Origin of the sequence: Microbacterium binotii (assembly GCF_021398715.1) — a bacterium.
GTDB classification, from domain to species: domain Bacteria; phylum Actinomycetota; class Actinomycetes; order Actinomycetales; family Microbacteriaceae; genus Microbacterium; species Microbacterium binotii_A.
Map to the genome: position 1 here is coordinate 953,765 of NZ_CP090347.1, position 54,946 is coordinate 1,008,710.

Consider the following 54,946-nt stretch of genomic DNA (forward strand, 5'->3'; position numbering starts at 1 on the left):
AGGCCGGTCGCGATGAGCACGTTGATGTTCGTGCCGTAGGCCTCGGGGAAGGTCAGTGCGATGTTCGCGGCGATCGTCGAGGGGTTCTGAGAGGTGAACAGCTGCCAGGTGACGGCGCCCGTGGTCGAGAGCACCATGGCGACGGCCATGGTCTCGCCGAGGGCACGCCCGAGGCCGAGCATGGCTCCCGAGACGATCCCGGAGCGACCGAAGGGCAGCACGGCCATCCGGATCATCTCCCAGCGGGTCGCACCGAGGGCGAGCGCTGCTTCTTCGTGCAGCTTCGGCGTCTGCAGGAACACCTCTCGGCAGATCGCCGTGATGATGGGGACCACCATGACGGCGAGCACGATGCCGGCGGTGAAGATCGTGCGCCCCGTGGCCGAGACGTCACCGGAGAAGAGCGGGAACCATCCGGCATTCTGGTTCAGCCACGAGTAGACCGGCTGCACGGCGGGGGCCAGCACGAGGATGCCCCAGAGGCCGAAGACGACGGAAGGCACCGCGGCCAGCAGGTCGACGATGTAGCCGAGACCCTGCGCGAGGCGGCGCGGTGCGTAGTGGGTGATGAAGAGGGCGACGCCCAGCGACAGCGGAACGGCCATCAGCAGCGCGAGGAAGGCGGCCCACACCGTGCCGAACAGCAGCGGTGCGACATACGCCCAGAAGTTGGAGGAGAGCAGGGACGCCTGGGAGGCGTCTGCTCCGAGAGCCGGGATCGACTGGATGATGAGGAAGATCGCCACGGCGGCGAGCGTCACCAGGATCATGCTGCCGGCGGCCAGAGCGGAGCCCGAGAACCAGATGTCTCCGGGGCGCCGTTTGGCAGCGGGGCGGGTGGGTCCCGCGGCGGTGGCTGTCATCTATCGCTTTCTCGTCGTGTTCGGGTCAGGACGGGCCAGAGCGGCCCCGGGGGTGAACCCGGGGCCGCTCTGTGCGTGTCAGGAGATGGCGTCGATGGCCGTCTGAGCGCGCTCGCGCAGCGTGTCGGAGATGGGGGCGCTGCCGGCGTTCTTGGCAGCGGCCTCCTGGCCCTCCTCGCTGATCGCCGTCGTGAAGAAGCCCTGGACGAGCTTCGCCGCAGCGGCGTCGGTGTACTTCTCGCAACCGATCAGGTAGCTGATGAGGACGACGGGGTAGGCGCCGGCCTCGGTCGTGGTGCGGTCGATCGTGATGGCGAGGTCGTTGTCGCCGCGGCCGTCCTCGAACGGCGACGCGTCGACGGCCGTGGCCGCACCCTCGGCGGAGTGCGCGACGAAGTCATCGCCCACCTTGACCGCGACCGACGAGATGCCTGCGGCCTGCGACGAGTCGGCGTAGCCGATCGTGCCGTTGCCGCCCTTGACGGCGTTCACGACGCCCGAGGTGCCCTGAGCGGCCTCGCCGCCCGAGATCGGCCACTCCTCGACGGAGCCATAGGTCCAGCCGGCGGCGTCGGTCTTGGAGAGGTAGTCGGTGAAGTTGCCGGTCGTGCCCGACTTGTCGGAGCGGTGCACGGGCGTGATCGCCAGGTCGGGCAGCTTCGCGTCCTTGTTGGTCGCGGCGATGGCCGGGTCGTTCCAGTTGGTGATCGTGCCGGCGAAGATGCCCGCGATCGTGGCGGGGTCGAGGTTGAGCGCGTCGACTCCCTCGACGTTGAAGATGATCGCAATCGGCGACACGTAGGCCGGGATCTCGACGAGGCCCGAGTCGGGCGCGCAGGCGCTGAACGGGCCCGCGGTGATCTCGTCCTTCTTGAAGGCGCGGTCGGAGCCGGCGAACTGCACGGCGCCCGACTGGAACGACTCGCGGCCGGTGCCCGAGCCCTGCGGGTCGTAGTTGACCGTCAGGTCGGCGTTCGCCGTCTGCAGCAGCTGCGTCCAGGACTGGATGGCGACCTGCTGCGACGTGGCGCCGGAGCCGTTCAGGGTGCCGGAGAGACCGGTGGGCAGCGACGACTCGGAACCGGCGGAGGTCTCGTTGCCTGCGGGCGCCTCGTTCGCGGCGCAGCCGGCGAGCGCGAGTGCCGCGATGGCGGCGATGGCGCCCACCTGGGCGATGCGGGTGATCTTCACTGTGAAATCCTTCACGTGTCAGGGTTACGGGCCCGGTGCAGGGCTCGCCGAAGACGCTAAGCAGGCGCGTTTACCAGCGTCCGCTGTGCGGGTGAACGGAAGGTGAACGAAGCGAGGCGGATGCGGTGGCGCGAGCGCGTGGCGACACCATCCGTTCACCCGCGCTCCCTACTTTCGGCGCATGCTCTCCGATTCGCAGGCCGTTCTGGACCGATCCGCCGAGGCGCCGTCGCCTCGCACCCTGGTGGACATCCTGCGCGAGAGCGCCAGGCGCCATCCCGAGGCGTCGGCGGTCGACGACGGCTCGGGTGCGCTGAGCTACGCAGAGCTGATGGCCCACGTCAGTCGCACCGCTGCACGCCTGATCGCCGCGGGTGTGCGCCGCGGCGACCGTGTCGGGGTGCGTATGCCTTCGGGATCGAAGGATCTGTACGTCGCCATCCTCGGGGTGCTCGTCGCCGGAGCGGCGTATGTTCCCGTGGATGCGGACGACCCCGACGAGCGTGCGCGCCTCGTGTTCGGGGAGGCGCGCGTGGCCGGGGTCATCGGAGCCGGCGGTGTGTACGTCGCGTCGGAGGGGTCGACGACTGCGGTCGAGCTGAATGACGGAGACGCCCCGCATCCGTCGACGCGCGCGTTCGACGCGGTTCCGGTCGTGGCGGAAGAGGACGACGCCTGGATCATCTTCACCTCCGGCTCCACGGGGGTACCGAAGGGGGTGGCGGTGAGTCACCGGTCGGCGGCGGCCTTCGTGGATGCCGAGGCGCGCATGTTCCTCCAGGATGCGCCCCTCGGCCCGGGTGATCGGGTGCTGGCCGGCCTCTCGGTCGCCTTCGACGCCTCCTGCGAGGAGATGTGGTTGGCCTGGCGCCACGGCGCCTGCCTCGTCCCGGCTCCTCGCTCGCTCGTGCGTTCGGGGGAGGATCTCGCACCGTGGCTGATCCGTCAGGGCATCACCGCGGTCTCGACGGTGCCGACGCTGGCGGCGATGTGGCCGGCGGAGGCCATCGAGAATGTGCGGCTGCTCATCTTCGGCGGGGAGGCGTGCCCGCCCGAACTCGCCGCGCGCCTGCAGGCCGAGGGTCGCGAGGTGTGGAACACCTACGGGCCCACGGAGGCGACCGTGGTGGCCTGCGGCTCGCTCATGGACGGCTCGGCCCCGGTGCGGATCGGACTGCCGCTGGACGGCTGGATGCTCGCCGTGGTGGATGCCGACGGTGCTCGTGTGGGCGAGGGTGAGATCGGCGAGCTGATCATCGGCGGCGTCGGCCTGGCGCGCTACCTCGATCCGACGAAGGATGCGGAGAAGTACGCGCCCATGCCCTCCCTGGGGTGGGAGCGCGCCTACCGCTCGGGTGACCTGGTCCGCTTCGAGAGCGCGGGTCTCGTGTTTCAGGGGCGGGCCGACGACCAGGTGAAGGTCGGGGGGCGACGGATCGAACTCGGCGAGGTCGAGTCCGCGCTGCAGGAGCTCCCGGGCGTGCACGCCGCCGCGGCGGCGGTGCGGCACAGCGAGGCGGGAGTGGCCGTCCTGGTGGGTTATCTCGTTCTCGAGCCGGGGGTCGAACTCGACCGTGCCGAGGCGAGGGCCCGCCTGGCCGACAGCCTCCCGGCGGCGATCGTCCCGCTGCTCGCCGTCGTCGACGAGCTACCCGTCCGGACGTCGGGCAAGGTCGACCGGGCCGGGTTGCCGTGGCCGCTGCCGGGCGTGGAGGCGCCGCCGTCGGGACTCGATCCCGCCGAGGCGTGGCTGGCGGAGCAGTGGCAAGCGGTACTGGGTGTTGCCGTGCCCGGGCGGAAGGCGGACTTCTTCGACCTCGGCGGCGGCTCGCTGGCCGCCGCGCAGCTCGTGTCCCGCATCCGTGCGCGCGTCCCGGAGTTCGCCGTCGCCGACATCTACGACATGCCCCGTCTGTCGGCGATGGCCAAGGCGCTCGGACCATTCCTGCCCGACGCGGAGGGCGGTGAGTACCGACGCCCCGAACCGACGCCGCGCGCGACGCAGTGGCTGCAGACGCTGGCGGGTGCCCCGTTGTTCATCCTGTCCGGCGTGCGGTGGCTGCTCTACATCCTCACCGCGGGCACCCTCCTCAACCTCTTCCCCGGCTTCGGTGCCCTTCCGACGGCGCCGGTGTGGCTGCTCGTGGTCGGGTGGCTCCTGTTCGCGACGCCGTTCGGGCGGATGGTGCTCGCCGCCGCATCCGCGCGTGTCCTGCTCGCGGGGCTGCGACCGGGGGACTATCCGCGCGGGGGAGCGGTGCATCTGCGGGTGTGGCTGGCGGAGCAGATCGCGGACCAGGTGGATGCGGTCGGTCTCGCCGGGGCCCCCTGGATCACCTACTACGCCCGGGCGCTGGGGGCCCGGATCGGCCGCGACGTCGATCTGCACACGCTGCCTCCCGTCACCGGGATGCTCGAGGTGGGCGACGGCGCGTCGATCGAGCCCGAGGTGGATCTGCGCGGCTATTGGATCGACGGCGACCTCCTGCGCGTGGGCGCCATCCGCATCGGCGCCGCGGCGACCATCGGCGCGCGCAGCACCCTCGCTCCGGGCACGCGCATCGGGCAGCGCGCGGAGATCGCCCCCGGCTCCGCCGTCTTCGGGCGGGTGCGGGCGGCGCAGACCTGGGCGGGGTCACCTGCGGTCCGCGTGGGCGCGGTCGCGGAGGACTGGCCCGCCGAGCGGCCCCCCACTCCGCATCGCTGGATGTGGGCGTACGGCGCGTCGGCGCTGGCGCTCGCCGTGCTCCCGGTGTTCGCGATCCTCTGCGGCGCGGTCGTGCTGGCCGCCGGTGTGCAGGGTGCCCCGTCGTTGTCCGCCGCATTCGGTGCGGCGGCGTCGTGGCTCGTGCCGGCCGTGCTCGTGTGCGGTCTCGTGCTCGCCGGCGTCGTGGTGGTCGCGGTGCGCCTGCTCTCGATCGGACTCGTGGAGGGCACGTATCCCGTGCGCAGCCGAGTCGCGTGGCAGGCGTGGACGATCGAGCGCCTTCTGGACGCGGCGCGCACCATCCTCTTCCCGCTCTACTCGAGCCTGTTCACTCCCGTCTGGCTCCGGATGCTGGGTGCCCGCGTAGGCCGCGACGTCGAGGCGTCGACGGTGTTGCTGCTGCCATCGCTCGCGCGGATCGAGGACGGCGCCTTTCTCGCCGATGACACGATGGTCGCCTCCTACGAGCTGCACGCCGGGTGGATGCGGCTGGGCGCCGTCCGCATCGGCAAGCGCGCCTTCCTCGGGAACTCCGGCATGGCGGCGCCGGGGCATCGCGTGCCCCGTGACGGGCTGGTGGCGGTGCTGTCGTCGGCGCCGCGCAAGGCGAAGCCGGGATCGTCGTGGCTGGGCTCGCCGGCGGTGCGCCTGCGCCGCGCCGTCACCGAAGCGGATGAGTCGCGCACCTACCGCCCGACGCCCGGTCTGCGTCTCGCGCGGGCGCTCTGGGAGCTGTGCCGCTTCGTCCCCGTCGTCGTGACCTGTGCGATCGGGCTGTCGGTGCTGTTCGCGCTCGCGGGACTCACGGTCTGGCTCGGCTGGGTGGGGGCGCTCCTGCTGTCGGGGATCGTGATGCTGGCGGCGGGGGCTGTCGCGGCCGCGGTCACCGTGGTCGCGAAGTGGGCGATCGTCGGCCCCATCCGTGCCGGCGAGCAGCCCCTCTGGTCCAGCTTCGTCTGGCGGACGGAAGTCGTCGACACGTTCACCGAGATGGTGGCGGCGATGTGGTTCGCACGTGCTGCCGTCGGCACACCGGCCCTGGCAGTGTGGCTGCGGGCGATGGGGGCGCGCATCGGCACCGGTGTCTGGTGCGACTCCTACTGGCTCCCCGAACCGGATCTGGTCACGCTCGGCGACGGAGCGACGGTCAACCGGGGGTGCGTCGTGCAGACCCACCTGTTCCATGATCGAATCATGAGCATGGACACCGTAGAGCTCGAGCCCGGCGCGACGCTGGGTCCGCACAGCGTGATCCTGCCCGCGGCCGTCATCGGTGCCGACGCGACCGTCGGTCCCGCATCCCTCGTGATGCGCGGCGAGGCGGTTCCGGTCGGCACCCGCTGGAGCGGCAATCCCATCGGCCCCTGGCGTGCGGTCAAGGTGCGCGCGTACCAGTCCACCTCGTGACCGGCGACGCCTACGCCCCGCGCAGCGGCGACGTCACCTACGACGTCGTCTCCTACGATCTCGACCTCGACTACCGGGTTCGCACCAACCGCCTGAGTGGAACCGCCACGATCGTGGCGACCGCGTCGACCGGCCTGCGCGGCGTGAGGCTGGATCTCATCGGATTGCGCGTCACCCGGGTTCGTGTCGACGGCGCGAGCCCGGCGGTGCAGCGCCAGAGCGCGCAGCATCTGCAGATCGGATTCGGCCGCGACGTCGCGGCGGGGGAGACGTTCACGATCGAGGTGCGCTACGAAGGCTCGCCCGCGCCGCGGCGTTCGCCGTGGGGCACCATCGGCTGGGAGGAGCTGACCGACGGAGCCCTCGTGGCTAACCAGCCGACGGGCGCATCGACCTGGTTCCCCTGCAACGACCGTCCCGATAACCGCGCCCGGATGCGGATGAGGATCGCCACCGATCGCGAGTACACCGCCGTCGCGGTGGGCGCCCGCATCCTGGATCAGGTGCAGGGACGCCGCAGGATCACAGAGTACGTCTCCGACGTGCCCACCGCGACGTATCTGGCGGCGGTGCAGATCGGCCGCTACGGGCGTACCGAGATCGCCGCCGCCGTGCCGGTCGAGCTCTGGGCGCCGACAGCGCTGCGGGCGCCGGCCGCCGCGGCGTTCGCCGACCTTCCGCTGATGATCGCGGCGTTCGCCGAGCGGTTCGGTCCGTATCCGCAGAGCCAGTACCGCGTCGTCGTGACCGCCGACGATCTCGAGATCCCGCTCGAGTCGCAGGGTATGGCGGTGTTCGGCGCGAATCATCTGGATGCGGCGAGTGAGCGACTCGTGGCGCACGAGCTCGCGCACCAGTGGTTCGGAAACAGCGTCGGAATCGCGCGCTGGCAGGACATCTGGCTCAACGAGGGCTTCGCCTGCTACGCCGAATGGCTGTGGTCGGAGGCATCGGGCGGACCGGATGCCGACGCCTGCGCGCGTACCCACCTGCGCCGGCTCGCGGATGAGCCGCAGGACCTGGTGATCGCCGATCCGGGCGCGGCCCTGCTGTTCGACGACCGGGTCTACAAGCGCGGCGCCCTCGCCCTGCATGCCCTGCGGCTGCACCTGGGTGATGCGGCGTTCTTCGAGCTGCTGCGCTCCTGGACCGCAGCCCACCGGCACGGGCTGGTCGTCACCGACGACTTCCGCGGCCTGCTCGACGGCGCCTCGGCGGACCTGCTCAGCTCGTGGATCGATCGGGCTCCGCTGCCGCGGCTCGCGCGACGCTGATCACGAAGCCGGCGGGGGCGTCGATCTCACGGCCGTGCACTGCGCGGCCGGCGACGGCCGCCTTCCAGATCTCTCCTTCGGTGACGACAAGCAGGTGGGCGCCGTCGCGGAGGTCGCCCCCGATGGCTTTGGTCGCGGCCTCGAACCTCGTCCAGTCCCGCAGGGTTGCGCCGGGAGCGAGCCGATCGAGCCGCGCCGGTGAGGATGCGGCACCTCGCTCGACGTCGACGCCGATGTCGCCGTCCTCTGCCAGCGCCGCGACCACGAGATCGCCCGCGTAGGCGAGGGAGACGGAGCCGCCTCCCTCGAGGCGGGGTCGCCCGTGGTCGCCGCCGCACCGGGCGCACGGTCCGTGCCGGAGTGTGCGCCCCGTGGCGTCGCGGACGAGCCGGGCGGCAGCCGTTCGTCGTTCGGCACCGTCCCGCGTGGTCCAGACCACGCGGATCGCGTGCGGCATGTGTCAGACCTTCGGCAGGTGCGTCTCGATCGCGGCGATGCCGGAACCGGGGTTCGTGCGCGACAGGTGCACCACCGAGAATCCGCCGACCTCCAGCGCGGACGCGCTGCCGAGATACGATCCGCGCAGGGTGCCGGTCGCGAGAGCCAGTTCGTGCAGGATGTCCGGCAGAACCGGCCCGTGGCTGCACACCACGGCAGGTTTGCGCGAGCGCACCCGCTTGCCGACGACCGTGCGGGCGTCGGAGCGCCCCTCCTCCCAGGCGTCCTGGCTGATGAGCTCGCTCGTCTTGACCGACCGCCCGAGGGCGGCGGACAGCGGAGCCACCGTCTCGGTGCATCGCACCGCATCCGACGACACGATCCGACGGACGCCGAACGTGCTCAGCGGTCCGACGATCGCCTCCGCCTGCTTACGCCCGCGCGCGGTAAGGGGACGGGACGCATCGGAGCCCGACCACTCGTCGCGCGGCGTGGCCTTCGCGTGGCGCAGCACGATGATCGGGAAGGTCTCCAGCACACCGTCGTCGACGAACCGCAGGAAGTTCTCGACGATCTCCACGTCGACGGGGTAGCTGAGGTAGGTGAGCGCCTTGCGCGGGCTCACCCATTCGATGGCGGCGATCTCCTTGTTCGGCACGAACGCGGACGCGCGGATGGCGGCATCGGTGGCCTCTGCCGACCAGTAGTGCACGATCTTCTCGCGCCGGCTCGGCAATGTGTAGCGGGAGACGCCGACCGGGAGCCCGAGCGAGACGGCGATCCCGGTCTCCTCGAAGATCTCGCGCACGGCGGTTTCCACCAGCGCCTCGCCCGGGTCGACCTTCCCCTTCGGAAGGGTGACGTCTCGGTACCGGGTGCGGTGGATGAGGAGGATCTTCAGCTTGTCCTCGACCCGGCGCCAGACGATTCCGCCCGCGGCATAGACGGCGGTGTGCGTCATCGCACCGCCCTCGAACGCCGACGACGCTGCACCTGGAACATCGTCTTGTCCTGCAGATCGACGAGGGCCTTGCCGTCGGCGTCGGTCGAATGCCGCGTCCACGTGCCGTCGCCCGAGAGCCACCAGGAGCTCGTGTTGTCGCTCATCGCGAGCGAGAACAGATCGCCCAGCTCGGCGATCTGGGCGGGCGCCGTGATGCGCACGAGCGCCTCGACGCGGCGGTCGAGGTTGCGGTGCATCATGTCGGCCGATCCGATGAACGTCTCGGGGTCGCCGTCGTTGTCGAACGCGAAGATCCGCGAGTGCTCGAGGTAGCGGCCGAGGATCGAGCGCACCGTGATGTTCTCGCTCAGCCCCTCGACGCCGGGTCGGATGCTGCAGATGCCGCGCACCCAGACCTCGACCGGCACTCCGGCGCGGCTCGCCCGGTAGAGCGCGTCGATGATCTGCTCGTCGACCATCGAGTTGACCTTGATGCGGATGCCGGAGCTCTTGCCGTCGAGGGCGTGCTTGCGCTCGCGTTCGATGAGGCGGACGAGACCCTTGCGCAGGTGCAGCGGAGCGACGAGCAGACGCTTGAACTTCTTCTCGATCGCGTACCCGCTCAGCTCGTTGAACAGGCGGGTGAGGTCGCGGCCGACCTCGTCGCTCGCGGTGAACAGGCCGAAGTCCTCGTAGATGCGGCTTGTCTTCGGGTTGTAGTTGCCGGTTCCGACGTGGCAGTAGCTGCGCAGCACGCCGTTCTCCTCGCGGATCACGAGGGCGAGCTTGCAGTGCGTCTTCAGTCCGACGAGGCCGTAGACGACGTGCACACCGGCCTTCTCGAGCTTGCGGGCCCAGACGATGTTGTTCGCCTCGTCGAAGCGCGCCTTGACCTCGACGAGGGCCAGCACCTGCTTGCCCGCCTCGGCGGCGTCGATCAGCGCCTGAACGATGGGGCTGTCGCCCGACGTGCGGTACAGGGTCTGCTTGATGGCGAGCACGTGCGGGTCTTTCGCCGCCTGCTCGAGGAAGGCCTGCACGCTGGTGGCGAAGGACTCATAAGGGTGGTGCACCAGCACGTCGCCCTTGCGGATGGCGGCGAAGATGTCGGCACGCTCGTTGTTGTCGCCCGGCTGGAACGCCAGCGCCGTCGTGGGAACGTGCGGGGGGTAGTGCAGGTCGGGACGGTCGATGCGCGACAGGTCGAAGAGCCCCCGCAGATCCAGCGGGCCGGGGAGACGATAGACCTCCTGCTCGGTGATGTCGAGCTCCTTGATCAGCAGGTCGAGGGTGAGCTCGTCCATGTCGTCGGTGATCTCGAGGCGGATCGGCGGCCCGAAGCGGCGGCGCATCAACTCGGCCTCGAGCGCCTGGATGAGGTTCTCGGTCTCGTCCTCTTCGATCACCATGTCTTCGTTGCGCGTGAGCCGGAACGCGTGGTGGTCGAGGATCTCCATGCCCGGGAACAGGTCGGACAGGTGGTTGGCGATCAGGTCTTCGAGAGCGAGGTAGCGCACCCGCTCGCCGTCACGCGAGACCTCGACGAAACGCGGGAGCATGGGCGGCACCTTCAGGCGCGCGAACTCCTGTCGGCCGGTCTTCGCGTTGCGGATGCGGATGGCCAGGTTCAGCGACAGGCCGGAGATGTAGGGGAAGGGGTGGGCGGGATCGACCGCGAGCGGCATGAGCACCGGGAACACCTGAGACTGGAAGTAGTCCGACAGGCGCGCGCGGTCGTCTTCGTCGAGGTCGCCCCAGCCGATCACCTCGATGCCGGAGCTTGCCAGTGCGGGGCGCACGAGCTGCTGCCATGCCTCGGCGTGACGCAGCTGGAGGGCATGGGCTTCGCCGGAGATGTCGGCGAGGACGTCTTGCGCCGCACGGCCGACGTTCGTCGGCACCGCGAGGCCCGTGATGATGCGGCGCTTGAGTCCCGCGACGCGGACCATGAAGAACTCGTCGAGGTTGCTGCCGAAGATGGCGAGGAAGTTCGCGCGCTCGAGCGTCGGCACGGTCGGGTCCTCCGCGAGCTCCAGCACGCGCTGGTTGAACGCCAGCCAGCTCAGCTCGCGATCGAGATACCGCGCCTCGGGCAGCTCCGTGTCACCGCCGTCGGTGACGTCGAAGTCGTCGTCGTCGGCATCGCCCAGGCCCGCATCGAGCATCACGTCGGAGATCATTCCCACATCCTTGCAGCCAGAGGTGACACGAGTGTGAACTCCGCGAGGGTCAGGATCCGGCGCGCTCCCCGGCAGCCGGGATCTGGTCCTCTTCGTACACGTTGAAGCGGTAGCCGACGTTGCGCACGGTGCCGATCAGCTGCTCGAGGTCGCCGAGCTTGGCGCGCAGGCGCCGCACGTGCACGTCGACCGTGCGCGTGCCGCCGAAGTAGTCGTAGCCCCAGACTTCGCTGAGCAGCTGCTCCCGCGTGAACACCCGCGACGGATGCGTCGCGAAGAAGTGCAGCAGCTGGAACTCCTTGTAGGTCAGATCCAGCGGCTTGCCGTGCACCTTGGCGGAGTACGAGGATTCGTCGATCGTGATGCCGGAGGTCTGGATGCGGGTCGACACCTGCTCCTTCGACATGCGCCCGACGGCGAGTCGGATGCGGGCGTCGACCTCGGCAGGGCCCGCCCCGACGAGGATCACGTCGTCGACGCCCCAGTCGGTGGACACCGCGGTCAGTCCGCCCTCGGTGACAATGAGCACGAGCGGCGCATCGAGCCCCGTGGTCGTCAGGATCTTGCACAGCGACTTGGCGCCCACCAGATCGTGACGCGCATCGACGAAGACGACGTCGGCGTTCGGCGCGTTCACCAGCTGCGCGGGCTCGGCGGGGATCTGGCGGACACGATGGCTCAACAGTTCCAGCGCCGGGAGCGCAGGCGCGCTACCGGCGGAACTCAGAACGAGAAGCTGTGCCAAAGTCACCCTCCGGGCGGGGTCCGCGTCGTGCTCATCTTATGCGCAGCCGCGAGGCACGCAGATCTCACCGGTGACGCATGACGTGCAGCGCGCGCTCCCATGCGTGAGAATGATCGTATGACGACACCGGAACTGGCGCCACGTCGGCCCTTCGGCGGCATCGTCGCGGTCTGGGTGTTCGCGGCCGTCGCGGGTATCGCGGTCGCGCTGTTCGTCCCGTCGCCGTGGCACGCGACGTGGATGACGTTGGCGCTCGCCGCATCCGTCATCCTCGCCTTCGTCATCCAGCTGGCGTACGGGCGCGTGCAGCGCTTCATCCAACGCGTTGCGCTGAGCAGTCTCGGGGCCCTGCTCGTGCTCGGAGTGATCAGCGTGGCCGTCGCGCTCTCCGCGCTCATCGCCAGTTCGCGCTGAGCCCATCGCCCTCGCGGACGGGCTACCATGGGGCGCATGGACCTGGTCGCGCTCGAAATGTTCTTCGTGGGCCTGCTCGTGCTCGCCTCCCTCGCCATCGCCTTCGTCTCGGGCGCCGTGGTCTGGAACCTCTACCGCGGCCAGCGCTGACGGAGCGGGCGATGATCGAGCTCCCCACCGATCTGCCCGCCGACCTCGCACCCCTCTCGTGGCTCCTCGGAGTCTGGGAGGGGACAGGCGTGATCGATTACGAGGCAGGCGATCACCACTTCTCGGGTGAGTTCACGCACCGCGTGAGCTTCAGCCACGACGGCGGGGACGCCGTCAACTACTCCGCCACCGCCTGGGCCGGAGAGGGCGAATCACGGCGTCTGCTCGTGTCCGAGGTCGGTTTCTGGCGCATCGTGCGACCGCAGGGGCCCGGCGACCCCGGACCGGGCCTGCTTCCGGCCGTCTCCGACGAGCCGGCGCGCACGGCCGACGACGTCGAGGCGCTGCGCACACCCGAGGGCGGCTTCGAGATCGCCGCGAACATCGTGCACGCCGACGGCGTCAGCGAGCTCTACCTCGGACAGATCCGCGGTCCGCGCATCGACATCGCGACCGACGCGGTCATCGTCGCGCCCGGAACCAAGGCCTACACGGCCGCGACCCGGCTGTACGGCCTGGTCGACGGACATCTGCTCTGGGCGTGGGACATCGCCGCCCTCGGATCCGAGCTCGGCTCCCACGCATCCGCCCGCCTGGCGAAGGTGGACTGATGATCGCTTCGCCCGCCGGCGCGATCACCGACGGTGATGTGCTGCTGCACGTCGGAGACCCCATGCGCGAACAGCGTGCGCTGGTGCGCGGCACGGCCGTCGCTCCGCGCGCGGGTCGCGGCGTCATCGCCGTCACGGGTGTCGACCGGTTGAGCTGGCTCGATTCGATCACGACCCAGGCGCTCGCGCGGCTGGAGCCCGGGGTGTCGACCGAGCTCCTGGTGCTCGATCCGCAGGGACGCGTCGAGCACGCCGCGGCCGTACTGGACGACGGCGAGACGACCTGGCTCATCGCGGACGCGGGTGACGCGCCCGCCCTCGCGACGTGGCTGGGCCGCATGCGCTTCCGACTGCGGGTCGAGGTCCGCGATGCTTCGACCGAGGTCGCGGTCGTGGGTGCGACGGATGCGGGGCTCGCCCTCATCCGCCCCCTCACCGTCGGCGAGACGCCGCTCGTCTGGCGGGACCCGTGGCCGGCGGTCACCGTCGGCGGCGCCGCGTACGGTCCCATCGAGGAGCACCCCGGAGCGCAGCGCAGCTGGAACGAGGCACTCGTGGATGCCGTCGAGGCCTCGCGGCTGGCGGAGCTGGCCGCATCCGGCGAGATCGGCTTCGCCGGCGAGCTCGCGGTCGAGGCGCTGCGCGTCGCCGCCTGGCGCCCCCGCTTCGCCGACGAGGTCGACGAGCGGACCATCCCGCACGAGCTCGACTGGCTGCGCACCGCCGTGCATCTCGACAAGGGCTGCTACCGCGGGCAGGAGACGGTGGCGAAGGTGCACAACCTCGGTCATCCGCCGCGCCGTCTGGTCAGCCTGCACCTCGACGGCAGCGCCGAATCCCTGCCCGCGCGCGGCGATGTGGTCGCCGTCGGCGACGTCGAGATCGGCCGCATCACCTCGGCCGGCCGTCACTACGAGGACGGGCCGATCGCTCTCGCCGTGATCAAGCGCACGGCCGACACCGACACCGACGTCGTGGTGCGCACCGCGGACGGCGACGTCGCCGCATCCGTCACCATCGTCGTGCCGCCGGATGCGGGCGCCAGCGCCGGCGTGCCGCGCTTGCCCCGACTCTCACGCCGGCGGTGACCGTGCCCCCGGGCGGCGCCGACACCACGAGCGTGTCGACGCGGCTGCGAGAGCGCTTCGATCCGAGACCCGCTCTGTCCCGAGCCGTCACGGATCTGCCCGCGATCGCCCAGCTGACGGTGGCGGCGATGGCTGCCTACGTCTTCTCGCTCTTCGTGCTCGCTCACTCGGCCCCCGTGCTCGCCGGCACGGTGGCGGTGTCGAGCCTCGGCCTGGTGCGCGACGCGCGGCCGCGGCGCGTGGCCGAGACGGTGGGCGGGATGCTCTTGGGCATCGTCATCTCCGAGATCCTCTTGCGCCTGGTGGGCCCCGGCTGGTGGCAGCTGGGCATCACCCTCGCCGTCGTCGTGTTCGTCGCCAGGGCCCTGTCGCCGCAGCCCGGCTTCGCCATCGCCGCGGCGATCCAGGGGCTCATCGTCCTGCTGTTCCCGATGGCGCCGACGGAGGCGTCGTGGAGCCGGCTGGCGGACGGCGCGGTCGGCGGCGTCGCGGCACTTCTGGTGACTGCGCTTGTGCCCCGGAATCCCCGCGCGGAGGTGCTGCGCGACGCGAGGACCCTCTTCGCCGCGATCGATGACGCGACCGCGACCCTCATCCGTGCGCTCGAGGACGGGGACCGCTCGCGTGCGGAGCGTGCACTGGAGAAGGCGCGAGCGCTCGATCCGCTCGTGCGGGCCTGGCAGGAGTCGCTCGACTCGGCGGTCGCGGTCGCGCGCATCTCCCCGTTCCTGCGGCGGCGTCGCGCGGAGCTCGACCGATACCGCCGTGTCATGACGGCGACGGATCTCGCAGTGCGAAACCTCCGCGTCGTGGCGCGCCGATCCGGTTACCTCATCGACGACGGCGTCCCCCGCCCCATCCCCGCCGACCTGCTGAGATCGCTGGCGCGGGCCCTCGCCCTCGTGGGGGAGTCGCTCGACGACATCGCACAGCAGATCCCTGCGCGCGAGGCCGCGCGTGCCGTCGCGCGCCACCTGGATCCGGCACAGCTCGCACCGGGCGCCTCGGCGGGCGAGCACAGCGTCATCTCCGCCTTGCGGCCGTTCGCGGTCGATCTGCTCGTGGCGACCGGCCTCGGCGAAGACGAGGCGCGAGCCGCCATGCCCCGCATCTGAGACGCCGTCTCTCAGCGGGGCGCCACCCGCTCCCACGGCACCGTCAGCTCGCCCAGGCGCCACCGCGCACGCTGCCGCAGCGGCCAGCCGCCCGCCGCGAGTGCGGCGAGCGCCGCCTGCCATCGCTGCGCGGGGGAGAACGTCGCCAGAGGCGCCGCGCGTGTCCACTCCGCATCCAGCGCGCGCAGCAGCTCGTGCACGCCCTCACCGGGCACATTGCGGTGGATCAGCGCCTTCGGCAGACGCTCCGCCGCGATCGAGGGAAGCTCCAGACCGGTCAGCCGCAGCGAGATCGTCAGCGTGCGCGGGAGGGCGTCGGGCCCGATCTCGACCCACGTGCTGATGCGCCCCAGCTCATCGCAGGTGCCCTCGACGAGGATCCCGCCCGCATCCAAGCGCGACGTCATGCGCTCCCACGCCGCCGGAACCTCGTCCTCGTCGTACTGACGGAGCACGTTGAACGCGCGGATGATGCGCGGCCGGTCCGGAAGCGGGATCTCGAAGCCGCCGCGGGCGAACGAGACTCGCGCGTCGGGACGGAAGATCGTCGCCCCCTCGCGCACGGCCTCGAGCTGCGCGCGAGCGCGTGCCACGCGTGCGGGATCGATCTCGAGCCCGTACACGCGGACATCCGGACGGATGCGGTGCAGCCGAGCCTCGAGCTCCAGCGCGGTGACGCCGCTCGCGCCGAAGCCGAGATCCACCACGAGCGGCTCCGGCTCCGCGGTCCGGAGCGAGCGGTGGCGGGCGATCCACCTGTCCACGCGGCGGAGACGGTTCGTGCCGGTCGTGCCCCGGGTGATGCGACCCGAAGGCGTAGGACTCATGGCCCCATGATGCCAGCGTCGCGGTCGATATCATGGGCTCATGACCACCCCTCACACCCTGATCCTGCTGCGCCACGGCCAAAGCCAGTGGAACGAGCTCAACCTCTTCACCGGATGGGTCGACGTGCGCCTGACCGACCAGGGCAAGGCCGAGGCCGCCCGCGGTGGCGAGCTGCTCGCCGAGGCGGGGCTGCTGCCCGACGTCGTCCACACGTCGCTGCTGAGCCGCGCGATCCAGACCGCCAACCTCGCGCTCGACGCCGCCGACCGCCTGTGGATCCCCGTCAAGCGCACCTGGCGCCTCAACGAGCGCCACTACGGCGCCCTGCAGGGCAAGGACAAGGCCGAGACCCTCGCCGAGTTCGGCCAGGAGCAGTTCATGCTGTGGCGTCGTTCGTTCGACGTTCCGCCGCCGCCGCTCGATGACGCATCCGAGTTCAGCCAGGTGAACGACCCGCGCTACGTCGGGATCGACGGCGAGGTGCCGCGTACCGAGTCGCTCAAGCTCGTGATCGACCGACTCCTGCCGTACTGGAGCGAGTCCATCGTCCCCGACCTCACCGCCGGCAAGACGGTGCTCGTCGCCGCCCACGGCAACTCGCTCCGCGGCCTCGTGAAGCACCTCGAGGGCATCAGCGACGACGACATCGCCGAGCTCAACATCCCCACCGGAATCCCGCTGGTGTACCGCCTCGACGAGAACCTGCAGGCGCTCGGCAAGGGCGAGTACCTCGACCCCGAAGCAGCCGCGGCGGGCGCTGCCGCCGTCGCCAACCAGGGCAAGTAAGCCGATGCGGGAGGGCCCGGATGCATGATGCATCCGGGCCCTTCCCGTCTGTGAGACGTGTCAGATCTGCGGTTCGGCCTCGGGCTGGGGGGCCCAGTCGCCCGTCGCCAGGTAGACGATCTTCTTGGCGACCGAGACCGCGTGGTCGCCGAAACGCTCGTGGTAGCGGCTCGCCAGCGTCGCGTCGACCGTCGCGGCCGCCTCGCCCTGCCAGGACTCGCTGAGCACCTTCTCGAACACGCTGACGTGCAGCTCGTCCAGCTTGTCGTCCTCGTTGCGCAGCTGCTCGGCCAGATCCAGGTCGCGGGTTCGCAGCAGCTCGGTGAGCTTGCGCGCGACGTCGACGTCGATCTCGCCCATCTTGGTGAAGGTCCCCTTCAGGCCCTTCGGGATGGCGCGGTCCGGGAAACGCATACGGGTCAGCTGCGCGATGTGCTCGGCGATGTCGCCCATGCGCTCGAGTGACGCACTGATGCGCAGTGCCGAGACGACCGTGCGCAGGTCGCTCGCGACGGGCTGCTGACGCGCCAGGATGTCGATGGCCAGCTCGTCGAGCTCGATCGCCTTGTCGTCGATCACCGAGTCGTTGTCGATGACCTCTTCGGCGAGCGCGACGTCGCTCGTTCCGAACGCCCTCGTCGCCTTCTCGATGGCCTCGGTGACGAGCTCGGAGATCTCGACGAGCCGGACACGGACCTCATCGAGGGACTGCTGGAAAACCTCGCGCATGAAACAGGCACCTTCCTGGGGTGGTCGTGGGCGGCACGGGACGGGCCCGGGCGATTCTCGCCGTCGAAGGTTAACGAACGGTGCCGCGGGAGTGAATGTTACCTGCGGCAGGGCCCCGGAAGGCGCCTGAGACCGGGTGCGGGTTCAGCGTCCATTTACGCTGGAGCCATGAACTCGTCGCAGCTCGCGCTGCTGGCCCTGGTCATGGGCGTCGTCCTCGGGGCGTCGATCACCCTCTTGATCATCGGCGCGATGCGCGCGCGGGCCCGCGTTGAGGCGCGCAACTCGACGGCCGTTCCGGAGGGCGTTCCGGACGTTCTGTCCGCGATGGATGACAGCGCGCTGGTGGTGGACGGTTCGGGAACGGTGCGTGCCGCATCCGCATCCGCAGAGGCCTTCGGGATCCACGTCGACGAGGTCGTGCCCGACGAACGCATCCGTGAACTCGCTCGCGCGGTGCGCGCGGGAGGGATCAGCACGGCGAGCCTGACGCTGCGCCGCTCCTCCTCTCCCGCGGAGCCCCGCCTCGTCTCGGCCCGCGCGACGACCATCTCGCCGAAGCTCGTTCTCATCGTCATCCGCGACATCACCGAGCGCGAGCGGGTCGAACAGATGCGCCGTGACTTCGTTGCGAACACCTCCCACGAGCTGAAGACGCCGGTGGGAGCGGTGAGTCTGCTCGCGGAGGCGATCGAGTCCGCGGCGGACGATCCCGCGCAGGTGCGCATCTTCGCCGGCCGGCTGAGCGCCGAGGCGCAGCGGCTGGCCTCGTTGACCTCTCGTGTCATGAACCTCTCCCGGCTGCAGTCCGCGGACGAACTCGCCGAGGTCGGCGACGTGTCGGTGGATTCCGTCGTCACGGCCGCCTGCGAGGCGCACGCGCTCGCCGCGGGCTCCGCCGGGGTGACGGTCGTGCGCGGCGGCACGCGAGGCCTGTACGTGCGCGGCGACACGCAGATCCTCACCGAGGCGCTCGGCAACCTGGTGGCCAACGCGATCGCGTATTCGCCCAGCGGTTCGAGCGTGGGCATCGGTGTGAAGCAGGTGCACAACGCCGTGGAGATCGCGGTCACCGATCGGGGCATCGGCATCTCCGAGGCCGATCAGCAACGCGTGTTCGAGCGCTTCTTCCGCTCGGACCAGGCGCGCTCCCGCCGCACCGGCGGCACGGGGTTGGGGCTGTCGATCGTGAAGCACGCGGTTCAGCGGCACGGCGGCGAGGTGCGCGTGTGGTCGCGCGTCGGACGCGGCTCGACGTTCACCATCCAGCTTCCGATCGCGATGCCGCCCGACGACCTCGAGGCCGTGACGCCCCGCGGCCGGCGCCGCCCCAAGAAGACCAAGAAGACCCCCGCCGCGTCCACAGCCGCGGCACCGAACCCGAACGGAGTCACCGAATGACCCGCGTCCTGATCGTCGAGGACGAGCCCGACCTCGCCGACCCGCTCGCCTACCTGCTTCGCAGGGAGGGGTTCGAGGTCGAGATCGCCGAAGACGGCGCCGTCGCGCTCTCCGCGTTCCGCGAACGCGGTGCCGATATCGTGCTGCTCGATCTCATGCTGCCCGGTATGCCCGGCACCGAGGTGTGCCGTCAGATCCGCACCGTCTCGTCCGTGCCGATCATCATGCTGACCGCCAAGGACAGCGAGGTAGACATCGTCGTGGGACTGGAGCTCGGCGCCGACGACTACGTCACCAAGCCGTACTCGGCCCGCGAACTCCTGGCGCGGATGCGGGCGGTGCTGCGCCGCTTCGCCCAGGTGGAGGCCGACCTCGACGAGCGCGTCCTTCAAGGCGGACGGGTGACGCTGGACATCGACCGCCACACCGTGACCGTGGGCGGCGAGGAGATCAACATGCCGCTCAAGGAGTTCGAGCTCCTCGAGGTGCTGATGCGCAACGCCGGTCGCGTGCTGACCCGGGGGCAGCTCATCGACCGTGTCTGGGGCACCGACTACTTCGGTGACACGAAGACCCTCGACGTGCACATCAAGCGCATCCGCTCGCGCATCGAGCAGAACCCGAGCGATCCGGTCATGCTGGTGACCGTCCGCGGACTGGGCTACCGGTTCGAGGCCTGAGGCGACGACGAAGGGCGGGGCACCCGGAGGTGTCCCGCCCTTTCGTGTGCGCTGCGCTCAGGGAGCGAGCGGCGTCAGGTAGTCGAGGTCGCCGTTGAGGACGGGGATCTCCACGCGGGCCCCTTCGCCGTCGCCGGACTGGAAGAAGATCGGCACGGTCGAGCCGGGGCGGGCGTCGAGGTCCTCGATGAGCAGCGGCTCGGTGTCCTCGGTGCCGAGGCTCACCGTGTCGCCGGCGGGGACGCGCACGGTCAGCTTGACGGCGTTCTCGCCGACCTCGAGGTTCAGCACCTGCGAGGAGTCGCTCTCGTTGACGATCGCGGCGACGAAGTTACCCTCGGTGCCCTCGTCGTTGGCGACGATGAGCGCGTTGCGCACGGCGAGCGGTCCGCTCGAAGCCGGCACGTTGAGTCCGTCGGCGGGGGAGTACTGGATCGTCGTGCTCTGCGGCGAGAGCATGGCGCAGCCGCTCGTTCCCAGTGCGACAGCAGCCGCCACGACGACGGACGCGATCAGGCGCGTTTTCACGGTTCCTCCCGGTTGCAGACGGCTTCCCCAGCATTCTACGGGGTCCGGCCCGCCCATCCCGTTCCGCGCCCCTCGCGGGCCGCGCGCGTTCGCGCGTGCGCGGGGATCAGAGGTGGGGTGTGAGGGCGCGAACCCTAGCGCATTCGGCCCTGTGGTATCCTGGTCGTTGCCGAAAGGACATAACTCCATGCTTTTTGAGGTTGGCGAAACGGTCGTCTATCCGCACCACGGTGCCGCGACCATCATCGAGGTCAAGGAACGCGTCATCAAGGGCGAGACCAAGAAGTACTTGAAGCTCAACGTCACCCAAGGCGATCTGGTCATCGAGGTTCCGGCTGACAACGTCGACCTCGTGGGTGTGCGCGACGTGATCGGCAAGGACGGCCTCGAGCGCGTCTTCGAGGTCCTGCGTGCTCCCTTCACCGAGGAGCCGACCAACTGGTCGCGCCGCTACAAGGCGAACCTCGAGAAGCTCGCTTCGGGCGATGTGATCAAGGTCAGCGAGGTCGTTCGCGACCTGTGGCGCCGCGATCAGGACCGTGGTCTGTCCGCGGGGGAGAAGCGCATGCTCGCCAAGGCCAAGCAGATCCTCGTCTCCGAGCTCGCCCTCGCCGAGAAGACGGACGAGGAGAAGGCCAGCGTCCTGCTCGAAGAGGTTCTCGCCAGCTGACGAAAGGCGCCTTCGTGCCTCAGCCCGTGCCGCGCATCGCGGTCGTGGTCGTCGCCGGCGGGTCGGGTACCCGTCTCGGTGAAGAAGTTCCCAAGGCATTCGTCGGGATCGACGCGCACACGATGCTGCGGCACGCCCTCGACGGCGTCTTCCGCAGCGGAATCGACGCTCAGGTAGTCGTCGTCGCTCCCGCGGAGCGCACGGGGGAGGCCCTGACGGAAGCGCTCGCCGCCGCGGGGGATGCCCGTGAACGGGTGAGCGTCGTCGCCGGCGGCAGCACCCGTCAGAAGTCGGTCGCCGCGGGCCTGGCAGCGCTCTGGGGCGACATCGAGATCGTGCTCGTGCACGATGCGGCCCGCGCGCTGACACCCCCCGAGGTCTTCATCCGCATCGTGGAGGCCGTCGAACGGACCGGGTGGGGTGCTGTTCCCGTTCTCCCCGTGGTCGACACGATCAAGCGTGTCGACGGCGACGAGATCATCGGCGTGGTCGATCGCTCCGAGTTGGGGGCGGCGCAGACCCCGCAGGGGTTCCGACGCGACGTCCTGAGTGCGGCCTACGCCGTGGCCGACTCCGAGTTCACGGATGATGCCGCGCTCGTCGCCGCAGCGGGTCACCGTATCGCGGCCGTCGCGGGCGATGCGCTCGGCTTCAAGATCACGCATCCCGCCGACCTCGAGCGCGCACGCGCACTTCTGACGCCGGCCATCGAGCACCCGGTTCATCTGCAGCAGCCGGCACCGGCGCCGCGCGTGGGCGTCGGCACCGATGTCCACGCGTTCGCCGGAGACGGGGAGCTGTGGCTCGCGGGACTGCACTGGCCGGGCGAGCCGGCCCTGTCCGGGCATTCGGACGGGGATGCGGTCGCTCACGCCGTCGTCGACGCCGTGCTGGCGGCGGCGGGTCTCGGCGACATCGGCACGCACTTCGGCGTCGACCGCCCCGAGTACGCGGACGCGCACGCCGACGCGTTCCTTGCTCGCACCCGCGCCCTGGTCGGCGAGGCGGGGTGGGTGATCGGCAACGTGTCGGTGCAGGTGCAGACCACGCGTCCGCGGTTCGCCCCTCGGCGTCGCGAAGCGGAGGCTGCATTGAGCGAAGCGCTGGGCGCTCCCGTATCCGTGTCGGCCACGACGACCGACGGCCTCGGTTTCGAGGGGCGTGGCGAGGGCGTCTTCGCGGTCGCCGTCGCGATGCTGCTGCCCGCGCAGTGACCGATCAGATCGCGCGCGTGAAGTAGAGCGACAGCGGATCGTCGCGGTAGTTCGCGAACGGCTCGCAGGGGACGAAGCCCTCGCTCTCGTAGAGGCGCACCGCGGCCACGAACTCCGGTGTGCTGCCGGTCTCGAGCCACACGCTCGTCAGTCCCATCGCTGCCGCTTCGCCGAGGATGTGGCGAAGGATGCCGCGCCCGACACCCGTTCCGCGGAAGGCGTCGGCGACCCGCATCGACTTCAGCTCGCCGCGGTCGCCACCCCACCGCTTGAGAGCGCCGATGCCTGCAAGCTCACCGTCGGACCACGCAGACCAGAAGGTGACGTCGGGCCCGCTCAGCCCGGTGGCGTCCAGCGCGTGCACGCTCTCGGCGGGCGTGCCGGCGTGCATGGCGGCGAGGTGCGAGGTCACGAGATCGTGCGCTGCGCCGCGGGTCGGATCGTCGATGCGGTAGTCGAGCATGGTCATCCTTCGAGGGGGAAAGGTTCGGGATCTCGCCGGCGCGAGCCCCAGGCCAGCACCACGAGACCGACGGTGAGCACCGCGATGCCGATGACGGATGCGGTGCCGAGATGCTCTCCGAGCACGACGAGCCCGAGCAGGGTGGCGGTGATGGGTTCGGCGAGCGTCAGCGTCGCGGCGGTCGCCGCGGTGAGGCGCTGCAGGCCCCAGGTGAACAGCGTGTACGCGACCGCGATCGTCGCGAGCCCCAGCCAGAGCGCGACGGCGACGCCGCTGGGCTCGGCGAGCCAGCCGAACGAGGCGAACGGGAGCATGAACAGGGAGCTGATCGCGGAACCGGCGCCCATCGCGCCGGCGACGGTGAACGGATCCCACCCGGTCGACATCAGCCGGCGCTGCGCGTTCGCGAAGACGGCGAATGCCGCACCCGCACCCAGCGACCCGAGCACGCCGAGGGGGTCCGCAGAACCGGAGCCGCCGCCGGCGAACGCCAGCAGTGCGACCCCGGTCGTGGCGAGCGCCGTCGCCACGAGCCACGTCGGTCGGGGGAGGCGTCGGGTGATCGCCCATTCGATGAGCCCCGCCATCACCGGCGCGGATCCGAGCGCGATGACGGTGCCCACGGCGACGCCGCCGCGCGCCGTGCCCAGGAAGAACAGCGGCTGATACGCCGCGAGGCAGACGCCAGTCAGCGCCATGAGGACGAGAGCGCGCGCGGTCAGCGGGGGAGACGTGACGGCTGTCGCGCGTCGGTGCCGGCGGGCGAGGGCGAAGCCGATCACCGCCAGCGCGGTGCCGCCGATCAGCAGACGCACCGCGCCGACGCTCAGGGGCGTCGTTCCGTCGGGACCCAGCGCCTGCGAGGTGCCCGTGGTGCCGAACAGCACAGCCGCAGCGAGGACGGCGAACACGGGCAGCATCCTCCCTTTCTACCGCCGTCATGTGTCGGGGTGGTGACACGGCCCCGCCGGTAGGCTGGTGGAGTGACGGTCCGGCTCTACGACACCCAGGCGCAGGCGCTGCGCGATTTCGCGCCCCTGGAGGACGGCAACGTCACGATGTACGTCTGCGGCCCCACGGTGCAGTCCGGCCCGCACATCGGTCACGTGCGAGCTGCGCTGAGCTTCGATCTGCTGCGCCGCTGGCTCGCGCATCGGTTCGGCCGCGTGACGTTCGTGCGCAACGTCACCGACATCGACGACAAGGTGCTCGCGAACGCGACGCCCGAGGAGCCGTGGTGGGCGCTCGCCTACCGTATGGAGCTCGCCTTCAGCCAGGCCTATGCCGCGGTCGGTATCCTCGCGCCGACGTACGAACCGCGAGCCACCGCATCCATCCCGCAGATGATCGAGCTGATCGCGCTGCTCATCGAGCGCGGCCACGCGTATCCGGCGCCCGACGGATCCGGCGACGTGTACTTCGACGTGCGGTCATGGCCTGCGTACGGCGCGCTCACGCACCAGGACGTCGACGCCATGGAAGCGGCGGCGGATGCGGACCCTCGCGGCAAGCGCGACCCGCACGACTTCGCGCTGTGGAAGGGCGCCAAGGACGGCGAGCCGGCGGATGCGCGGTGGGCGTCGCCGTGGGGCGAGGGGCGCCCGGGCTGGCACATCGAATGCTCGGCGATGTCGCGCCGGTACCTCGGTCCCCGTTTCGACATCCACGGCGGCGGTCTCGACCTGCGCTTCCCGCATCACGAGAACGAGCTCGCGCAGTCCACGGCAGCGGGCGACGCGTTCGCCCAGTACTGGGTGCACAACGGTCTCGTCACCGTCGACGGCCAGAAGATGTCGAAGTCGCTCGGCAACTTCACCCTCGCCGCTGACGTGCTCACCGAGCGCGACCCGCTCGTCGTCCGCTACGCGCTCGCCGCCGCGCACTACCGCTCGAGCCTCGATGTCTCCGACAAGGCCTTCGACGAGGCGGAGGCGGCGCTCGATCGCGTCCGAACCTTCCTCGAACGCGCCGAACGCGCCGAGCGCGTGGGTGCGGGGCCGGAGACGGCGGTGGTTCCCGAAGCGTTCGCCGCGGCGCTGGACGACGACCTCGGCGTCCCGCAGGCTCTCGGCGTCCTTCATGAGACGGTGCGTGCAGGAAACGCGGCACTGGATGAGGGAGACTCGGAGAACGCGCGTCGCCGCGCGGCCGAGGTCATCGCCATGACCGACATCCTCGGCATCAACCCGCTCGACGAGCGGTGGCGCAAGAGCGCGGCGGGTCCTGAAGCGGGAGCCCTCGACGCGCTCGTGCGCGTCATGATCGACCAACGCGCCCAGGCGCGAGCAGACAAGGACTGGGCGAGCGCCGACCGGGTGCGCGATGCGATCGCGGCCGCCGGCATCGTCCTCGAAGACGGTCCCGAGGGGACCCATTGGAGTGTGAAACGTGGCTAAGCCGGGAAACCCGTCAGCCGGACGCGGCAAGAAGAAGGGCCCCACCAAGGGCACCGGCGGCAAGAACCGCCGTTCGCTCGAGGGCCGCGGCCCGACACCGAAGGCGGAGGACCGCGCCTGGCACCCCGCGGGCAAGCGCAAGGCCGCGCAGGAGCGCTTCGTCGCGGCCGGGGGCAAGGCCGCCCCGCGCATCGCGGGTCAGAACCGCACGCCGCGCTCGAAGCAGAACGACGACACGGAGACGGTCACCGGCCGCAACTCGGTGCTGGAAGCGCTGCGCGCCCGCATCCCCGCGACCGCGTTCTACATCGCGCAGCGCGTCGAGATGGACGACCGCGTCAAGGAGATGCTCTCGATCGCGACGCATCGTGAGATCCCCGTGCTGGAGGTCACGCGCCAGGAGCTGGACCGCATGGCCGGCTTCGACGGCGTGCACCAGGGTGTCGCGCTGAAGGTGCCTCCGTATGAGTACGCGCACCCTCAGGACCTGCTCGAGCAGATCATCGACCGCGACGAGCTGCCGTTGATCGTGGCGCTCGACGGTGTGACGGACCCCCGCAACCTGGGGGCCATCATCCGCTCCACGGCCGCGTTCGGCGGTCAGGGTCTGATCATTCCGCAGCGTCGCAGCGCGGGTGTCAACTCCGCCGCGTGGAAGACGAGCGCGGGAGCGGCAGCGCGCCTCCCCGTCGCCATGGCGGCGAACCTCACGACGACGCTCAAGGAGTTCAAGAAGCAGGGCGTGTTCGTGCTCGGCCTCGACGGCGGCGGTGACGTGGCGCTTCCGGCCCTGCAGCTGGCAGACCGTCCCGTCGTGATCGTCGTCGGCTCCGAAGGCAAGGGGCTCTCGCGCCTGGTGACCGAGACGTGCGACCAGATCGTGTCGATCCCGATCTCCGCCGCGACCGAGTCCCTGAACGCGGGGATCGCCGCATCCGTCGCGCTCTACCAGGTCGCCACGCTACGGTCGGCCTGACAGCCACCCCCGACCGAAGGAGCATCCGTGTCTCGCATCGCCGTTCTCGGAGGAACCGGCTACGCCGGTAGCCACATCGTCGCAGAGGCGGTCCGGCGTGGGCATACGGTGCTCTCGGTCGCGCGCACCGTCCCCGCCGAACGCGTCGAGGGCGCGGTCTACGTCGAGGCCACGCTGCTGGATGTCCCCACCCTCGTGAACGAGCTGCTCGGTGTGGACGTCGTCGTCTCGGCCGTGGCCGCGCGCGGCGACATGCTCGGCGCACTCCGCCCGGCGATCGAGCAGCTGCTCTCCGTGCTGCCCGAGGACGTGCGCATCGGCGTCATCGGCGGCGCGGGCGGCAGTCTCGTCGCCGAGGGCGGTCCGCGTCTCGTCGACACCGAGGGCTTCGCGGACGAGTACAAGCCCGAAGCGCTCGAGGCGATCGGCATCCTCGAAGACCTCCAGACGCGCGCGGGCGACCGCGACTGGTTCTACATCCACCCCGCGGGCGGTTTCGGCGCGTGGGCGCCGGGGGAGCGCACGGGCTCGTACCGTGACGGCGGCGATGTGCTCGTCGTCGACGACAACGGCGACTCGTTCATCTCGGGCGCCGACCTCGCCGTGGCCGTGCTCGACGAGATCGAGACGCCGCGTCACTCGCGGGAGCGTTTCACCGTCGGCTACTGAACCGACGCGATCGGATGCGGCGAGCCGCCGTCCGTGATCAGACCAGGTCTCGCCAGTCGATCGCCTCATCCTCATCGTCGTCCGCATCGCGAGGCACGTAGTCGTCGCGCAGCACGGGAATGATCGACGTCGCCTCGGTGGGCGGACCCACCACGGTGGCCTCGTCGCGGCGGTGGCGCAGGACGTCGTCGATGTAGCTCGTGAGCACCTCCGCGAGCGGCACGGAGCGGCCCCGCGCCTGCGACATGTACCAGCTGTGCTCGAGCACCTGGTGGTAGACCTCCGCGGGCTCCAGCTTGGAGCGCAGATCGAAGGGGATGGCTTTGACGACGGGCTCGAACTTCCGGGTGAGCCATTCGTGGGCGACCATCTCCTCGTCGGAGCCCACGCGGGAGATGCGTGCACGGAACTCGTCGAGGTCGTTGAGGAGTCGCCGCGCCTGGTTCTCCTCGACGTCGAGACCGGTGAGGCGCAGCAGACGGCGCTGGTGGTGGCCGGCGTCGACGACCTTGGGCTGGATGGAGACGAGGGCGCCGTCTGTCGCGGTGTCGATCGACATCTCGCCGATGTCGAAGCCGAGCGCATTCAGCCGCTGAACCCGCTCGGTGATCCGCCACGACTCCGCCGCGGAGAAGCTCTCCTTGTCGGTCAGTGCCGCCCAGAGCGAGCGGTACGAGGAGACGATGCCGTCGGCGATGTCGAGCGCATCGACGTCGCCGGCCAGACGGCCGCCGGCGGCGAGATCCATGATCTCGCCGGCGATGTTCGTGCGCGCCACATCCAGGTCGTGCTCGCGCTGACCGGGTGTCAGGCCGCTCTCGTGCAGCTCGCCCGTCTCGGCATCCACGAGATACGCGGCGAAGGCGCCCGCATCCCGTCGGAAGAGGGTGTTGGAGAGCGAGACGTCGCCCCAGAAGAACCCCACGTTGTGCAGACGCACGAGGAGGACGGCGAGAGCGTCGACGAGGCGCGAGGCGGTGTTCGGGCGCAGCACCTGGGTGAACAGGGCACGGTACGGCAATGAGAACTTGAGGTGGGCGGTCACCAGGGCCGCCGGCAGCGGGTGACCGGCCGCATCCGTCCGCCCGTCGATCACGGCGAAACGGTCGACGCACGGGACATCGAGGCGGGCGAGGTTGCCGAGCATGTCGTACTCGCGCCGCGCCATCTCACCGGTGGTCTCCTTGACGGCGATGACCTTGCCGCTGAGGGTCGAGAAGCGCACCAGGTGGCGTGAGAGGCCCTTGGGGAGCTGCACGATGTCGTTGCTGGACCAGTCCGCGAGCGGCGTGCTCCATGGCAGCGTCAGCAGCGCGGGATCGATCGCACTGGCCATGATGGTCAGCGAATCCGCCATGGTGTCCCTCCACATATGTCGCGGCGCGGCGGATCCGGGTGGATCCGCCGCGCCGCGGGGGTCGTTCCGATCAGACCGAAGCGATCGCCTTGTCGTTCAGGCGCTCGCCGCTCTCGAGGTCGAACACGTGCACGTGGCCGGGGACGGGAGCGAGGACGACCGTCTCACCGGCGCTCGGGTGACGACGTCCGTCGACGCGCGCCACGATGTCGGTGCGCTTGCCATTGATCTCGGAGTGGCCGTACAGGTAGCCGTCGGCGCCGAGCTCCTCGATCAGGTCGACGACGACCGAGAGGCCCTTGCCGTCGGCCGGAGCCACCTGGATGTCCTCGGGACGCACACCGATCGTGACCTCGGTGCCGTGCGCCTTGCCGATGGTGTCGGCCTCGACGGGGACCACGAGGTCACCGAAGCGGACGCCGCCCTCGGCCAGGTCGGCCGGGAAGAGGTTCATGGCGGGGGAGCCGATGAAGCCGGCGACGAAGACGTTCTTCGGCTTCTCGTACAGGTCGCGCGGGGTGCCGACCTGCTGCAGCAGGCCGTCCTTCAGCACGGCGATGCGGTCACCCATGGTGAGCGCCTCGGTCTGGTCGTGCGTGACGTAGACCGTGGTGACGCCGAGGCGGCGAACCAGCGACGCGATCTGCGTACGCGTCTGCACGCGGAGCTTGGCGTCGAGGTTCGACAGCGGCTCGTCCATGAGGAAGACCTGGGGCTGACGCACGATGGCGCGACCCATGGCGACACGCTGACGCTGACCACCCGAGAGGGCCTTCGGCTTGCGGGTCAGGTACTCCTCGAGGTCGAGGAGCTTGGCTGCCTCGAGCACACGCTGGGCGCGCTCCTCCTTGCCGACACCGGCGATCTTGAGCGCGAAGCCCATGTTCTCGGCGACCGTCATGTGAGGGTAGAGGGCGTAGTTCTGGAACACCATCGCGATGTCGCGGTCCTTCGGCGGGACGTCGGTGACGTCGCGGTCGCCGATGCGGATGCTGCCCGAGTTGACCTCTTCGAGGCCGGCGAGCATGCGCAGCGAGGTGGACTTACCGCAACCGGAGGGGCCGACCAGGACGAGGAACTCGCCGTCTCCGACCTCGAGGTTGAGCTTGTCGACGGCCGGGCGGGTTCCCCCCGGGTACAGACGCGTTGCGTTGTCGAACGTGACAGTTGCCACTGTTTCTTCTCCTTCACCGGCAGGTACGTGCCGGACGATCCGTAGTGATGGATGCGCGGGGGTGACCCGCAACGCCCGCCATCGGGCGCACCTCTCAGTATGGCACGAGCGTCTGGGCATTTCTCAGGCTGTCTGGCTAGCATCGGATCGGCTGTTTCCCGTGCGGCCCGACCGGACTCCGCCGGTCCCTACGTTTTCTTCAGAGGTCCTATGTCGAGCGACGACTCATCGAACGTCCCGGCGCCGAGCGATCGCCGCGAGGCGGTGCGCGAGAAGGCGCAGCGAGTGCGGCAGCGCCACGCGCGAGTCGGTCGACTTCGCCTGGCCGCGCTCTCGATCAGCGGCGTGGCGGTCGTCGGTGCCGTGGTCGCGGCGGTGGTGTTCGCGGTGAGCTCGTCAACCTCCTCCCCGCAGCTGCAGCCGAGCGGCGCGGTCGACGGCGGCTTCGCTGTCGCATCCGTCGCGGGCGTGTCGGTGCTCGGCGGTTCGGTGGACGCGTCCGCACCGACAGAGTCTGCGGCGCCGCAGGGTGACACGACCCCCACGCCGGCACCCACGAACCGGTCCTCCGTCGACATCCGCGTCTACGTGGATTACCTCGCGCCCGGCGCGAAGCAGTTCGAGACGGCGAACGCCCCCCAGCTCTCCTCGTGGGTGACGGAGGGGGCTGCGACGCTCTCGTACCACCCCGTCGCCATGCTCACGGCCAAGTCGAACGGCACGAAGTACTCGCTGCGCGCGGCGGGTGCAGCGGCCTGTGTCGCGACCTACTCGCCCGACACGGTGTTCGCGTTCAACCACCAACTGCTGTTGCAGCAGCCCGAGGCCACATCCGACGGACTGAGCGACGAGACGCTCGCCGACATGGCCCAGGCAGCGGGGGCGGCCGAACCCCGTCAGGTGCGTTCCTGCATCGAGAACGGCGAGTTCATGGCATGGGCCAAGAGCGCGACCGACGCGGCCGTCGCGGGCATCCCCGGCACGGACGGGCTGACACTCACCAGCACGCCGATGATCTTCGTCAACGGCGAGCTGTACCAGGGCGCACTCGACGACCCGAAGGAGTTCGCGCAGTTCGTGCTCACCACGGCGAGCGACGCGTACTACCGCACGGCCAGCCCCACGCCCACGCCGACCCCGTCGTCGTAATCCGCCCGCGCTGAGCGCATAGACTCGTCCCTGCGCTCGCGAGGGCGTGAGACCGCCAGGCGGTCACGCCGGCTTGGCGCAATTGGTAGCGCACCGTACTTGTAATACGGGGGTTGCAGGTTCAAGTCCTGTAGCCGGCACTTCAGATGTTGCGGGCGTCGACGCGCACGCTCGATGTAATCCGTGAGCGAACTCGCTTGGGCGACGACAATCGTCTCGTCTCAGCCGCGGCCAGGGGGACGGCGCTTCGTCACCGCGCCGCCGCACAGATACCCCACGGCGCCGGGTCGCTGATACCCTGCGCGCATCTGGCGCGATGGTCGCGTCGAGAACCGGGGGGATTTCATGGGGAACAGGAAGAAGATCGGCGCCGTGCTGACCGCTCTTGCGCTTGCCGGGGGGATGCTGCTCGCCGGCGCGGCACCGGCGAATGCGCTGAGTTCGTGCGCAGGTAACATCGCGTCGGACGGCAAGTACCGCGTGCAGTGCAACAGCGGGACCGGCGAAGTCCGAGCATGGGTGGCCTGCAAGGCGCCATGGACATTCGGCTACACGTACTCGCGGATGGGCGAGTGGGTCGGCCGGGGGCAGGTTTCAGTCGCGTCGTGCGAGTTCGGCGCCACGTCCCAGGGGTATGGCGGCTGGGAGAACCGAAGCTGACCGTTGTCGCACCCAGCAGCGACGAGACAACGTCCCTCCCGGTCGCAGCCAGGAGGGACGTTGTCCGCGTCCCAGTCGGACGTGGGTTCGTGAGCGTCAACGCCGCCCTACTGTGCTCGCGACGCGCTGTCCCCCAAATGGTCTACATACGTGGCTCACAGCATGAACATAGGTTGGTCGCGTGACCAACTCTGATGCCGCTGAGATGCAGCCGACGCGACCGGGGCCGTCCTTCACCAGGCGTGATGCACTGATCATGCTCGGAACGGTCGCGGCGGCCGCCACCACGCTGGGCGGCCTTCTCGACGCCACGCCCGCGGCAGCGGCGAATGGGTCCTGGGGCGGTTACAGCAACGGCAACATTCCCCTGTCGGCCCTCAAGGAGGTTGTCAACGGGCGATATCTCCGCCCGGACGCGGCTGATGCGATGATCGCGCTGCGCGCCGCATTTCAGTCAGCCAGGGGGCATGCGCTGATCGTCAACGACGGGTACAGATCTCTCGCGAACCAGTGGGACGCATGGAACGCATACCAGGCGGGCGGGAATCTCGCTGCCTACCCGGGTACTTCGAACCACGGATGGGGACTCGCTGTGGACCTGGGCGGCCAGGTGTACTCCGGCCCCAACACAGGCGACCATGCGTGGCTGCGCTCGAACGCCGGGCAGTACGGCTGGTGGTGGGCCGGCGCGCACTTCTCCCAAATAGAGCCTTGGCACTGGGAATACAACGGATCAACTGACCCAACACTGGAGGATGACTTGACACCCGAACAGGACAACCGTCTGAAGAACATCGAGAATCTGCTGGCCGTTCCCGGTCAGGGATACGGCTGGCCGCAGGTTGGCGCCAACCGGATCGCCGATGTTCAGAGCCGCATGCAGGTTCCGAACCAGGGCTATGACTTCCTGCCTGCGATCATCAATCAACTGCAGGCGATGACCGACCAGATCGCTGCCATCCAAGCCAAGGTGAACAGCCTCTAGGCGTCGTCGACCAACGTCCTCTCACAGCCGAAGCGGGAGGGGACGTTGTCGTTCGCTCGTGAAGGGGTTGCAGCTTCACGTCGTGTAGCCGGGACCAGCCAGCATCTCGAGGGTGTGCCCGTCGAGTCCGTGACGCGCGGACGTCGCCGCAGCGGAGACGCCGGCTCACCCGGCGAAGCCGTACGTCGCGGCGAGCGAACGCAGTTCTTCCACGGATGAGATACCGAGTTTGCGATATGCACTCCGGATCTGTGACTTGACGGTGTTGATCGAGAGGTAGTGCTCCGTCGCGATCTCCTCGAGCGTCGCGTCATTGAGGCGAACGCCCAGTACCGCCCGCTCGCGTGGTGTCAGTTTCTGGAACGGGTCGCCCGCATCGACTCTGGCGGCGCGGATGATCGCGTCGGCGACATCCGGTGAAAGCGTGTTGCTGTCAGCGGTGAGTTCGCGCACGTCGGCACGGGGGAGCAGCGCGAACGGCGAGTACAACTCCTGCTCCGACGCGATGGATGCGGCCAGACGGAACTCGTCCGCGCCCGTGCCCATCGCAAGATGGCGAGAGGCAGCCGCACGCAGCGCGAGCGCTGCGACCAGCGCGCGCGGCGCGTGCGAGGTGCTCGCGCTCATGAGCGAAGCCGCATGCATCACTCTCTCGTCGAACCCCGCGTGCGCGTCTGCTGCGATGCGTTGAACGCGCACGAGCGCGGAGGTGACCTCGCCGCCGAGATCGTCATCGACTCCCAGCGCCTCGCGGGCGGCGGTGTGCATTCCCAGCTTCGTGAGAAGAGCATGCTTCGAGAGAGCCACGAATGCGGCGCTCTGTCCCCGCGAGGCGGAGTCCGCGATGGCCATCGCGGGCGCGTCCACGCCCACCAGCAGGCGCATGGCTTCGCCGGGTGACTCCGCAAGGAGCGCGCTGACGTACATATGCGCATGAGTGCGTTCGCTCGCCGCCTGGAGATCGACGAGCGCGAGGCGCGCTCTTGCCTCATCGAAGGAGAGCCGGTCAGACAGAAGCAGCGCCTCCGCGAGGAGGACCACCGCGCGGCTGCGAGGTGCCCACCAGGCGTCCCCCATTTCGGGTACGCGCTCGAGCCACCGTCGCGCCTCCGAGTTCCGCCCGGCCAGTGCGTGGCACCATGCGATGGCGGCGGCGCTTCTGGCCTGGCCCATGAGGTCTCCCAGGAGAAGCGCCAAGTCGTAGCTGTAGGAGTACTCGCGGAACGCAGGCCGGAGATCGCCGGCGTGCTCCCACACGTAGCCCCATGCATACGTCATCTCCGGGAGAGCGGGCCGCATGTTCTCGCGTTCATCCGCTGCGCTCTCATCCACCACCCGGCGCGCGAGCAGGGCATGCTGCGTAGCTTCGTTCAGGTCGCCGCCGGCGCGCGCTGCCGCTGCCCGGATGGTCAGTTGGGTGACGCGGTCGAAGGCCGACTGCGCTTCGCTGGCGGACGTGCCGCCCCGGAACTTGGTCGTATGAGAGGCCGGATCGTCGATGATCCTGTCCAAGTACACCTTGCCCTGGATGATGCGTGAGTTGCGTCGGGCGAAATCCTCCGGGAATCGGAACAGCCATGTCCGCAGTCGACGGGGCTCCGTCAGGAGGATTTCACCCCAGTGGACCTCGATGAGACCGGCTGCGCGCTCCCAGTCGCGCGCCTCCAACAGCTGCTCGATCTGTCGGCCGATGGCATGCGTCAAAGTCGTCACCCCCGACACGGCATCGACGCCGTTTCGGGTAGGCGCCCTCTCCGTGCTCCGACACCCCTATGTCGGTCTGTTCGACCATATCAGCGGCGCCGTCCGGGCCGCCGGTGGACGGTCAGAACCCGGGGGCCAGAACTCCTGCGGTGACGGCCACAGCGATGGCAGCCAGCCCCGCCCAGGTCGCAGCCACGAAGGGCAGGCGTTCGCGAGTGCGCAACCGCTGCCGGTTTATCGGATCGGAGACGACCGTCGTCAGCGACGCCTTCGCGGCGGCGAGGGTCGCATAACGCCCCACGGGCGAGGAGAAGCGGTCGAAGGCGACGAAGCTGCCGTCGTCGTTGCGGTCGATGTAGCCGAAGAAGTCTCCGTCGCGCTGAGCGACGTACAGCCCGTCATCGGCCTGATTCCAGGTGGTCCGGGATGTGGCCGCGATGAACGGCGCGAGCGTCGTCGTCATGCCGCCCGCCGACGCGGCTGCTGCTGGGCAGCGGGAACCTCGTCGTCCATGTCGACCGTGAGCCCCGCCGTCGAACTGGCGGACTCGGCGAGCGACTGAAGGAAGACGGGGTTCAGCGATTCGGGCTCGGCGGAGGAGAAGACGAAGCGGAGCGGGATGGATGAGTGGATCCACAGTGTCTCGCGCCCGTCTGCACCGCGGAGATTGAGCGTGAAGGACTCCTGGCGACGCAGCTTCGTGGTGGCGACCACCTTGACGTGCGCCAGCAGGCGATCGCTCATCTCGACCGGGTCAGTGGCGTTTGCGTAGTAGAGCTGTCCCATGAGGATGCCTTTCGATCGAGAGGAAGCTTGTTCGATGTGGACATTACTAGGTAGACTAGCGATATGGCAAACAAACATTTCGCGAATCGTGAGTTTCGATGAGCGACCGCGCGATGTACTGGTATGACGCGAACGACGTGCGCCAGCAAGCGGGAAGGCGAGTGCTCGACGCGCTGCGGACCTATCGCGCCTCCGAGATGGCGATGCGCCGCCGTACCCAGGACTCCATGGGCATGGGCGAGAACGACCTTCTCGTGCTTCAGTACCTGATGCGTGCAGCCGGGCAGGGCGGGGAAGTCTCGCCCGTCGACATCGGCCGCTACCTCGGCGTCTCCACACCCTCGGTCACCGGCATCCTGGATCGGCTCGAGCGCAGCGGACACCTCAAGCGCAAGCCGCACCCGCAGGACCGACGGCGATTGCTCGTCGAGACGACCGATCTCGCTCACCTCGAGGTGCGCCGCACGCTCGATGGTATGCACACGCGGATGATGGCAGCCGTCCGTTCCCTCGATCCGAGGGAGGCTGATGCCATCGTCGGCTTCCTCCACGCGATGACGGAGGCTGTGGATGCGGTGGATCCCCCCGTCAGCGCTCAGGTCTCCACCGCCTGAATCCGTCTGATCACCCATATCGGGCAGGGCATGCTCGGGCGTACACTCGCCCGCACGAGGGGGTGGGGATGCGCGACGTCAAGATCACCGGCAGCGTCTTCATGATCGGGCTGGCGCTCGTGCTCACCGGGTGCGGCGGTACGCCGGACTCGCCCCCTCCCACCCGTGCGGCGGCTGTCTCGACAGGCACGCCTACGCCGACGCCGAGCGTCACCCTCACGCCGAGCCCTCAGGCGGAGTCGGTGCAGATCCCCGGTGATTGCGGCGCGGTCGGCTCCGCCGCGACCCGAGCCGCGACGGTAGACCAGATGACGGAGTACGGCGACGCGGCCCAGTTCACGCGCCCGGCGCCGCCGGGTGCGAACCTCGCCCTCGGCTGCAACTGGATCGTCGGCGACGCCACGGGCTACCTCCTCTTGATCAGTCGAGCGGATGCGGACGCGGCGCAGTCCTATGCGGAGTCGACGCTGCCGGCAGAGGGATATTCCTGCCAGGTCGGGGACGCGCCCGCCTTCATCTGCACGCAGACGCTCGCGGGGACCACCTACCCCGTCGACACCGTCGAGACGATCTACGTGCGCGACGGCGTGTGGATCTATCAGTCGGCGACGAACACCGATGGGGATGCGTTGCTGACGGACCTGGTCGCTGCTGTCTGGGGATCGTGAACCGCGCCGCCGCGTAGTCTCGATCGGTGACCTCGTCCCACCCGCGTCGCCTGCCCCGACCGATCGCCGTTGCCGGCGCTGTCCTCGTGGGCGTTCTCACCGCGACTCAGGCGCAGATCAACGGCGCGCTGGGTGCAGCGATCGGTGATGCGCTGACGGCCGCCGCCATCTCGTTCGGATCGGGTTTCGTCATCCTGCTCGCCCTCAGCGCGCTGCTGGCGGGCGGTCGTGCGGGAATCGCCCGCCTGGTCGCGGGCGTTCGCGAGCGCCGCATCCCGGTGTGGATGATCCTCGGCGGCGCCGCGGGCGCGTTCACCGTCTTCACACAGGGACTCGCGGTCGCGGCGATCGGCGTCGCGGCCTTCACCGTCGGCGTGGTCGCGGGCCAGACCGTCAACGGCGTCGTCCTCGATCGGGTCGGCTACGGCCCCGCCGGCGTCGTCGGCGTCACGATAGGACGCCTTGCCGGGGCTCTGCTCGTCGTTGCGGCGGTCGTCGTCTCACTGGTGGGCGAGGGAGCGGCATCCGTTCCTGTCTGGCTGCTCGTGCTTCCCCTGCTCGCGGGAGCGGGAATCGCCTGGCAGCAGGCCACGAACGGGCGGCTGCGCAACGAGGTGGGCAGTCCGCTGACGGCCACACTCGTGAACTTCGCCGGTGGCACCGTGCTCCTGACGGCTGCGGCCGCCGTGCAGCTCGTGCTTGCAGGACCGCGTCGATTGCCGACCGAGCCCTGGCTCTACGTGGGCGGCGCCATCGGCGTCGTCTACATCTTCCTGTCGGCAGCGCTCGTGCGGCACACCGGTGTGCTGCAGCTGGGGCTCGGCTCGGTGGTCGGCTTGCTCGGTGCGTCGGTCGCCATCGACGCGCTCTTTCCCGGACATGCCGGACCGCCCATCGGGGTGGCGTTGATCGCCGTGGTCGTGGCTGTCATGGGTGTCGTCGTGGCGACCGTTCCCCGATGGCGGCGTCGATGATCAGCGCGGGAGCCTGCTGAGGAACGCGGCACCGTCGATCTGCTTGATCCGCGTATCGCGGGACGGCTCCGGCTTTCGCCCGACGTAGAGCCACCCCAGCAGCCGTTCGTTCTTGCGCAGCCCGTGCACCTTGGCGACCGCTTTGCTCCGGGTGTAGTGGCCCGTGCGCCAGATGACGCCCCATCCGGCCTCGTCGAGAGCCAGGCTCAGCATGTGGGCGACGCCGGACGCGACCGCCTCCTGCTCCCAATCCGGGACCTTGTCCTTCTGGATGCGGGCGACGACCGCGATCAGCAGGGGAGCGCGCAGCGGCTTGGTCGATGCGCCGTCCTTCTTCTCTGCTTTGTGGATCGCACGCCCGAGACGCTCGCGGTCCTCGCCGCGCAGCTCGATCAGCCGCCAGGGCCGCAGCGACGAGTGGTCGGCCACCCGTCCCGCGGCCGCGACCATGTCGACGAGCTCGTCATGCGTCGGCGCCTCGTCGGTCACTTTGGACCACGATCGGCGCACGCGCATCGCGTCGCGTGCGCCGGTGGTCATGCGTCCGCCTCCGGAGTGAACTCGAGAGCAATCGAGTTCATGCAGTACCGGTCGCCGGTGGGCGTGCCGAAACCGTCGGGGAACACGTGACCCAGGTGGGAGCCGCAGGAGGCGCAGCGCACCTCGGTGCGCACCATCCCGTGGCTGTTGTCCTCGATCAGCTCCACGGCGTCGGGCCGGACCGACTCGTAGAAGCTCGGCCAGCCGCAATGCGAGTCGAACTTCGTTCCGCTCTTGAACAGCTCGGCACCGCACGCGGCACAGGCATACAGTCCCGCCCGCGACTCGTCGAGCAACTCGCCCGTCCAGGCGCGCTCGGTGGCCGCCTCACGCAAGACCGCGTACTTGTCTGCTCCGAGCTCCTCGCGCCACTGCTCCTCGGACTTGTTCACTGCGTAGCTCATTGGTCCTCCTTCTGCTCCATTCAACCCGACCTGCGAGGGCACTGTTCCCGTGTGACCGAGAATGAGCGGGTGAGCGAACTCGAGGCCGTCATCGCGCGTTACCGGCGCTTCGCCGAGGAAGAGGCGCCGGGTCGCAGCCGCCTCTATGAGCAGTGGGCGCTCGCGGTGCAGGCGACTCCGGAGCTCGCCGCCGTTCTGGCACGGATCCCCGCGACCCATAGGCAGCCGCCCCTCGTGTTCGCCGTCAGTCGGCTCCTCGGCGCACCGGAGGCGGAGGATGCGGATTGGGGAGCATGGGTGCTCGCGCACGCCGACATCCTCGTGGCGGAGTCCACGGCGCGCTCTGTGCAGACGAACGAGCCCGGGCGCTGCGCCGCGCTGCTTCCCGCGCTCTCACAGATCGAGGGCCCCTTCGCACTTCTGGAGATCGGGGCCAGTGCGGGCCTGTGCCTGTATCCGGACCGCTACTCCTATCGCTACGACGCGGATGCGGGACGAACGCGAAGGCTCGATCCGACCGCCGGCGCCGCTGCGGTCGTCCTCACATCCACGTGGAGTGGTCCGGAGACGGAGCTGCGCATGCCGACGGTCGTGTGGCGAGCGGGCATCGACCTGCATCCGCTCGACGCCCGCTCGACCGACCACCGTCGCTGGCTCACGGGGCTCGTCTGGCCGGGGGAGAGCGGACGTCGTGAGCGCATCGAAGCGGCGCTCGACGTGGCGGCCGAAGAACCGCCGATCCTGCGAGCGGCGGATGCGGCGGCACCGGGCGTCATCGCGGAGCTTGCGATGACCGCCCCGCCCGACGCGACCCTCGTGGTCACGACGCCGGGCGTGCTCGCCCACGTTCCGAGGGACGGGCGGCGACGCATCATCGAGGCGGCTCGGGCATCAGGACGCTGGATCACGATCGACGCACCGGGATTGCACGACGGCTGGAGCGCGCCGATCGAAGCGGCCGCCTGGCCGAAGGATCGCTTCGCGCTGGCGCTGGATGGCGAGGTGCTCGCCGCGGTCGACCCGTTGGGCGCGGCTGTGGAGTGGCGTCCGGATGCGGCGGGCATGCTCGGTTAGCGTGGCCCTGTGCCCGTGCGCGACCCCGCATCCGACGCTCTGAGCGAGCGCGACTCCCAGCTGCTCGCCTTTGAGGCGCGCTGGCTCGGACACACCGGCGCCAAGGAGGAGGCGATCCGCGTCGAACTGCAGCTCACCCCGGCGCGGTACTACCAACTGCTGGGACGGCTGATCGACTCGCAGGCCGCCCTGGCACAGGATCCGCTCCTCGTCGGTCGCCTGCGCCGCATCCGCGACGAGCGTCGGCGTGAGCGCTCGACGGCTCGCCGCGGCGCCTGAGACCTCGCTCCGCGGGCGGCACGACGCGCTCCGGTAGCATCGTGGGGTGTCCCGAACCCCGCATCCCCGCGACCGCTTCGACGACCTGCCGAACGCCTCGGGGCGTGTCGGAGCCCACCGCGCCGAGAACCCGCGCATGCGGGCGGGCGTGGTCACCCTCTGGGCGATCGTCGTCACGATCGTGCTCATCGCCGCGGGGATCTTCGGGAGCCTGGTGCTCTCCGGGCGGATCGTGCTGGTGCCCTCGCCGACTCCGACGCCGACTCCGACGCCCGAAGTGACGCCCGTCGTCGACATGTCCTTCTCCGTGCTGGTGCTCAACGCGACGCCGGAGACGGGACTCGCAACCACCCTGAAGGACGAGCTCATCGCGAAGGGCTGGGGCGCCGACCTCGTCAACGCGAGCAGCGCCAGCGCCACCGACTTCCCGCAGACGACGGTCTACTACGCCTTCCCGGGGGACGAGGCGGCGGCCAAGGGTCTCGCCGAGCTCATCGGCGGGGCGGATGTCGCCGAGAGCACTCAGTACCAGCCGACCGACGACGCCGGCACGGCCGATGTGGACGAGTCGCAGGCGAAACAGCTCACGATCGTGATCGGACTGGACCGCACCGCTGCGGGGGCGCCGAGCCCCACTCCGACCCCCTGAGGCTCCTCCTCGACGGCCGCGTGTTTCCGCGGCGTAAACAGTTTGCTGCTGCTGTGTCAACTGTGCCGGATCCGTCGCTTCGACGGTGTTTCGGCTGCATACGATGACTGCGTTCTACAGCATCAGGAGACTCGTATGGCCCAGGGCACCGTCAAATGGTTCAACGCCGAGAAGGGGTATGGATTCATCACCTCCGGCGACGGTGAGGACGTCTTCGTCCACTACTCAAACATCGACATGACCGGATTCCGCGTCCTCGAAGAAGGGCAGGCCGTGGAGTTCACGGTCGGCAGCGGACAGAAGGGTCCGCAGGCCGAGTCGGTTCGCATCGTCGCCTGAGACCCCTACTCGCGAGACCCCCGAGCGCCCGCCGGTGCTCGGGGGTCTCCTCGTGTGCGCCGCGCTCTCTCGCGGCACTCGCGGCGGCTTGCACTCCCCGGGGGCGAGTGCCAGAATGGATTAGCACTCGATATCACTGAGTGCTAAAGACACAAGCCAACGTCCGGGAGGGACGAGACACACATGGCAAAGATCATCGCTTTCGATGAGGAGGCCCGTCGTGGCCTCGAGCGCGGCCTGAACACCCTGGCCGACGCCGTCAAGGTCACCCTGGGTCCCCGTGGCCGCAACGTCGTCCTCGAGAAGAAGTGGGGCGCACCCACGATCACGAACGACGGTGTCTCCATCGCCAAGGAGATCGAGCTCGACGACCCGTACGAGAAGATCGGTGCGGAGCTCGTCAAGGAGGTCGCGAAGAAGACCGATGACGTCGCCGGTGACGGAACCACGACGGCCACGGTCCTCGCTCAGGCGCTCGTGCGCGAAGGTCTGCGCAACGTCGCAGCCGGCGCCGACCCGATCTCGCTCAAGAAGGGCATCGAGAAGGCCGTCGCCGCGGTGACCGAGGCGCTGCTGGCTGACGCCAAGGAGATCGAGTCCAAGGAGCAGATCGCCGCCACCGCGTCGATCTCCGCCGCCGACCCCGCGATCGGCGAGCTCATCGCCGAGGCGATCGACAAGGTCGGCAAGGAGGGCGTGGTCACCGTCGAGGAGTCCAACACCTTCGGCACCGAGCTCGAGCTCACCGAGGGTATGCGCTTCGACAAGGGCTACCTGAACCCCTACTTCGTGACCGACCCGGAGCGCCAGGAGGCGGTCTTCGAAGACCCCTACATCCTGATCGCCAACCAGAAGATCTCGAACATCAAGGACCTCCTGCCGATCGTGGACAAGGTGATCCAGGATGGCAAGGAGCTCCTCATCATCGCCGAGGACGTCGAGGGCGAAGCTCTCGCGACCCTGGTGCTGAACAAGATCCGCGGCATCTTCAAGTCGGCCGCCGTCAAGGCTCCCGGCTTCGGCGACCGCCGCAAGGCCCAGCTGCAGGACATCGCGATCCTCACGGGCGGCCAGGTCATCACGGAGGAGGTCGGTCTCAAGCTCGAGAACGCCACCCTCGACCTGCTCGGTCGTGCCCGCAAGGTCATCATCACCAAGGACGAGACCACGATCGTCGAGGGTGCCGGTGACTCCGCTCAGATCGAGGGTCGCGTGACCCAGATCCGTCGCGAGATCGACAACACGGACAGCGACTACGATCGCGAGAAGCTCCAGGAGCGCCTCGCCAAGCTCGCGGGTGGCGTCGCCGTCATCAAGGCGGGCGCGGCCACCGAGGTCGAGCTCAAGGAGCGCAAGCACCGCATCGAGGACGCCGTCCGCAACGCGAAGGCTGCCGTCGAGGAGGGCGTTGTCGCCGGTGGTGGCGTCGCGCTCATCCAGGCCGGTAAGACCGCGTTCCAGGGTCTGACGCTGACGGGCGACGAGGCGACCGGCGCGAACATCGTTCGTGTCGCGATCGAGGCTCCGCTCAAGCAGATCGCCCTCAACGCTGGCCTCGAGCCCGGTGTCGTCGCCAACAAGGTGGCTGACCTGCCCGTCGGTCACGGCCTGAACGCCGCGACCGGTGAGTACGGCGACCTCTTCGCGCAGGGCATCATCGACCCCGCCAAGGTCACCCGTTCGGCGCTGCAGAACGCCGCGTCGATCGCCGGTCTGTTCCTGACCACCGAGGTCGTCGTCGCCGACAAGCCGGAGAAGGCTGCCGCCGCTCCCGCTGACCCGTCGGGCGGCATGGACTTCTGAGTCCAGACCTCACGAACGGATGCCCCGGCCCCGCAAGGGACCGGGGCATCCGCCGTTTCCGGTGGGGGGACCGGAGATCTCAGCGGAACAGCGTCATGTTCGCCTGCTCCGCCTCGGTGTAGTGCTGCGCGGCCACGCCGAGCGCCACATGGATGCTCGCGAGGGCGTCCTCCACGGTGCGCTGGGCGGCCCGCCACTGTTCGATCGTGCCCTGGAACATGCCGGATGCGGCTCCGGTCCACGAGCTCTGGAGCGCGCCCAGCTGCGCGAGCAGCGCGGTGGACTCTCCCTGCAGTCGGTCGATGGTTCCACGGATCGCGATGGTCGCTGACGCCACTTGGTCGCTGTCTACGGCGAAGGTCGCCATGGGGAGCCCCTCTCTGTCGGAGACTCCGACGCTAGAGGCCGCGCGCTCGGCGTCGCCGTGGCTCTCGCAGCGGATGGGGACCACATGCCGACTCTCATCGGGTGGGGAGATCAGGAGCGCGGGAGATCCGGCAGACGCTCCAACGGCTGGGTGTCGATGAGGAGGTGTGCCGAAGCATCCTGGTCGACGGCGAGGGGGAGTGAGACCCGGAAGGTCGCTCCGCCGCCCTCGGAGTCGCGCACTTCGACGGTGCCTTGCAGCGACTCCACGATGGAGGCGACGATCGACAGACCGAGCCCCGATCCGCCCGTCTCCCGGGCGCGGGAGGTGTCGGCGCGCCAGAACCGCTGGAAGATCTGCGTGCGGATCTGCTCCGGAATACCTTCGCCGTGATCGATCACATCGATCCAACCCATGCGGTTCTCGAGGTCCGTGCCCACGCGCAGCTCGATGGGGGAGTCCGGCGCGGAGAAGCGCTGCGCGTTGCCCAGCAGGTTCGCGACGACCTGACGGATGCGGTTCTCCTCGCCCATGACGACCGGCGGCATCATCGGGGTGCGCGGATGGAAGGCCACGGGCAGCGGATGCACCTCTCCGGTGTCGCCGCCGTCGCGCGAGCGTCGTCGCAGGCGCGCAGCCAGGGTGATCGCGGCCGTGGGAACGGCGCCGCGCCGCCGCGGCGGCACATCTGCGGGTGCCTGCGGTGAGGCCGAGACCGGGGGCGTCCGCAGCGGCTCGGGGGCGGCCGCGGTCGTATCGATCACGCTCACGCTGCGCTGCGGGGCCGAGGCGCCGACATCCAGTGCCGCATCGCGGGCGATCGGACGGAGGTCCACGGGTGCGAGCACGAGATCGCGCTTCTCATCGAGGCGCGCGAGGGCCAGAAGATCCTCGACCATGGAGGTCATGCGCATGGCCTCCTTCTCGATGCGCTCCATCGCCTGCGCGGTCGCTTCCGCATCCGGGATCGCGCCCATCCGGTAGAGCTCCGCGTAGCCGCGCACGGTCACGAGGGGCGTGCGCAACTCGTGGCTCGCGTCTCCGATGAACCGGCGCATCTGGCGCACGGTGGCGTCGCGCTGCGAGATCGCCGCATCGACGCGCCCGAGCATCGTGTTGATGGCGCGCTTGAGTCGGCCGACCTCGGTGGTGTCCGGCTCGATGTCGGTCATGCGCTGACTGAAGTCGCCGCCGGCGATCGCATCGGCCGTGCGCTCCACCTGCCCGAGGCTGCGGAAGGTGAGGGTCACGACCCAGCGGATGAGGAAGGCGCTCGCGATCACGATGACCAGCGCCAGGATCGCGTAGATGCCGAGATAGGTGGCGACGATCCGCTCCGTCGGCCCGGTGGGCACAGCTACCAGTTGCACGACGGTCGCATTGGTCCCCTCCACCGGCGTCACGATGACCGTCGCGCGGAAGTGGGAGTTGTTGCTGCCGTCGAGCGTCGTGACGGTGTCCTGGTCGATGTAGGCGCGATCGCAGGGATAGGTGTCGGGAAGCACCGGCGCCGTGGACGCGTCCTGGCCTCCTGCGACCGCGAGCCGAGCACCCTCCGCCGTGCAGGCGTACAGGGCCACCGTGTACGCGGTGCCGCCGGCTTCCTCCCTCGGCGCGAACTCGAGCGTGCCGTCGGCGTCGATCGTGGCCTCCACCAGCGCGCTCGCGATCGCCGACTGAGCCACCTGTTTGAGGTTCTGGTCGAGGTTCGTCAGCAGTGTCGTGCGCAGGAACACCATGGTTCCCAGACCGGCCGCCAGAAGGCCGATGACGAGGACCGCCACCGTCACTCCGGTCACCTTGGCGCGCAGGCTGATCCCGCGCCACCAGCGCGTGACGCTGTCGCTCTCGGTGCCCAGGTCGCGCTCCGGTGTCAGGACTTGGTCTTCAGCATGTAGCCGAAGCCGCGCTTGGTCTGGATGAGGGGCTCGGAGGAGTGCGGGTCGATCTTGCGACGCAGGTACGAGATGTAGCTCTCGACGATGCCCGCGTCGCCGTTGAAGTCGTACTCCCAGACGTGATCGAGGATCTGCGCCTTGGACAGCACCCGGTTCGGGTTGAGCATGAGGTAGCGCAGCAGCTTGAACTCGGTCGGGCTCAGCTCGATCTGCGCGTCACCCACGTAGACGTCGTGGGTGTCCTGGTCCATGGTGATCTCGCCGGCACGGATCACGGACTCCTCGTCCGCCTGCATCGTGCGGCGCAGGATCGCCTGGATACGGGCGACGATCTCATCGAGCGAGAACGGCTTGGTGACGTAGTCGTCGCCACCGGCGTTCAGTCCGGTGATCTTGTCCTCCGTGTCGTCCTTCGCGGTGAGGAACAGGATCGGAGCGGTGTATCCGGCCTCGCGGAGGCGCTTGGTCACGCTGAAGCCGTTCATGTCGGGCAGCATGACATCGAGCACGATGAGATCCGGCTCCTCCTCGAGGACGGCCGAGATCGTCTGTGCCCCGTTGGAGACGGCGCGAACCTGGAAACCGGCGAACTTGAGACTCGTGATGAGCAGGTCGCGGATGTTCGGTTCGTCGTCGACGACGAGGATGCGCGGTGCGGTCATAGGCCCATTATGGTGACCGATTCGGTGGGATGGCTGGATGCGGGCATTCCGGCGGGTCAGCGCGTTGCGGCCAGCAGGTCGTCCGCATCCAGAATCGTGTAGCTGTAGCCCTGTTCGGCGAGGAAGCGCTGACGGTTCTGCGCGAAGTCCTGATCGACGGTGTCGCGGGCGATGAGCGTGTAGAAGCTGGCCGTGTGGCCGTTGCTCTTCGGACGCAGCAGGCGCCCGAGGCGCTGCGCCTCCTCCTGGCGCGACCCGAACGACCCGGAGACCTGGATCGCCACCGAGGCATCCGGCAGGTCGACCGAGAAGTTGGCGACCTTCGAGACCACGAGCAACGGCACCGTGCCCTCGCGGAAGGCCTGATAGAGCTGTTCGCGCTCGTCGACCGGCGTCGCGCCGGTGATTTTCGGGGCGCCGAGCGCATCGGCGATGATGTCGATCTGGTCGAGGTACTGACCGATCACGAGGATCTGCTCGTCGCTGTGCCGCGCGGCGAGCGCACGGACGACATCGATCTTCGCCGGGGCCGTGGCGGCCAGACGGTAACGGTCCTCGTCGACGGCTGCGGCGTATTCGAGTCGTTCGTCGGCGGGCAGGTCGACGCGCACCTCGAAGCAGGCGGCGGGGGAGATGAAGCCCTGGGCCTCGATCTCCTTCCAGGGCGCGTCGAAGCGCTTGGGGCCGATGAGGCTGAAGACGTCACCCTCGCGGCCGTCTTCGCGCACGAGTGTCGCGGTGAGGCCGAGCCGCCGGCGAGCCTGTAGATCGGCGGTCAGCTTGAACACGGGCGCCGGCAGCAGGTGCACCTCGTCGTAGACCACCAGGCCCCAGTCCAGCGCGTCGAGCAGTGCGAGGTGGGCGTACTCGCCCTTCCGCTTCGCCGTGAGGATCTGATAGGTCGCGATCGTGACGGGCTTGACCTCTTTGACCTGGCCCGAGTACTCGCCGATCTCCTCCGGGGTGAGCGTCGTGCGCTTGAGCAGTTCGTCGCGCCACTGCCGCGCGCTGACCGCGTTGGTCACGAGGATGAGCGTCGTGGTCTTGGTGTCGGCCATCGCGGCCGCCCCGACGAGAGTCTTGCCCGCGCCGCAGGGGAGCACGACGACGCCGGAGCCGCCCTCCGTGAAGATGTCCACGGCCTGGCGCTGGTACGGACGCAGCGACCAGTCCGTCTCTTCGAGGTCGATCGGATGCGGGGTGCCGGGGGTGTACCCAGCAAGGTCCTCTGCGGGCCAGCCGATCTTCAACAGTTCCTGCTTGATCTGGCCCCGTGCCCAGGCGTCGATCACGTGGACACCGGGGGAGGGATGCGCGATGAGGAGGGGCTGGATGCGCTTGTTGCGGGAGACCTCGGCGAGCACGGCCGCATCCGTCGAGCGCAGCAGAAGCGCGTCGTCGTCGTCGCCGTACGGCCCGCGCTCGATCACGAGGCGCCCGTAGCGGCCCACGGTCTCTCGGATGTCGGTGGCGACCGACGGCGGTACGGGGAAGCGCGACCAGCGGTCGAGGGTGTCGAGCATGTCCTGCGCGTCGTGGCCGGCGGCGCGGGCGTTCCACAGCCCGAGACGCGTGATGCGGTAGGTGTGGATGTGCTCCGGAGCGCGCTCGAGTTCGGCGAAGACGGCGAGCTCGTGCCGTGCGTTCTCGGACTCGGGGTGGGCGACTTCGAGCAGAACCGTGCGATCGCTCTGGACGATCAGGGGGCCGTCGGACATAACCGTCGAGTTTACCGGCGTGGCGGCGGATGCGGGTCGGCTCGCCGTCAGCGCGGACTCACCGAGACGATGCTCGTCATCGGCAGGGTGCGTTCGACGTCGGCGGCGCGGTCGAGCCCGCGAAGACGCCCGCCGCCGAGGCCTGTCGCCTCGAGCGCGAAGACTTTCGTCGAACCGTCGGGCAGCCTCACGGTGACGTCGATCGCCGCGCGGGCACGCACGGCCTGTTCGAGCTCGCGTTCGAGCCAGGCGGCGTCCGCGTCTCCGGATTGCGCACCGCGCAGCGCCGCGATGAGTGCCCCGTACTGTTCGCTTGGGGGCGGCTCGGTCACGGCCTGCCGCGTCGCTCGTCGCACCACCCGCTCGAGCTGATCGTTCTCGTCGACGGCGACCACGGGGTAGCGCGCATCGACCAGGGACCAGTAGACGGCATCCCGCCCGGCGCGTGAGACGAGGGCGCCCTCGTGCTCGACCAGACCGACGGGGCGCAGCGACTGGTCGACGGCGATGGTGGCGAGCAGCTGCGGGGACGCGCTGCGCACCACTGTGCGGCCTGTGGCCGTATCCGTGCCCACGCGGATCGCGCCATGGCGTGCGGCGGTCGTATCGATGAGATACGCCAGCGGCTGAGGGATGCCGGTGAGCGAGATTCCGCTCAGGAAGGCGTGCACGGACTCAGCGCTCTCGCCGCCGCTCATCGCGGCCGTCAACGACTCGGCTGTGAAGCGATAGGTCGAGGCCTGCGCCCTGGTCTCGCGTGCCGCCATCCGCCGCAGCCGCTGCTCGAGCCGCGGCGCGAGCGGACCGGGCGAGATCGCGGAGAGGTCGGCCTGCAGGTAGATCTTGTCAACTTCCGGAGGCAGCGCCTCCGCCAGCGAGCGGGTGTCGACGGTGCCGGTGCTCGACAGCTGCGCCGTCCAGGGCAGCAGACCGTCCTCGGCGAGGACGCCCCACAGCACCCCCCTGCGCACCAGTGCCGCAGCCTGTTCCGGCCACTCGGGATCGAGGCGGTAGACGCCCTGCCACGCCGGGGGTGGGAGGAAGCCGCCCTCTGGCGTGCGAAGAGCCTCCGGAAGAGCGCGTACGTACGCCGTCGCGACCTGTCCCCACCGTTCGCTCGTGCCCGCGTCGAGCCACTCGGGTGCCGCATCCGTCACCTGCCAGCTGCGATCCTCGTCGCTGAGCAACCCCGCGTCGGCCCCGAGGAGGATCAGATCCTCGAGCTGCTCCGCCGAGGCGACTGCGCCGTCGTCGACGAGCCGGCGGCGTTCGGTCGCGCTGACCGCGCCGGCGCCCGTGCGCGACAGGGGAGCGGACGCGGCCGCGAGCAGGATGTCGGCGAGCGAGGCGACCTGCTCGAAAGCGCGCTCCGCCGCCGCCGCGACGCTCTGCGGATCTGCGGGGGCGAGCGGGCTCACCTCCGGCGACGCGAACGCCTCGGACCCGGCGCGTTCGGCCAGTCGTGACCGCACCGCCTGGAACGGCATGCCGTCGGCATCGAGCAGGGCGCGGGATGCGAGCGCCGCCCGCAGGGGCGGGGTGACAGGCTCCGACTTCGCCGAGGCGAGGGCGGCGAGTTCCGGTGCGGCCAGTCGTATCAGGGCGCGATCGACGCTGGCGTCGCTGAGAAGAGTCGCCGCGACGTCGAAGAAGTCCTGCGCGGGAGTCGATGGCGCGAGTCTGCGGGCGGCGAAGAGCTGGGCCAACTCCTCATCGCCGGACGCGGCAAGCAGCGACGCCAGCGCGCGTTCGTCCGAGGGGCCCGCCACCGTCACCCGGCTCGGTTCGCCCGAGCCCTTCTGATGAAGGCGCGGATGATGACGGTGAGCATGAGCACGAACGCCAGCGGGGGAGCGATGTAGACGACGGCGCTCACGGCCGGCCAGATGCCCGTGCCGTAGTCCTCGTGGGTGAGGCCCATCGCCGTGCTGATCATGATCGACAGGAACGACAGCACCGACAGCGCGAGCAGCCCCAGCGCCATGAACGCGAGGATGCGGTCGAGGCGGCTGACCGGGAGGTCGCTGTCGGGCGTGGGCTTGCTCATCCGCATCAGCCTATCGCCTCGGCGGGGGTGTCGTAGGCTGGAACCAGGGGATCTTCCGATCCGCGTTCCGTCGCGCCCGCGAACGATTTCCGGGTGCAGAGCAGCAGCGAGGTGTCCATGCCCACCGGCAAGGTCAGGTTCTACGACGAGGAGAAGGGGTTCGGCTTCATCTCCTCGGATGACGGTCAGGACGTCTTTCTTCACGCCACGGCTCTCCCGCAGGGCACGACCTCGGTCAAGCCCGGCACGCGGCTGGAGTTCGGTGTGGCCGACGGAAAGCGCGGACTGCAGGCGCTGTCGGTGAGGGTGCTCGACGCCCCCGTCAGTCTCGCGAAGCGCGCGCGCAAGCCCGCCGACGACATGGCGATCATCCTCGAAGACCTCGTGAAGCTGCTCGACGGGATCGGCGGCGACCTGCGCCGCGGGCGGTACCCCTCGTCGTCGCACTCGAAGAAGATCGCCGCCGTGCTGCGCAAGGTAGCCGATGACCTCGACGCCTGAGTCCGGCGCGGAGTCGGTCTCCGATGAGGCCGTCGATGCGGAGCTCGTCGCGCAGTCCGATGAGACCGTGGTGACGGAGGTGGCGGCGGAGGAAGCCGCCATCCTCGACGCCAACGCTGTCGAGGTCGAACCTCGAGAGCCCGATGCCGAGCTTCTGGCCGCTCACGAGCTGGCGCTGTCCGCGCTTCACGAGATCACCAAGCCGCAGACCGTGGGGCCGGCGGCCGGATACACACTCGAGCCCGACGGTGTCGTCTCGCTCCGCTTCGAGAATCGCCTGGCGGGATACCCGGGCTGGTACTGGACGGTCTCGGTGGCCCGTGTCCAGGGCGCCGAGCCCACGGTCCTCGAGGTCGAGCTGCTTCCCGGCGACGGTGCCCTCCTCGCGCCGGAGTGGGTGCCGTGGGCCACACGGCTCGCGGAATACCACGCCCAGCAGGCCGCGGCGGCGGAGGCTGCCGCGGAGGCCGAGAGCGATGAGGACGCCGCCGAGGACGACGACTCCGATGAGGATGCGGACGACCTCGACGATGCCGACGACGATGAGGACGACGAGTCGGAGGACGGCGAGTCGATCCTCCACGCGGGCGACGTCGACGGCGTCGACATCGACGAGCTCGACGACGACTACGACGAGTCGGAGGATGACGAGTCCGATGAAGACGAGTCCGACGAAGACGAGTCCGACGCCGAGTCCGACGACGCCGAGTCCGACGATGAGGACGACCCCGACGAGGACTGAGTCCGCCACGGACTACGCCCACTGAGCATCCGTTCGCCGGGTGAGCATCACATCGAATGCTCACCCGGCGAACGTGTACTCACCCGGTGGGGGCGCGAAGCCCCGTCCGGATCAGAGGTGCTCGAGCGTGTAGTCGATGCTGCGCGTCAGCTGGCGCACGTCGTCGGGATCGATCGAGGTGAACGTCGCCACCCGCAGCTGGTTGCGGCCGAGCTTGCGGTACGGCTCCGTGTCGACGATGCCGTTCGCGCGGAGGCTCGCGGCGACGGCCGCCGCATCCACGCTCTCGTCGAAGTCGATCGTGACGACCACGGGGGAGCGGTCTGCGACGTCGGTGACGAAGGGCGTCGCGACGCTCGACGCCTCGGCCCAGTCGTAGAGGACCTGGGAGGACTCGGCGGTGCGCGCCGCCGCCCAGCTCAGGCCGCCGCTGGCGTTGATCCAGCGCACCTGCTCGTCGAGGAGCACCAGCGTCGAGAGTGCCGGGGTGTTGAGAGTCTGCTGCAGGCGGGAGTTGTCGAGCGCATTCTTCAGGCTCAGGAACTCCGGGATGTAGCGACCGGATGCGGCGATGCGCTCGATGCGCTCGATCGCCGCGGGCGAGACGGCCGCGAAGAACAGGCCGCCGTCGGAGCCGAGATTCTTCTGCGGGGCGAAGTAATAGACATCGGTCTCGGCGACGTCGAAGTCGATGCCGCCCGCCGCGCTCGTCGCGTCGATCACCGTCAGCGCACCGGCATCCCCGGCGACGCGGGCGATCCGGGTGGCGACACCCGTCGAGGTCTCGTTGTGCGGCCACGCATACACGTCGACGCCCTCCACGGCCTCGGGGGAGGTGCTCGTGCCGGGCTCGGCCTTGCGGACGTCGGGTGCCTGCAGCCACGGCGCGGCCGCAGCAGCGGCGAACTTGCCGCCGAACTCGCCGAACACCAGGTTCTGCGCGCGGTTCTCGATGAGCCCGAAGGCAGCCGCATCCCAGAAGGCGGTCGATCCGCCGTTGCCGACGACGATCTCGTATCCCACGGGCAGGCGCAGCAGCGCCGCGAGGCCCTCCCGCACACTCGCGACGAGGTTCTTCACCGGAGCCTGGCGGTGCGAGGTGCCCAGCAGCGACGAACCGCGCTCGGCCAGAGCAGCGACCTGCTCCGGGCGGATCTTGGAGGGGCCGCATCCGAAGCGGCCGTCGGCGGGCAGGATCTCGCGAGGGAGCACGACGTGGGACATGGCTCGATTCTAGGGGCGTGCTCGCCGTCGACCGCCGTGACCATCGTCACGTTGGATAGGCTCTCCTCGGGCCCCTATGACTTCGAGGACACGTTCATGACCGACCTGATCGACACGACAGAGATGTACCTGCGCACCATCCTCGAGCTCGAGGAGGAGAACATCGTTCCGCTGCGTGCACGCATCAGCGAACGACTCGGTCACTCCGGCCCGACCGTCTCGCAGACCGTCGGCCGGATGGAGCGCGACGGCCTCGTCATCGTCTCCGACGACCGCTCGCTGGAGCTGACGGGCGCCGGTCGGCAGAAGGCCGTCGACGTCATGCGCAAGCACCGCCTCGCGGAGCGTCTGCTCAGCGACGTGATCGGACTCGATTGGGCCTACGTCCACGAAGAGGCCTGCCGCTGGGAGCACGTCATGAGCGAGCAGGTCGAGCGTCGGCTCGTCGAGCTGCTCGGACACCCCACCGAGTCGCCCTACGGCAACCCCATCCCGGGTCTGGACCAGCTGGGCGATCTGCCCAGCTCCACGTTCGAGGAGGGCGTCGTCGGCCTCGTCCGCAAGCTCGACGCCGAGGGCGGTCCGATCACCGGCACCGTGCGTCGCCTCGCCGAGCCCGCCCAGGTCGACCCCGAACTCCTGCAGCAGCTGCGGGCCGCCGGTGTCGTCCCCGGCGCCGCCGGATCGTTCCAATACAACGAGGGCTACGTCCTCGTGCAGATGGACGGTTCGGAGGAGGGGCTGGAGCTTCCTGTCGAGGTCGCAGGCCACATCTTCCTCGTCGCCGACGCTCGCTGAGAGCTGTACTCCACAGCCCGTCGGGGTATTGATCCGGCCCACGCCGGCGTGACTTATTCGTTACCTTCGGGTAGCCTCGGACAGTCCGCAGGTGAGAAGCCCACCGATGGATCCCGCACGGATTGCCTCTCCGGCTCGTCGTCCGTGTGGTGCAACCCGCATATCGTGCCCCGACATCGAGTGCCGACGAGCCAGCGCCATGAGCGCGGAGGCGCCGGAGGATGATTTGGCTGAACAGAACGACGATTCGTCGGCAGGCGCGCCCGAGGCCGCCGCGAATCCCGTGACCAGTCGCCGCAGCATGCGCGAACTGGCTCGCACCGCCCAGGGTCAGGTGACCCGCACCAAGACCGCTGTCGTACGCGCCGCACGTCCGGCCCGCACCGGCCGCAGCTTCCGCAAGCCCCTGCGCAGCGTCGTGATCCTCAGCATGGTCGGCGGTCTCGTCGCGACCGTCGCCCTTCCCGCCTACGCAGCCTTCAACGGCGGTACGGATGCGGCCACCATCGAGCAGGTCGCGGCAGAGAACCCGCAGTCGCTCGTCGTCGCCTCCACGGTCACCTCGGCAGGCCTCGACCGCGGCAGCTACGCGGCGACCACGCCCGAAGAGGTCGAGAAGAAGAAGGCCGCCGAAGCCGCCGCTGCGCGCATCGCCGCCGCCGGTTCCGCCGCCTCGTTCTCCGCCGCCAACATCGACCTGAACATGGTCGCCCCCGGCAGTGGTGCCGTGCGCTGGCCGCTCGACATGTCGCAGATCCGCGTCGGTCGCGGATTCGGTGCCGACGGCTACCACCAGGGCGTCGACCTGCTCGGCGCGGCCGGTACCCCCGAGTTCGCCGCCGCGGCGGGAACCGTCCGCGTCGCCGGCTGGTACTACGGCTACGGCTACGCGGTCGTGCTCGACAGCGTGATCAACGGCCAGAGCGTCACCACTCTGTACGGCCACATGACCCAGACCCTGGTGAACCCGGGCGACTACGTCGAGGCCGGCCAGATCATCGGCCTGATGGGAAGCACCGGCTCCTCCACCGCCAACCACCTCCACTTCGAGGTACGCATCGGCGGCGGCCTGGTCGACCCCTACGCCTGGCTGCAGGCCAACGCGGGCTGACCCCGACACGATTCCGAGAGTTCATCAAGCACGCGTCCCGGGCGCGTCGCGGTGGGCTACCCTGAGGGCACGACGCTGAGAGAAGCGGAGGGCGCCGATGGGCAGTTCACCACGCATCCGAACCATGGATGCGCTCGGTCTGCTCGTCCTTCGGCATCACGTGACCGACACTCACGGGTTTCCCGTGTGTCCAAGGCGCTGTCCATGAGGCAGCGCCTTTTTTCATGCCTCCGCACCCCCGATGCGTCCATCGAATCGAATATCCGCGAAGCCGTCCGGGCCATTCGAGAGGACTGGGAATGCGCACACTGGTGCTGAACGCCGGCTACGAGCCACTGGCGGTCGTCTCCTTCAAGCGAGCGCTCGTGCTCGTCATGAACGAGAAGGCGACCATCGTCGAACGCGTCGAGGACGTGCCCATCTGGGGCACGACGCAGATCTATGACCGGCCCGCGGTCATCATCCTCACCCGCTACGTGCGCATACCGAATGTGCGCAACGTGCCGGTCACCCGCCGGGGCGTGCTGCGCCGCGACGGGCACCGTTGCGCATACTGCGGGAAGGCCGCATCCACCATCGACCACGTGCTGCCGCGTTCGCGCGGCGGGCGCGACACCTGGCAGAACCTGGTGGCGTGCTGCCTGCGCTGCAACAACGTCAAGGGGGACCGCACGCCGCAGGAGATGTCGTGGACGCTGCGCCTCGTGCCGGACGTGCCGCACGGTTCGGGCTGGAGTGTGCGCGGAACGGAGCGGGCCGATCCGCGGTGGGAGCCGTACCTGGCGCTCGCCGCCTGAGCCCCCTACCGCTCGAGCCGCTCGCTCCAGTGCTGCAGGATGCGGGCGAGCTGCTCCGCATCCGGCGCATCCAGCATCGCGACCAGGCGATGCTCGTTGGCGATGTGGGCGGTGAAGGCGTCGTCGATCAGCTCGCGTCCGGCCTCGGTCAGCGCGACCAGGCGGCGCCTGCCGTCGGCGTCGGATCCGGAGCGTGTGACGAGGCCGCGTTCGACGAGGCGGTCGACGCGCTTGGTGAGCCCGCCCGAGGTGACCATCGTGTGTTCTGCCAGTTCGCCGGCCGGTCTGCTGTAGGGCGCGCCCGCCCGCCGGAGTGAGGCGAGCAGGTCGAACTCCGCCTCGGTGAGCCCGAAGCGGGCGTACACCGCGGTGAGCTCGCGGGTGAGAGCCATGCCCACGCGGTGGATGCGGCCGATGACGCCCTGGGGGGAGGGGTCGAGATCGGGACGCTCTCGACGCCAGTCGTCCTGGATGCGGCTGACGCGATCCTCGGTTCCGCTCATGCGACCACGATATCTTCCACGGAAGGTAGTATTTCCTTCCATGGAAGATAAATGGCGGCGATGGATCCTCATCACCGCGATCGCGCCGGTCGCGTGGGGCAGCACCTATGTCGTGACGCGGCACCTGCTGCCGCCCGATGTGCCGCTGTGGGGTGCTGTCATCCGATGCCTGCCCGCCGGGCTGCTCGTGCTGCTGTTCGCCCGCCGCCTTCCGCGCGGCTCGTGGTGGTGGCGGTCGCTGCTGCTGGGAGTGCTGAACGTCGGCGGCTTCAGCGTGCTGATCTACATCGTCGGCCAGCGGCTTCCCTCGAGCCTGGCGGCGACCCTCATGTCCACCTCGGCGGCGTGCATCATGCTCTTCGCCTGGGCATTGCTGGGGCAGCGGCCGCGCGTCGCCGCCGCGCTGGGGGCGGCTGTCGGGATCGCTGGTGTCGTGCTCATGCTCGGCGTCGGCGCGGGGTCGGTCGACCCGTGGGGCATCGCCGCCTCGCTGGGCGCCATGGTCGCCTCCTCCTTCGGGTTCGTCCTCACCTCGCGCTGGGGGCAGGAGGTGCCGGCGCTCGCCATGACGTCATGGCAGCTCTTGGCGGGCTCCGTCGTTCTCGTGCCCGTCGCGCTGGTCGTGGAGGGCCCGCCCCCGCAGCTGAGCCCCGAGGGGGTCATCGGATTCGCCTACGTCATGCTCATCGGTACGGCGGTGGCCTACGCGGCCTGGTTCGCCGGTCTGCAGCGGCTGCCCGCCGCCGCGGTCGGTCTCGTCGGGCTGCTGAACCCGGTCACGGGCGTCGTGCTGGGGGTCGTGCTGGCGGGGGAGCCGTTCGGTCCCGCGCAGGTGGTCGGGCTCGCTCTCGTGCTCGGCGGGGTTGTGTGGGGCGTGCTGCCGCATCGTCGCCGCGCGACGCGGCAGGAATCGGTCCCCGGTCGGCAGTCGGGTGAGGCGCCGGAGCCGGTGT

57 protein-coding genes and 1 tRNA gene (2 of these 58 cut by a window edge) are annotated in these 54,946 nt (G+C 69.6%); 32 read left to right on the forward strand and 26 right to left on the reverse strand.

What is annotated here, in order from left to right:
* On the reverse strand, positions 1-863 hold the 5' portion of the coding sequence (gene pstC / locus LXM64_RS04825) for a phosphate ABC transporter permease subunit PstC (RefSeq protein WP_234074858.1). It extends 85 nt beyond the left edge of the window; the window shows 863 of its 948 coding nt (coding positions 1-863); its start codon is at positions 861-863; its stop codon lies off the left edge, out of view.
* A 78-nt stretch (positions 864-941) separates the two neighbouring features.
* Positions 942-2,054, reverse strand: a complete 1,113-nt coding sequence (gene pstS / locus LXM64_RS04830; protein WP_234074859.1) for a phosphate ABC transporter substrate-binding protein PstS — start codon at positions 2,052-2,054, stop codon at positions 942-944.
* 181 nt (positions 2,055-2,235) lie between these two features.
* On the opposite strand from pstS, the gene LXM64_RS04835 reads away from it, so the two are divergent.
* Positions 2,236-6,168, forward strand: coding sequence for a Pls/PosA family non-ribosomal peptide synthetase (locus LXM64_RS04835; RefSeq protein WP_234074860.1), 3,933 nt, complete (start codon positions 2,236-2,238; stop codon positions 6,166-6,168).
* The gene (locus LXM64_RS04840) at positions 6,165-7,442 is read left to right on the forward strand and encodes a M1 family metallopeptidase (RefSeq protein WP_234074861.1); all 1,278 of its coding nucleotides are present in this window, start codon (positions 6,165-6,167) and stop codon (positions 7,440-7,442) included. Before LXM64_RS04835 ends, LXM64_RS04840 begins: the two co-directional genes overlap by 4 nt.
* Here the strand turns inward: LXM64_RS04840 and LXM64_RS04845 are convergent.
* From LXM64_RS04845 to LXM64_RS04860, 4 genes are read right to left on the reverse strand one after another with little or no spacing between them, the layout of a single operon-like run.
* Entirely contained in the window at positions 7,393-7,899 is a 507-nt protein-coding gene (locus LXM64_RS04845; RefSeq protein WP_234074862.1) for a hypothetical protein, read from the reverse strand. The two genes, LXM64_RS04840 and LXM64_RS04845, sit on opposite strands and share 50 nt — an antisense overlap.
* Positions 7,900-7,902: 3 nt before the next feature.
* The gene (locus LXM64_RS04850) at positions 7,903-8,841 is read right to left on the reverse strand and encodes an NUDIX hydrolase (protein ID WP_234074863.1); all 939 of its coding nucleotides are present in this window, start codon (positions 8,839-8,841) and stop codon (positions 7,903-7,905) included.
* Positions 8,838-11,003 (reverse strand): RNA degradosome polyphosphate kinase, encoded by a 2,166-nt coding sequence (locus LXM64_RS04855; protein WP_234074864.1) that lies wholly within the window; start codon positions 11,001-11,003, stop codon positions 8,838-8,840. The genes LXM64_RS04850 and LXM64_RS04855 overlap by 4 nt, the downstream gene beginning before the upstream one ends.
* Positions 11,004-11,052: 49 nt before the next feature.
* Complete coding sequence (locus LXM64_RS04860) at positions 11,053-11,748, reverse strand: response regulator transcription factor (protein ID WP_137417686.1); 696 nt, start codon at positions 11,746-11,748, stop codon at positions 11,053-11,055.
* A gap of 117 nt (positions 11,749-11,865) precedes the next feature.
* Here LXM64_RS04860 and LXM64_RS04865 point away from each other — a divergent pair, with 117 nt between their 5' ends.
* From LXM64_RS04865 to LXM64_RS04880, 4 genes are all read left to right on the forward strand, one after another.
* Positions 11,866-12,162, forward strand: coding sequence for a hypothetical protein (locus tag LXM64_RS04865; protein ID WP_234074865.1), 297 nt, complete (start codon positions 11,866-11,868; stop codon positions 12,160-12,162).
* Between the two features lie 161 nt (positions 12,163-12,323).
* Positions 12,324-12,923 (forward strand): FABP family protein, encoded by a 600-nt coding sequence (locus tag LXM64_RS04870; protein WP_234074866.1) that lies wholly within the window; start codon positions 12,324-12,326, stop codon positions 12,921-12,923.
* Positions 12,923-14,011, forward strand: coding sequence for a YgfZ/GcvT domain-containing protein (locus tag LXM64_RS04875; protein WP_234074867.1), 1,089 nt, complete (start codon positions 12,923-12,925; stop codon positions 14,009-14,011). Before LXM64_RS04870 ends, LXM64_RS04875 begins: the two co-directional genes overlap by 1 nt.
* Positions 14,008-15,126, forward strand: coding sequence for an FUSC family protein (locus LXM64_RS04880; RefSeq protein ID WP_234074868.1), 1,119 nt, complete (start codon positions 14,008-14,010; stop codon positions 15,124-15,126). The genes LXM64_RS04875 and LXM64_RS04880 overlap by 4 nt, the downstream gene beginning before the upstream one ends.
* Positions 15,127-15,137: 11 nt before the next feature.
* Here LXM64_RS04880 and LXM64_RS04885 read toward each other — a convergent pair whose 3' ends face one another.
* Entirely contained in the window at positions 15,138-15,953 is an 816-nt protein-coding gene (locus LXM64_RS04885; protein ID WP_234074869.1) for a class I SAM-dependent methyltransferase, read from the reverse strand.
* 40 nt (positions 15,954-15,993) lie between these two features.
* Between LXM64_RS04885 and LXM64_RS04890 the strand changes: the two genes are divergently transcribed.
* On the forward strand, positions 15,994-16,740 hold the full coding sequence (locus LXM64_RS04890) for a phosphoglyceromutase (RefSeq protein WP_137417681.1): 747 nt from the start codon (positions 15,994-15,996) through the stop codon (positions 16,738-16,740).
* A gap of 60 nt (positions 16,741-16,800) precedes the next feature.
* Here LXM64_RS04890 and phoU read toward each other — a convergent pair whose 3' ends face one another.
* Positions 16,801-17,469, reverse strand: coding sequence for a phosphate signaling complex protein PhoU (phoU, locus tag LXM64_RS04895; RefSeq protein WP_137417680.1), 669 nt, complete (start codon positions 17,467-17,469; stop codon positions 16,801-16,803).
* A 168-nt stretch (positions 17,470-17,637) separates the two neighbouring features.
* Between phoU and LXM64_RS04900 the strand changes: the two genes are divergently transcribed.
* Positions 17,638-18,870: a sensor histidine kinase gene (locus LXM64_RS04900; protein WP_234074870.1), complete on the forward strand. Its 1,233-nt coding sequence runs from the start codon at positions 17,638-17,640 to the stop codon at positions 18,868-18,870.
* Positions 18,867-19,550 (forward strand): response regulator transcription factor, encoded by a 684-nt coding sequence (locus LXM64_RS04905; protein WP_234074871.1) that lies wholly within the window; start codon positions 18,867-18,869, stop codon positions 19,548-19,550. The genes LXM64_RS04900 and LXM64_RS04905 overlap by 4 nt, the downstream gene beginning before the upstream one ends.
* Positions 19,551-19,607: 57 nt before the next feature.
* Here LXM64_RS04905 and LXM64_RS04910 read toward each other — a convergent pair whose 3' ends face one another.
* Positions 19,608-20,078: a DNA modification methylase gene (locus LXM64_RS04910; protein ID WP_234074872.1), complete on the reverse strand. Its 471-nt coding sequence runs from the start codon at positions 20,076-20,078 to the stop codon at positions 19,608-19,610.
* A 187-nt stretch (positions 20,079-20,265) separates the two neighbouring features.
* On the opposite strand from LXM64_RS04910, the gene LXM64_RS04915 reads away from it, so the two are divergent.
* Both LXM64_RS04915 and ispD read left to right on the forward strand, forming a co-directional pair.
* On the forward strand, positions 20,266-20,748 hold the full coding sequence (locus LXM64_RS04915; protein ID WP_137417676.1) for a CarD family transcriptional regulator: 483 nt from the start codon (positions 20,266-20,268) through the stop codon (positions 20,746-20,748).
* A gap of 14 nt (positions 20,749-20,762) precedes the next feature.
* Complete coding sequence (gene ispD / locus LXM64_RS04920) at positions 20,763-21,962, forward strand: 2-C-methyl-D-erythritol 4-phosphate cytidylyltransferase (RefSeq protein ID WP_234074873.1); 1,200 nt, start codon at positions 20,763-20,765, stop codon at positions 21,960-21,962.
* Between the two features lie 4 nt (positions 21,963-21,966).
* Here the strand turns inward: ispD and LXM64_RS04925 are convergent, their stop codons facing one another.
* Together LXM64_RS04925 and LXM64_RS04930 are read right to left on the reverse strand one after the other, a co-directional pair.
* Positions 21,967-22,431 carry a GNAT family N-acetyltransferase gene (locus LXM64_RS04925; RefSeq protein WP_234074874.1) on the reverse strand — a complete coding sequence of 155 codons (465 nt, stop codon included), beginning with the start codon at positions 22,429-22,431 and terminating at the stop codon, positions 21,967-21,969.
* On the reverse strand, positions 22,428-23,345 hold the full coding sequence (locus LXM64_RS04930) for a DMT family transporter (RefSeq protein WP_234074875.1): 918 nt from the start codon (positions 23,343-23,345) through the stop codon (positions 22,428-22,430). Before LXM64_RS04930 ends, LXM64_RS04925 begins: the two co-directional genes overlap by 4 nt.
* Positions 23,346-23,408: 63 nt before the next feature.
* Here LXM64_RS04930 and cysS point away from each other — a divergent pair, with 63 nt between their 5' ends.
* From cysS to LXM64_RS04945, 3 genes are read left to right on the forward strand one after another with little or no spacing between them, the layout of a single operon-like run.
* The gene (gene cysS / locus LXM64_RS04935; protein WP_234074876.1) at positions 23,409-24,821 is read left to right on the forward strand and encodes a cysteine--tRNA ligase; all 1,413 of its coding nucleotides are present in this window, start codon (positions 23,409-23,411) and stop codon (positions 24,819-24,821) included.
* A complete protein-coding gene (rlmB, locus tag LXM64_RS04940) occupies positions 24,814-25,797 on the forward strand; it encodes a 23S rRNA (guanosine(2251)-2'-O)-methyltransferase RlmB (RefSeq protein WP_137417671.1) in 984 nt (327 codons plus the stop codon). Before cysS ends, rlmB begins: the two co-directional genes overlap by 8 nt.
* A gap of 27 nt (positions 25,798-25,824) precedes the next feature.
* Positions 25,825-26,466 (forward strand): NAD(P)-dependent oxidoreductase, encoded by a 642-nt coding sequence (locus LXM64_RS04945; RefSeq protein WP_234074877.1) that lies wholly within the window; start codon positions 25,825-25,827, stop codon positions 26,464-26,466.
* A 37-nt stretch (positions 26,467-26,503) separates the two neighbouring features.
* Here the strand turns inward: LXM64_RS04945 and LXM64_RS04950 are convergent, their stop codons facing one another.
* Positions 26,504-27,823: a DUF4032 domain-containing protein gene (locus tag LXM64_RS04950; RefSeq protein WP_234074878.1), complete on the reverse strand. Its 1,320-nt coding sequence runs from the start codon at positions 27,821-27,823 to the stop codon at positions 26,504-26,506.
* Positions 27,824-27,893: 70 nt separating this feature from the next.
* Positions 27,894-28,997 carry an ABC transporter ATP-binding protein gene (locus tag LXM64_RS04955; protein WP_234074879.1) on the reverse strand — a complete coding sequence of 368 codons (1,104 nt, stop codon included), beginning with the start codon at positions 28,995-28,997 and terminating at the stop codon, positions 27,894-27,896.
* 210 nt (positions 28,998-29,207) lie between these two features.
* Between LXM64_RS04955 and LXM64_RS04960 the strand changes: the two genes are divergently transcribed.
* From LXM64_RS04960 to LXM64_RS04975, 4 genes are all read left to right on the forward strand, one after another.
* Positions 29,208-30,146 carry a DsbA family protein gene (locus LXM64_RS04960; protein ID WP_234074880.1) on the forward strand — a complete coding sequence of 313 codons (939 nt, stop codon included), beginning with the start codon at positions 29,208-29,210 and terminating at the stop codon, positions 30,144-30,146.
* A gap of 67 nt (positions 30,147-30,213) precedes the next feature.
* Positions 30,214-30,286, forward strand: a tRNA-Thr gene (locus tag LXM64_RS04965).
* A 205-nt stretch (positions 30,287-30,491) separates the two neighbouring features.
* Complete coding sequence (locus tag LXM64_RS04970; RefSeq protein ID WP_234074881.1) at positions 30,492-30,806, forward strand: hypothetical protein; 315 nt, start codon at positions 30,492-30,494, stop codon at positions 30,804-30,806.
* A 181-nt stretch (positions 30,807-30,987) separates the two neighbouring features.
* A complete protein-coding gene (locus LXM64_RS04975) occupies positions 30,988-31,791 on the forward strand; it encodes a M15 family metallopeptidase (RefSeq protein ID WP_234074882.1) in 804 nt (267 codons plus the stop codon).
* Between the two features lie 165 nt (positions 31,792-31,956).
* Here the strand turns inward: LXM64_RS04975 and LXM64_RS04980 are convergent, their stop codons facing one another.
* From LXM64_RS04980 to LXM64_RS04990, 3 genes are all read right to left on the reverse strand, one after another.
* Complete coding sequence (locus tag LXM64_RS04980) at positions 31,957-33,504, reverse strand: helix-turn-helix domain-containing protein (RefSeq protein WP_234074883.1); 1,548 nt, start codon at positions 33,502-33,504, stop codon at positions 31,957-31,959.
* Between the two features lie 112 nt (positions 33,505-33,616).
* The gene (locus LXM64_RS04985; RefSeq protein ID WP_234074884.1) at positions 33,617-33,958 is read right to left on the reverse strand and encodes a hypothetical protein; all 342 of its coding nucleotides are present in this window, start codon (positions 33,956-33,958) and stop codon (positions 33,617-33,619) included.
* Positions 33,955-34,281, reverse strand: a complete 327-nt coding sequence (locus LXM64_RS04990; protein WP_234074885.1) for a hypothetical protein — start codon at positions 34,279-34,281, stop codon at positions 33,955-33,957. Before LXM64_RS04990 ends, LXM64_RS04985 begins: the two co-directional genes overlap by 4 nt.
* 98 nt (positions 34,282-34,379) lie before the next feature.
* Between LXM64_RS04990 and LXM64_RS04995 the strand changes: the two genes are divergently transcribed.
* The 3 genes from LXM64_RS04995 (at position 34,380) to LXM64_RS05005 (ending at position 36,537) form a co-directional block, all read left to right on the forward strand.
* Complete coding sequence (locus tag LXM64_RS04995) at positions 34,380-34,895, forward strand: MarR family winged helix-turn-helix transcriptional regulator (protein ID WP_234074886.1); 516 nt, start codon at positions 34,380-34,382, stop codon at positions 34,893-34,895.
* A 68-nt stretch (positions 34,896-34,963) separates the two neighbouring features.
* A complete protein-coding gene (locus LXM64_RS05000) occupies positions 34,964-35,563 on the forward strand; it encodes a hypothetical protein (protein WP_234074887.1) in 600 nt (199 codons plus the stop codon).
* A gap of 26 nt (positions 35,564-35,589) precedes the next feature.
* Complete coding sequence (locus tag LXM64_RS05005; protein WP_234074888.1) at positions 35,590-36,537, forward strand: DMT family transporter; 948 nt, start codon at positions 35,590-35,592, stop codon at positions 36,535-36,537.
* On the opposite strand, the gene LXM64_RS05010 is transcribed toward LXM64_RS05005, so the two are convergent.
* Together LXM64_RS05010 and msrB are read right to left on the reverse strand one after the other, a co-directional pair.
* A complete protein-coding gene (locus LXM64_RS05010) occupies positions 36,538-37,077 on the reverse strand; it encodes a nitroreductase family protein (RefSeq protein WP_234074889.1) in 540 nt (179 codons plus the stop codon).
* Positions 37,074-37,481: a peptide-methionine (R)-S-oxide reductase MsrB gene (gene msrB, locus LXM64_RS05015; protein ID WP_234074890.1), complete on the reverse strand. Its 408-nt coding sequence runs from the start codon at positions 37,479-37,481 to the stop codon at positions 37,074-37,076. Before msrB ends, LXM64_RS05010 begins: the two co-directional genes overlap by 4 nt.
* Positions 37,482-37,550: 69 nt before the next feature.
* On the opposite strand from msrB, the gene LXM64_RS05020 reads away from it, so the two are divergent.
* The 5 genes from LXM64_RS05020 (at position 37,551) to groL (ending at position 41,625) form a co-directional block, all read left to right on the forward strand.
* Positions 37,551-38,555 carry a DUF2332 domain-containing protein gene (locus tag LXM64_RS05020; RefSeq protein WP_234074891.1) on the forward strand — a complete coding sequence of 335 codons (1,005 nt, stop codon included), beginning with the start codon at positions 37,551-37,553 and terminating at the stop codon, positions 38,553-38,555.
* 9 nt (positions 38,556-38,564) lie between these two features.
* Positions 38,565-38,834, forward strand: a complete 270-nt coding sequence (locus LXM64_RS05025; RefSeq protein ID WP_234074892.1) for a DUF3263 domain-containing protein — start codon at positions 38,565-38,567, stop codon at positions 38,832-38,834.
* 46 nt (positions 38,835-38,880) lie between these two features.
* Entirely contained in the window at positions 38,881-39,483 is a 603-nt protein-coding gene (locus LXM64_RS05030) for a LytR C-terminal domain-containing protein (RefSeq protein WP_137417658.1), read from the forward strand.
* Between the two features lie 135 nt (positions 39,484-39,618).
* Positions 39,619-39,822, forward strand: a complete 204-nt coding sequence (locus LXM64_RS05035) for a cold-shock protein (RefSeq protein ID WP_137417657.1) — start codon at positions 39,619-39,621, stop codon at positions 39,820-39,822.
* 183 nt (positions 39,823-40,005) lie between these two features.
* Complete coding sequence (gene groL, locus LXM64_RS05040) at positions 40,006-41,625, forward strand: chaperonin GroEL (RefSeq protein WP_234074893.1); 1,620 nt, start codon at positions 40,006-40,008, stop codon at positions 41,623-41,625.
* A gap of 79 nt (positions 41,626-41,704) precedes the next feature.
* Here the strand turns inward: groL and LXM64_RS05045 are convergent, their stop codons facing one another.
* The 6 genes from LXM64_RS05045 to LXM64_RS05070 form a co-directional block, all read right to left on the reverse strand.
* Complete coding sequence (locus tag LXM64_RS05045) at positions 41,705-41,992, reverse strand: WXG100 family type VII secretion target (RefSeq protein WP_137417655.1); 288 nt, start codon at positions 41,990-41,992, stop codon at positions 41,705-41,707.
* Positions 41,993-42,102: 110 nt separating this feature from the next.
* Positions 42,103-43,782 (reverse strand): sensor histidine kinase, encoded by a 1,680-nt coding sequence (locus LXM64_RS05050; protein ID WP_234074894.1) that lies wholly within the window; start codon positions 43,780-43,782, stop codon positions 42,103-42,105.
* Positions 43,783-43,865: 83 nt separating this feature from the next.
* The gene (locus LXM64_RS05055) at positions 43,866-44,552 is read right to left on the reverse strand and encodes a response regulator transcription factor (protein WP_137417653.1); all 687 of its coding nucleotides are present in this window, start codon (positions 44,550-44,552) and stop codon (positions 43,866-43,868) included.
* Between the two features lie 56 nt (positions 44,553-44,608).
* Positions 44,609-46,270, reverse strand: coding sequence for a DNA repair helicase XPB (locus tag LXM64_RS05060; RefSeq protein WP_234074895.1), 1,662 nt, complete (start codon positions 46,268-46,270; stop codon positions 44,609-44,611).
* A gap of 47 nt (positions 46,271-46,317) precedes the next feature.
* Positions 46,318-48,039 (reverse strand): helicase-associated domain-containing protein, encoded by a 1,722-nt coding sequence (locus LXM64_RS05065; protein WP_234074896.1) that lies wholly within the window; start codon positions 48,037-48,039, stop codon positions 46,318-46,320.
* A gap of 2 nt (positions 48,040-48,041) precedes the next feature.
* On the reverse strand, positions 48,042-48,317 hold the full coding sequence (locus LXM64_RS05070; RefSeq protein ID WP_137417650.1) for a multidrug ABC transporter ATPase: 276 nt from the start codon (positions 48,315-48,317) through the stop codon (positions 48,042-48,044).
* Between the two features lie 117 nt (positions 48,318-48,434).
* Between LXM64_RS05070 and LXM64_RS05075 the strand changes: the two genes are divergently transcribed.
* On the forward strand, positions 48,435-48,818 hold the full coding sequence (locus tag LXM64_RS05075; RefSeq protein WP_137419171.1) for a cold-shock protein: 384 nt from the start codon (positions 48,435-48,437) through the stop codon (positions 48,816-48,818).
* A complete protein-coding gene (locus LXM64_RS05080) occupies positions 48,802-49,560 on the forward strand; it encodes a DUF3027 domain-containing protein (protein WP_326490540.1) in 759 nt (252 codons plus the stop codon). The genes LXM64_RS05075 and LXM64_RS05080 overlap by 17 nt, the downstream gene beginning before the upstream one ends.
* A gap of 111 nt (positions 49,561-49,671) precedes the next feature.
* On the opposite strand, the gene serC is transcribed toward LXM64_RS05080, so the two are convergent.
* Positions 49,672-50,784 carry a phosphoserine transaminase gene (gene serC, locus LXM64_RS05085; RefSeq protein ID WP_234074897.1) on the reverse strand — a complete coding sequence of 371 codons (1,113 nt, stop codon included), beginning with the start codon at positions 50,782-50,784 and terminating at the stop codon, positions 49,672-49,674.
* Between the two features lie 96 nt (positions 50,785-50,880).
* On the opposite strand from serC, the gene LXM64_RS05090 reads away from it, so the two are divergent.
* The 3 genes from LXM64_RS05090 to LXM64_RS05100 all read left to right on the forward strand — a co-directional run bounded on the left by LXM64_RS05090 (position 50,881) and on the right by LXM64_RS05100 (position 53,490).
* A complete protein-coding gene (locus LXM64_RS05090; RefSeq protein ID WP_137417647.1) occupies positions 50,881-51,582 on the forward strand; it encodes a metal-dependent transcriptional regulator in 702 nt (233 codons plus the stop codon).
* A gap of 226 nt (positions 51,583-51,808) precedes the next feature.
* A complete protein-coding gene (locus LXM64_RS16095) occupies positions 51,809-52,693 on the forward strand; it encodes a M23 family metallopeptidase (protein ID WP_272949067.1) in 885 nt (294 codons plus the stop codon).
* Positions 52,694-52,992: 299 nt separating this feature from the next.
* On the forward strand, positions 52,993-53,490 hold the full coding sequence (locus LXM64_RS05100) for an HNH endonuclease (protein WP_137417646.1): 498 nt from the start codon (positions 52,993-52,995) through the stop codon (positions 53,488-53,490).
* 5 nt (positions 53,491-53,495) lie between these two features.
* On the opposite strand, the gene LXM64_RS05105 is transcribed toward LXM64_RS05100, so the two are convergent.
* Positions 53,496-53,993, reverse strand: a complete 498-nt coding sequence (locus LXM64_RS05105) for a MarR family winged helix-turn-helix transcriptional regulator (protein ID WP_234074898.1) — start codon at positions 53,991-53,993, stop codon at positions 53,496-53,498.
* A 40-nt stretch (positions 53,994-54,033) separates the two neighbouring features.
* On the opposite strand from LXM64_RS05105, the gene LXM64_RS05110 reads away from it, so the two are divergent.
* A protein-coding gene (locus tag LXM64_RS05110) for a DMT family transporter (protein WP_234074899.1) crosses the window boundary here: on the forward strand, positions 54,034-54,946 show its 5' portion. It continues 23 nt past the right edge of the window; only the first 913 of its 936 coding nucleotides appear in the window; it begins with the start codon at positions 54,034-54,036; the stop codon falls past the right edge of the window.

Bases quoted from the DNA above. Each gene is read 5' to 3' on its own strand.
- LXM64_RS04835 (WP_234074860.1), top strand. From the start codon at position 2,236: ATGCTCTCCGATTCGCAGGCCGTTCTGGACCGATCCGCCGAGGCGCCG.
- LXM64_RS04845 (WP_234074862.1), bottom strand. From the start codon at position 7,899: ATGCCGCACGCGATCCGCGTGGTCTGGACCACGCGGGACGGTGCCGAA.
- LXM64_RS04850 (WP_234074863.1), bottom strand. From the start codon at position 8,841: ATGACGCACACCGCCGTCTATGCCGCGGGCGGAATCGTCTGGCGCCGG.
- LXM64_RS04855 (WP_234074864.1), bottom strand. From the start codon at position 11,003: ATGATCTCCGACGTGATGCTCGATGCGGGCCTGGGCGATGCCGACGAC.
- LXM64_RS04865 (WP_234074865.1), top strand. From the start codon at position 11,866: ATGACGACACCGGAACTGGCGCCACGTCGGCCCTTCGGCGGCATCGTC.
- LXM64_RS04870 (WP_234074866.1), top strand. From the start codon at position 12,324: ATGATCGAGCTCCCCACCGATCTGCCCGCCGACCTCGCACCCCTCTCG.
- LXM64_RS04875 (WP_234074867.1), top strand. From the start codon at position 12,923: ATGATCGCTTCGCCCGCCGGCGCGATCACCGACGGTGATGTGCTGCTG.
- LXM64_RS04885 (WP_234074869.1), bottom strand. From the start codon at position 15,953: ATGAGTCCTACGCCTTCGGGTCGCATCACCCGGGGCACGACCGGCACG.
- LXM64_RS04890 (WP_137417681.1), top strand. From the start codon at position 15,994: ATGACCACCCCTCACACCCTGATCCTGCTGCGCCACGGCCAAAGCCAG.
- phoU (WP_137417680.1), bottom strand. From the start codon at position 17,469: ATGCGCGAGGTTTTCCAGCAGTCCCTCGATGAGGTCCGTGTCCGGCTC.
- LXM64_RS04900 (WP_234074870.1), top strand. From the start codon at position 17,638: ATGAACTCGTCGCAGCTCGCGCTGCTGGCCCTGGTCATGGGCGTCGTC.
- LXM64_RS04905 (WP_234074871.1), top strand. From the start codon at position 18,867: ATGACCCGCGTCCTGATCGTCGAGGACGAGCCCGACCTCGCCGACCCG.
- LXM64_RS04915 (WP_137417676.1), top strand. From the start codon at position 20,266: ATGCTTTTTGAGGTTGGCGAAACGGTCGTCTATCCGCACCACGGTGCC.
- LXM64_RS04925 (WP_234074874.1), bottom strand. From the start codon at position 22,431: ATGACCATGCTCGACTACCGCATCGACGATCCGACCCGCGGCGCAGCG.
- LXM64_RS04930 (WP_234074875.1), bottom strand. From the start codon at position 23,345: ATGCTGCCCGTGTTCGCCGTCCTCGCTGCGGCTGTGCTGTTCGGCACC.
- LXM64_RS04950 (WP_234074878.1), bottom strand. From the start codon at position 27,823: ATGGCGGATTCGCTGACCATCATGGCCAGTGCGATCGATCCCGCGCTG.
- LXM64_RS04960 (WP_234074880.1), top strand. From the start codon at position 29,208: ATGTCGAGCGACGACTCATCGAACGTCCCGGCGCCGAGCGATCGCCGC.
- LXM64_RS04970 (WP_234074881.1), top strand. From the start codon at position 30,492: ATGGGGAACAGGAAGAAGATCGGCGCCGTGCTGACCGCTCTTGCGCTT.
- LXM64_RS04985 (WP_234074884.1), bottom strand. From the start codon at position 33,958: ATGACGACGACGCTCGCGCCGTTCATCGCGGCCACATCCCGGACCACC.
- LXM64_RS04990 (WP_234074885.1), bottom strand. From the start codon at position 34,281: ATGGGACAGCTCTACTACGCAAACGCCACTGACCCGGTCGAGATGAGC.
- LXM64_RS04995 (WP_234074886.1), top strand. From the start codon at position 34,380: ATGAGCGACCGCGCGATGTACTGGTATGACGCGAACGACGTGCGCCAG.
- LXM64_RS05000 (WP_234074887.1), top strand. From the start codon at position 34,964: ATGCGCGACGTCAAGATCACCGGCAGCGTCTTCATGATCGGGCTGGCG.
- LXM64_RS05010 (WP_234074889.1), bottom strand. From the start codon at position 37,077: ATGACCACCGGCGCACGCGACGCGATGCGCGTGCGCCGATCGTGGTCC.
- msrB (WP_234074890.1), bottom strand. From the start codon at position 37,481: ATGAGCTACGCAGTGAACAAGTCCGAGGAGCAGTGGCGCGAGGAGCTC.
- LXM64_RS05035 (WP_137417657.1), top strand. From the start codon at position 39,619: ATGGCCCAGGGCACCGTCAAATGGTTCAACGCCGAGAAGGGGTATGGA.
- groL (WP_234074893.1), top strand. From the start codon at position 40,006: ATGGCAAAGATCATCGCTTTCGATGAGGAGGCCCGTCGTGGCCTCGAG.
- LXM64_RS05045 (WP_137417655.1), bottom strand. From the start codon at position 41,992: ATGGCGACCTTCGCCGTAGACAGCGACCAAGTGGCGTCAGCGACCATC.
- LXM64_RS05055 (WP_137417653.1), bottom strand. From the start codon at position 44,552: ATGACCGCACCGCGCATCCTCGTCGTCGACGACGAACCGAACATCCGC.
- LXM64_RS05060 (WP_234074895.1), bottom strand. From the start codon at position 46,270: ATGTCCGACGGCCCCCTGATCGTCCAGAGCGATCGCACGGTTCTGCTC.
- LXM64_RS05070 (WP_137417650.1), bottom strand. From the start codon at position 48,317: ATGAGCAAGCCCACGCCCGACAGCGACCTCCCGGTCAGCCGCCTCGAC.
- LXM64_RS05075 (WP_137419171.1), top strand. From the start codon at position 48,435: ATGCCCACCGGCAAGGTCAGGTTCTACGACGAGGAGAAGGGGTTCGGC.
- LXM64_RS05080 (WP_326490540.1), top strand. From the start codon at position 48,802: ATGACCTCGACGCCTGAGTCCGGCGCGGAGTCGGTCTCCGATGAGGCC.
- serC (WP_234074897.1), bottom strand. From the start codon at position 50,784: ATGTCCCACGTCGTGCTCCCTCGCGAGATCCTGCCCGCCGACGGCCGC.
- LXM64_RS05090 (WP_137417647.1), top strand. From the start codon at position 50,881: ATGACCGACCTGATCGACACGACAGAGATGTACCTGCGCACCATCCTC.
- LXM64_RS05100 (WP_137417646.1), top strand. From the start codon at position 52,993: ATGCGCACACTGGTGCTGAACGCCGGCTACGAGCCACTGGCGGTCGTC.
- LXM64_RS05105 (WP_234074898.1), bottom strand. From the start codon at position 53,993: ATGAGCGGAACCGAGGATCGCGTCAGCCGCATCCAGGACGACTGGCGT.